The organism is Mycobacterium syngnathidarum, assembly GCF_001942625.1.
Taxonomy (GTDB): domain Bacteria; phylum Actinomycetota; class Actinomycetes; order Mycobacteriales; family Mycobacteriaceae; genus Mycobacterium; species Mycobacterium syngnathidarum.
Map to the genome: position 1 here is coordinate 113,603 of NZ_MLCL01000093.1, position 56,566 is coordinate 170,168.

General features: G+C 66.9%; 56 protein-coding genes and 1 pseudogene (2 of these 57 cut by a window edge). 25 read left to right on the forward strand and 32 right to left on the reverse strand.

Translation table 11 applies throughout. The features are described from left to right. The 3 genes in view from BKG60_RS30250 to BKG60_RS30260 are tightly spaced (at most 44 nt apart) and all read left to right on the forward strand, a layout consistent with a single transcriptional unit that may run on beyond the window. Positions 1-201, forward strand: partial view of an acyl-CoA dehydrogenase family protein gene (locus tag BKG60_RS30250; protein ID WP_239253153.1) — the final stretch only. 966 nt of this gene lie to the left of the window's left edge; 201 of the gene's 1,167 nt are visible here — the last part of the coding sequence; its start codon lies beyond the left edge, outside the window; its stop codon occupies positions 199-201. A gap of 44 nt (positions 202-245) precedes the next feature. Further along, positions 246-1,085 carry an alpha/beta fold hydrolase gene (locus BKG60_RS30255; RefSeq protein WP_075910500.1) on the forward strand — a complete coding sequence of 280 codons (840 nt, stop codon included), beginning with the start codon at positions 246-248 and terminating at the stop codon, positions 1,083-1,085. Continuing rightward, positions 1,082-1,987: a fumarylacetoacetate hydrolase family protein gene (locus BKG60_RS30260; protein WP_075910418.1), complete on the forward strand. Its 906-nt coding sequence runs from the start codon at positions 1,082-1,084 to the stop codon at positions 1,985-1,987. Before BKG60_RS30255 ends, BKG60_RS30260 begins: the two co-directional genes overlap by 4 nt. On the opposite strand, the gene hrpA is transcribed toward BKG60_RS30260, so the two are convergent. After that, a complete protein-coding gene (hrpA, locus tag BKG60_RS30265; protein ID WP_075910419.1) occupies positions 1,988-5,899 on the reverse strand; it encodes an ATP-dependent RNA helicase HrpA in 3,912 nt (1,303 codons plus the stop codon). A gap of 179 nt (positions 5,900-6,078) precedes the next feature. On the opposite strand from hrpA, the gene BKG60_RS30270 reads away from it, so the two are divergent. Further along, positions 6,079-6,789: a fumarylacetoacetate hydrolase family protein gene (locus BKG60_RS30270; RefSeq protein ID WP_120765090.1), complete on the forward strand. Its 711-nt coding sequence runs from the start codon at positions 6,079-6,081 to the stop codon at positions 6,787-6,789. On the opposite strand, the gene BKG60_RS30275 is transcribed toward BKG60_RS30270, so the two are convergent. Next, the gene (locus tag BKG60_RS30275; protein WP_083284472.1) at positions 6,755-7,585 is read right to left on the reverse strand and encodes an IclR family transcriptional regulator; all 831 of its coding nucleotides are present in this window, start codon (positions 7,583-7,585) and stop codon (positions 6,755-6,757) included. The two genes, BKG60_RS30270 and BKG60_RS30275, sit on opposite strands and share 35 nt — an antisense overlap. 223 nt (positions 7,586-7,808) lie before the next feature. Here BKG60_RS30275 and BKG60_RS30280 point away from each other — a divergent pair, with 223 nt between their 5' ends. Both BKG60_RS30280 and BKG60_RS30285 read left to right on the forward strand, forming a co-directional pair. Next, a complete protein-coding gene (locus BKG60_RS30280) occupies positions 7,809-8,213 on the forward strand; it encodes a nuclear transport factor 2 family protein (protein WP_075910421.1) in 405 nt (134 codons plus the stop codon). Beyond that, positions 8,206-9,021 carry an SDR family NAD(P)-dependent oxidoreductase gene (locus tag BKG60_RS30285; protein WP_075910422.1) on the forward strand — a complete coding sequence of 272 codons (816 nt, stop codon included), beginning with the start codon at positions 8,206-8,208 and terminating at the stop codon, positions 9,019-9,021. Before BKG60_RS30280 ends, BKG60_RS30285 begins: the two co-directional genes overlap by 8 nt. Here the strand turns inward: BKG60_RS30285 and BKG60_RS30290 are convergent. Genes BKG60_RS30290 through BKG60_RS30300 form a run of 3 tightly spaced genes read right to left on the reverse strand, consistent with a single transcriptional unit; the run spans position 8,999 to position 12,961 of the window. Continuing rightward, entirely contained in the window at positions 8,999-10,198 is a 1,200-nt protein-coding gene (locus BKG60_RS30290; RefSeq protein WP_070188470.1) for a cytochrome P450, read from the reverse strand. The genes BKG60_RS30285 and BKG60_RS30290 overlap by 23 nt on opposite strands. Next, positions 10,185-11,585 carry an ABC1 kinase family protein gene (locus tag BKG60_RS30295; RefSeq protein ID WP_200806171.1) on the reverse strand — a complete coding sequence of 467 codons (1,401 nt, stop codon included), beginning with the start codon at positions 11,583-11,585 and terminating at the stop codon, positions 10,185-10,187. Before BKG60_RS30295 ends, BKG60_RS30290 begins: the two co-directional genes overlap by 14 nt. Next, positions 11,582-12,961 carry an ABC1 kinase family protein gene (locus tag BKG60_RS30300; RefSeq protein WP_070188478.1) on the reverse strand — a complete coding sequence of 460 codons (1,380 nt, stop codon included), beginning with the start codon at positions 12,959-12,961 and terminating at the stop codon, positions 11,582-11,584. Before BKG60_RS30300 ends, BKG60_RS30295 begins: the two co-directional genes overlap by 4 nt. Before the next feature lie 127 nt (positions 12,962-13,088). On the opposite strand from BKG60_RS30300, the gene BKG60_RS30305 reads away from it, so the two are divergent. Together BKG60_RS30305 and BKG60_RS30310 are read left to right on the forward strand one after the other, a co-directional pair. After that, positions 13,089-13,685 carry a TetR/AcrR family transcriptional regulator gene (locus BKG60_RS30305; protein ID WP_070188469.1) on the forward strand — a complete coding sequence of 199 codons (597 nt, stop codon included), beginning with the start codon at positions 13,089-13,091 and terminating at the stop codon, positions 13,683-13,685. A gap of 77 nt (positions 13,686-13,762) precedes the next feature. After that, a complete protein-coding gene (locus tag BKG60_RS30310) occupies positions 13,763-14,194 on the forward strand; it encodes an SRPBCC family protein (RefSeq protein ID WP_075910423.1) in 432 nt (143 codons plus the stop codon). A 72-nt stretch (positions 14,195-14,266) separates the two neighbouring features. On the opposite strand, the gene BKG60_RS30315 is transcribed toward BKG60_RS30310, so the two are convergent. Together BKG60_RS30315 and BKG60_RS30320 are read right to left on the reverse strand one after the other, a co-directional pair. Beyond that, positions 14,267-16,063: an HNH endonuclease signature motif containing protein gene (locus BKG60_RS30315; RefSeq protein ID WP_083650382.1), complete on the reverse strand. Its 1,797-nt coding sequence runs from the start codon at positions 16,061-16,063 to the stop codon at positions 14,267-14,269. Positions 16,064-16,095: 32 nt separating this feature from the next. Then, complete coding sequence (locus BKG60_RS30320) at positions 16,096-16,992, reverse strand: mycobacterial-type methylenetetrahydrofolate reductase (protein WP_070186185.1); 897 nt, start codon at positions 16,990-16,992, stop codon at positions 16,096-16,098. A 184-nt stretch (positions 16,993-17,176) separates the two neighbouring features. Here BKG60_RS30320 and BKG60_RS30325 point away from each other — a divergent pair, with 184 nt between their 5' ends. Together BKG60_RS30325 and BKG60_RS30330 are read left to right on the forward strand one after the other, a co-directional pair. After that, positions 17,177-17,938, forward strand: coding sequence for an alpha/beta hydrolase family protein (locus BKG60_RS30325; RefSeq protein ID WP_070186135.1), 762 nt, complete (start codon positions 17,177-17,179; stop codon positions 17,936-17,938). Positions 17,939-17,947: 9 nt separating this feature from the next. Beyond that, the gene (locus BKG60_RS30330) at positions 17,948-18,400 is read left to right on the forward strand and encodes a 6,7-dimethyl-8-ribityllumazine synthase (RefSeq protein ID WP_070186136.1); all 453 of its coding nucleotides are present in this window, start codon (positions 17,948-17,950) and stop codon (positions 18,398-18,400) included. Here BKG60_RS30330 and BKG60_RS30335 read toward each other — a convergent pair. The 3 genes from BKG60_RS30335 to BKG60_RS30345 all read right to left on the reverse strand — a co-directional run bounded on the left by BKG60_RS30335 (position 18,397) and on the right by BKG60_RS30345 (position 20,807). Then, complete coding sequence (locus tag BKG60_RS30335) at positions 18,397-19,302, reverse strand: alpha/beta hydrolase (RefSeq protein WP_070186186.1); 906 nt, start codon at positions 19,300-19,302, stop codon at positions 18,397-18,399. The two genes, BKG60_RS30330 and BKG60_RS30335, sit on opposite strands and share 4 nt — an antisense overlap. A gap of 35 nt (positions 19,303-19,337) precedes the next feature. After that, the gene (locus tag BKG60_RS30340) at positions 19,338-20,294 is read right to left on the reverse strand and encodes a helix-turn-helix transcriptional regulator (RefSeq protein ID WP_070186187.1); all 957 of its coding nucleotides are present in this window, start codon (positions 20,292-20,294) and stop codon (positions 19,338-19,340) included. A gap of 111 nt (positions 20,295-20,405) precedes the next feature. Further along, entirely contained in the window at positions 20,406-20,807 is a 402-nt protein-coding gene (locus tag BKG60_RS30345) for an STAS domain-containing protein (RefSeq protein ID WP_165688733.1), read from the reverse strand. A gap of 370 nt (positions 20,808-21,177) precedes the next feature. Here BKG60_RS30345 and BKG60_RS30350 point away from each other — a divergent pair, with 370 nt between their 5' ends. Then, on the forward strand, positions 21,178-21,798 hold the full coding sequence (locus BKG60_RS30350) for a TetR/AcrR family transcriptional regulator (protein ID WP_070186189.1): 621 nt from the start codon (positions 21,178-21,180) through the stop codon (positions 21,796-21,798). On the opposite strand, the gene BKG60_RS30355 is transcribed toward BKG60_RS30350, so the two are convergent. From BKG60_RS30355 to BKG60_RS30400, 10 genes are all read right to left on the reverse strand, one after another. Then, entirely contained in the window at positions 21,777-22,169 is a 393-nt protein-coding gene (locus BKG60_RS30355; protein ID WP_075910424.1) for a hypothetical protein, read from the reverse strand. The two genes, BKG60_RS30350 and BKG60_RS30355, sit on opposite strands and share 22 nt — an antisense overlap. Positions 22,170-22,242: 73 nt before the next feature. Beyond that, positions 22,243-22,740 (reverse strand): hypothetical protein, encoded by a 498-nt coding sequence (locus BKG60_RS30360; protein WP_070186138.1) that lies wholly within the window; start codon positions 22,738-22,740, stop codon positions 22,243-22,245. A gap of 141 nt (positions 22,741-22,881) precedes the next feature. Continuing rightward, entirely contained in the window at positions 22,882-23,481 is a 600-nt protein-coding gene (locus tag BKG60_RS30365) for a TetR/AcrR family transcriptional regulator (protein ID WP_070186139.1), read from the reverse strand. A gap of 63 nt (positions 23,482-23,544) precedes the next feature. Then, the gene (locus BKG60_RS30370) at positions 23,545-24,231 is read right to left on the reverse strand and encodes a hypothetical protein (protein ID WP_075910425.1); all 687 of its coding nucleotides are present in this window, start codon (positions 24,229-24,231) and stop codon (positions 23,545-23,547) included. Further along, positions 24,228-25,154 (reverse strand): vWA domain-containing protein, encoded by a 927-nt coding sequence (locus tag BKG60_RS30375; RefSeq protein ID WP_075910502.1) that lies wholly within the window; start codon positions 25,152-25,154, stop codon positions 24,228-24,230. Before BKG60_RS30375 ends, BKG60_RS30370 begins: the two co-directional genes overlap by 4 nt. Beyond that, positions 25,151-26,110, reverse strand: a complete 960-nt coding sequence (locus tag BKG60_RS30380) for a hypothetical protein (RefSeq protein ID WP_075910426.1) — start codon at positions 26,108-26,110, stop codon at positions 25,151-25,153. The genes BKG60_RS30375 and BKG60_RS30380 overlap by 4 nt, the downstream gene beginning before the upstream one ends. Further along, the gene (locus tag BKG60_RS30385) at positions 26,101-26,574 is read right to left on the reverse strand and encodes a hypothetical protein (protein ID WP_075910427.1); all 474 of its coding nucleotides are present in this window, start codon (positions 26,572-26,574) and stop codon (positions 26,101-26,103) included. Before BKG60_RS30385 ends, BKG60_RS30380 begins: the two co-directional genes overlap by 10 nt. Further along, on the reverse strand, positions 26,564-27,430 hold the full coding sequence (locus BKG60_RS30390; RefSeq protein ID WP_075910428.1) for a DUF58 domain-containing protein: 867 nt from the start codon (positions 27,428-27,430) through the stop codon (positions 26,564-26,566). The genes BKG60_RS30385 and BKG60_RS30390 overlap by 11 nt, the downstream gene beginning before the upstream one ends. 7 nt (positions 27,431-27,437) lie before the next feature. Continuing rightward, positions 27,438-28,439 carry an AAA family ATPase gene (locus BKG60_RS30395; protein WP_075910429.1) on the reverse strand — a complete coding sequence of 334 codons (1,002 nt, stop codon included), beginning with the start codon at positions 28,437-28,439 and terminating at the stop codon, positions 27,438-27,440. Further along, positions 28,414-31,320, reverse strand: coding sequence for an MMPL/RND family transporter (locus BKG60_RS30400; RefSeq protein WP_075910430.1), 2,907 nt, complete (start codon positions 31,318-31,320; stop codon positions 28,414-28,416). The genes BKG60_RS30395 and BKG60_RS30400 overlap by 26 nt, the downstream gene beginning before the upstream one ends. A gap of 77 nt (positions 31,321-31,397) precedes the next feature. On the opposite strand from BKG60_RS30400, the gene BKG60_RS30405 reads away from it, so the two are divergent. After that, positions 31,398-32,111, forward strand: coding sequence for a TetR/AcrR family transcriptional regulator (locus BKG60_RS30405; RefSeq protein ID WP_165688734.1), 714 nt, complete (start codon positions 31,398-31,400; stop codon positions 32,109-32,111). Between the two features lie 3 nt (positions 32,112-32,114). On the opposite strand, the gene BKG60_RS30410 is transcribed toward BKG60_RS30405, so the two are convergent. Then, positions 32,115-33,296 (reverse strand): zinc-dependent alcohol dehydrogenase, encoded by a 1,182-nt coding sequence (locus tag BKG60_RS30410; protein WP_075910432.1) that lies wholly within the window; start codon positions 33,294-33,296, stop codon positions 32,115-32,117. Between the two features lie 144 nt (positions 33,297-33,440). On the opposite strand from BKG60_RS30410, the gene BKG60_RS30415 reads away from it, so the two are divergent. Further along, positions 33,441-33,881, forward strand: coding sequence for a flavin reductase family protein (locus BKG60_RS30415; protein ID WP_083650393.1), 441 nt, complete (start codon positions 33,441-33,443; stop codon positions 33,879-33,881). 3 nt (positions 33,882-33,884) lie between these two features. Here the strand turns inward: BKG60_RS30415 and BKG60_RS30420 are convergent, their stop codons facing one another. Next, the gene (locus BKG60_RS30420) at positions 33,885-34,604 is read right to left on the reverse strand and encodes an NUDIX hydrolase (protein WP_075910433.1); all 720 of its coding nucleotides are present in this window, start codon (positions 34,602-34,604) and stop codon (positions 33,885-33,887) included. Positions 34,605-34,628: 24 nt separating this feature from the next. Continuing rightward, positions 34,629-35,006, reverse strand: a complete 378-nt coding sequence (locus BKG60_RS30425; protein WP_070186148.1) for a nuclear transport factor 2 family protein — start codon at positions 35,004-35,006, stop codon at positions 34,629-34,631. Between the two features lie 72 nt (positions 35,007-35,078). Between BKG60_RS30425 and BKG60_RS30430 the strand changes: the two genes are divergently transcribed. Continuing rightward, complete coding sequence (locus tag BKG60_RS30430) at positions 35,079-35,771, forward strand: cutinase family protein (protein ID WP_075910434.1); 693 nt, start codon at positions 35,079-35,081, stop codon at positions 35,769-35,771. Here BKG60_RS30430 and BKG60_RS30435 read toward each other — a convergent pair. The 3 genes from BKG60_RS30435 to BKG60_RS30445 form a co-directional block, all read right to left on the reverse strand. After that, entirely contained in the window at positions 35,725-36,996 is a 1,272-nt protein-coding gene (locus BKG60_RS30435; RefSeq protein WP_075910435.1) for a fatty acid desaturase family protein, read from the reverse strand. The genes BKG60_RS30430 and BKG60_RS30435 overlap by 47 nt on opposite strands. 29 nt (positions 36,997-37,025) lie before the next feature. Beyond that, positions 37,026-38,159, reverse strand: coding sequence for a ferredoxin reductase (locus tag BKG60_RS30440; RefSeq protein WP_075910436.1), 1,134 nt, complete (start codon positions 38,157-38,159; stop codon positions 37,026-37,028). A gap of 75 nt (positions 38,160-38,234) precedes the next feature. Continuing rightward, positions 38,235-39,068 carry an adenylate/guanylate cyclase domain-containing protein gene (locus BKG60_RS30445; RefSeq protein WP_083650394.1) on the reverse strand — a complete coding sequence of 278 codons (834 nt, stop codon included), beginning with the start codon at positions 39,066-39,068 and terminating at the stop codon, positions 38,235-38,237. Positions 39,069-39,168: 100 nt separating this feature from the next. Here BKG60_RS30445 and BKG60_RS30450 point away from each other — a divergent pair, with 100 nt between their 5' ends. The 5 genes from BKG60_RS30450 (at position 39,169) to BKG60_RS30470 (ending at position 46,356) form a co-directional block, all read left to right on the forward strand. Next, complete coding sequence (locus tag BKG60_RS30450) at positions 39,169-39,642, forward strand: carboxymuconolactone decarboxylase family protein (protein WP_070186152.1); 474 nt, start codon at positions 39,169-39,171, stop codon at positions 39,640-39,642. 77 nt (positions 39,643-39,719) lie between these two features. Next, the gene (locus tag BKG60_RS30455) at positions 39,720-42,254 is read left to right on the forward strand and encodes a DEAD/DEAH box helicase (RefSeq protein WP_075910437.1); all 2,535 of its coding nucleotides are present in this window, start codon (positions 39,720-39,722) and stop codon (positions 42,252-42,254) included. A 106-nt stretch (positions 42,255-42,360) separates the two neighbouring features. Further along, positions 42,361-44,526 (forward strand): RNA polymerase recycling motor ATPase HelR, encoded by a 2,166-nt coding sequence (helR, locus tag BKG60_RS30460; RefSeq protein WP_120765092.1) that lies wholly within the window; start codon positions 42,361-42,363, stop codon positions 44,524-44,526. Continuing rightward, positions 44,519-45,724, forward strand: a complete 1,206-nt coding sequence (locus BKG60_RS30465; RefSeq protein WP_075910439.1) for an FAD-dependent oxidoreductase — start codon at positions 44,519-44,521, stop codon at positions 45,722-45,724. The genes helR and BKG60_RS30465 overlap by 8 nt, the downstream gene beginning before the upstream one ends. An 8-nt stretch (positions 45,725-45,732) precedes the next feature. After that, on the forward strand, positions 45,733-46,356 hold the full coding sequence (locus tag BKG60_RS30470; RefSeq protein WP_075910440.1) for a TetR/AcrR family transcriptional regulator: 624 nt from the start codon (positions 45,733-45,735) through the stop codon (positions 46,354-46,356). Here the strand turns inward: BKG60_RS30470 and BKG60_RS30475 are convergent. Continuing rightward, complete coding sequence (locus tag BKG60_RS30475) at positions 46,321-47,100, reverse strand: SDR family NAD(P)-dependent oxidoreductase (RefSeq protein ID WP_070945638.1); 780 nt, start codon at positions 47,098-47,100, stop codon at positions 46,321-46,323. The genes BKG60_RS30470 and BKG60_RS30475 overlap by 36 nt on opposite strands. 130 nt (positions 47,101-47,230) lie before the next feature. Between BKG60_RS30475 and BKG60_RS30480 the strand changes: the two genes are divergently transcribed. After that, positions 47,231-47,584: a VOC family protein gene (locus BKG60_RS30480; protein WP_070186157.1), complete on the forward strand. Its 354-nt coding sequence runs from the start codon at positions 47,231-47,233 to the stop codon at positions 47,582-47,584. Here BKG60_RS30480 and BKG60_RS30485 read toward each other — a convergent pair. Next, entirely contained in the window at positions 47,581-48,477 is an 897-nt protein-coding gene (locus BKG60_RS30485) for a LysR family transcriptional regulator (RefSeq protein ID WP_070186158.1), read from the reverse strand. The genes BKG60_RS30480 and BKG60_RS30485 overlap by 4 nt on opposite strands. A 94-nt stretch (positions 48,478-48,571) precedes the next feature. On the opposite strand from BKG60_RS30485, the pseudogene BKG60_RS30490 reads away from it, so the two are divergent. After that, positions 48,572-48,820 (forward strand): annotated as a pseudogene (locus BKG60_RS30490) (alpha/beta hydrolase); the annotation flags it as partial. Positions 48,821-48,824: 4 nt separating this feature from the next. On the opposite strand, the gene BKG60_RS30495 reads toward BKG60_RS30490, so the two are convergent. After that, on the reverse strand, positions 48,825-49,970 hold the full coding sequence (locus BKG60_RS30495) for a glycoside hydrolase 5 family protein (RefSeq protein ID WP_070186194.1): 1,146 nt from the start codon (positions 49,968-49,970) through the stop codon (positions 48,825-48,827). A 391-nt stretch (positions 49,971-50,361) separates the two neighbouring features. Here BKG60_RS30495 and BKG60_RS30500 point away from each other — a divergent pair, with 391 nt between their 5' ends. Beyond that, complete coding sequence (locus BKG60_RS30500; RefSeq protein ID WP_083650395.1) at positions 50,362-51,201, forward strand: class I SAM-dependent methyltransferase; 840 nt, start codon at positions 50,362-50,364, stop codon at positions 51,199-51,201. Here the strand turns inward: BKG60_RS30500 and BKG60_RS30505 are convergent, their stop codons facing one another. Then, entirely contained in the window at positions 51,202-52,041 is an 840-nt protein-coding gene (locus tag BKG60_RS30505) for an SDR family NAD(P)-dependent oxidoreductase (RefSeq protein WP_075910441.1), read from the reverse strand. It lies immediately after the preceding gene. A 119-nt stretch (positions 52,042-52,160) separates the two neighbouring features. Between BKG60_RS30505 and BKG60_RS30510 the strand changes: the two genes are divergently transcribed. Further along, complete coding sequence (locus tag BKG60_RS30510) at positions 52,161-53,027, forward strand: DUF732 domain-containing protein (protein ID WP_075910442.1); 867 nt, start codon at positions 52,161-52,163, stop codon at positions 53,025-53,027. 287 nt (positions 53,028-53,314) lie between these two features. After that, a complete protein-coding gene (locus BKG60_RS30515) occupies positions 53,315-53,749 on the forward strand; it encodes a hypothetical protein (RefSeq protein WP_239253122.1) in 435 nt (144 codons plus the stop codon). A 69-nt stretch (positions 53,750-53,818) separates the two neighbouring features. Here the strand turns inward: BKG60_RS30515 and BKG60_RS30520 are convergent, their stop codons facing one another. Both BKG60_RS30520 and BKG60_RS30525 read right to left on the reverse strand, forming a co-directional pair. Continuing rightward, entirely contained in the window at positions 53,819-54,583 is a 765-nt protein-coding gene (locus tag BKG60_RS30520; protein WP_075910506.1) for a L,D-transpeptidase, read from the reverse strand. Positions 54,584-54,735: 152 nt separating this feature from the next. After that, entirely contained in the window at positions 54,736-54,993 is a 258-nt protein-coding gene (locus tag BKG60_RS30525; RefSeq protein WP_131823119.1) for a hypothetical protein, read from the reverse strand. A gap of 503 nt (positions 54,994-55,496) precedes the next feature. On the opposite strand from BKG60_RS30525, the gene BKG60_RS30530 reads away from it, so the two are divergent. Further along, positions 55,497-56,566, forward strand: partial view of an ATP-binding protein gene (locus BKG60_RS30530; protein ID WP_242671661.1) — the start only. It continues 1,570 nt past the right edge of the window; the window shows 1,070 of its 2,640 coding nt (coding positions 1-1,070); its start codon is at positions 55,497-55,499; its stop codon lies beyond the right edge, outside the window.

Genomic DNA, 56,566 nt, shown 5'->3' on the forward strand with positions numbered 1-56,566 from the left:
AAGATCGCCGCCGACACCATCCAGGTGCACGGCGGTATCGGATTCACCTGGGAGCACCGGGCGCATCTGTACTTCAAGCGAGCCACCACCGATGCCGCCCTGCTGGGTAGCGCCGAAGCACACCGGTCCCGGGTCGCCGAATTGGTGCTCGACGACATTCCCGCCGACCGCGTGCCGTGGGTGGCCACCGGAGTCAACTAGTCGAAAACCCGCAGGAAGCGTTGCGCAACCGTAAAATCCCGCTGATGGACGGCCCCGTCGAACATCGCACGCTGGCTGTCGACGGGGTACGGTCGCCGGTGCTCGTCGCAGGCCCGGACGGCGTTGACCCCAGCGAGGCCGTGGTGTTCGTGCACGGCAACAACGCCGGGGCCAAATGGGACCGGCTGCTGTCGCCGGTGGCCGGTTTCACCCGGGTGATCGCCCCGGAGATGCCTGGTTTCGGTGCGGCCGACAAACCGACCCAGTGGCCGTACACCGTGCCCGCCTATGCGGCCCATCTGGGAGCGATCCTGGACCAACTCGGCGTCAGACGAGCACACCTGGTCGCCCACGATTTCGGCGGGCCCTGGGCCCTCGCGTGGGCTGCCGACCATCTCGAGTCGGTGGCCAGCATCACGCTGATCAACGCCCCGGTGGTGATCAACCACTTCGCCGCCAAGCTGTGGCGCACACCGATTCTGGCCGAGGCGCTTTCACGGATCGGCAATCCGGCCGTGCTGCGCCGCGTGCTCGCCATGCGCGATCCTGGTTTGCCGGCCGATGCGCTGGATTCGATCGCCGAGCACATGTTCGCCCGTGGCACCCCTGATGCGGTGCTGAAGCTGTACCGGTCGACCGGGCCGAATGCCCTTGCGCCGTATGCCGATCGGCTCGCCGGTTACGGCGGTGACGTCCTGGTGGTGTGGGGTACCGACGACCGGTACGTGCCGTTCGCACAGACCGAGGACTACCGCCAGATCTTCGGCAACTGCGAGATACAGCCGGTGCCGGGGACGGGTCACTGGCCCTGGCTGGAACAGCCCGACGCGGTGGCCGGGTACGTCACCGCTTTCCTGCACCGGCAACTCGGACGGAACGCATGAAGCTGCGTCGCATTCGCACCGCCACCGGGCTGGCCGTGCAAGCGCTGGATTCCGAGGGGCAATGGGTTGCACACCCCGACCTCACCCCGTTGGGCGGCCGGGTGTTCGACGGCGACTGGCTGGCGGCGGCGGCCGACCGCCAACTGCAGCACAGCGATTACCTGCTGCCCTTCCAACCGGTGTCGTTCCGCGACTTCATGCTCTACGAACAGCACAACATCGACGCTGCCCGCGGACTGGTCCGGCGCCTGCATCCCGGCCTGTACCGGGCGACGTCGTTGTACGAAAGCGTGACCGGGCGCCCCGTGCCGCAGTTCAAACCCAAGCCGCTGTTCTACCGGCAGCCGATCTACTACATGTCCAACGCCCAGAGTTTCGTGCCGAGCGGTACGCCGGTGCCCGTCCCGGACTACTCGCAGGCGCTGGATTTCGAGCTGGAGATCGGATTCGTCTTGGCCGCACCGCTGTTCAACGCCACGCCTGAGGAGGCGATAGCTGCCATCGGTGCGTTCGTGGTGCTCAACGACTTCAGCGCCCGGGACGTGCAGCGGCCGGAGATGCTCAGCGGCTTCGGGCCGCAGAAGTCCAAGCACTTCGCCAGTTCGATGTCGGATACCGCCGTGACCGCCGACGAGATCCTGCCCCGCATCGACGCCCTCACCGGTTCCGTTGCGCTCAACGGGTCGGTGGTCAGCACCGTCAGTAGCGCCGGGATGCAACACAGCCTGGGGCAGGTGCTGGCCCACGCGTCACGCAGCGAACCGCTCTGTCCCGGAGAGCTGTTCGGTACCGGGACGCTGCCCGGCGGCAGCGGCATGGAGACCGGGCACTGGCTGCGCCCCGGGGACGCCCTCACGCTCACGCTGGACGGTATCGGCCGCATCGAGCACGTCATCCTCTGACTACCTGGCGGCAGCGTCGATCGCCTTGTAGATGCGCTGCTCGCTGACCGGCCGCGGGGTGCCGAGCTGCTGGGCCCACAGGCTGACCCGCAGCTCCTCGATCTGCCACGCGATGTCGCGGATGTCAGCGGCAGCGGCCCGCCCCGGCGACAGCGCCCGGACCAGGTCGTCGTAGGCGTCCTCGACGGCATGCACACGTGACATCCGGTCCCGGTCGGCTACGAGCGCCTGGGGCAGCCGCTCGAGCCGGCGGAGGATCGCTGTCACATACCTGGCCAGATCGTTCAGCCGGGCAACCCCGGTGGTGGTGACAAAACCCTTGGGCAACAGGCGATCGAGTTGGGATCGGATATCGGCAATTGCATCGGCCTGGTTGGGTGACGGGTTCTCCGGCAGCGCGACCTGTACCTCGTGCGCGGCGGCCAGCACCTTCTCGACGCGGCTCACCGCCGCCTGGGTGGTGGGGCCGAGTTCCTTACCGGCCCGCGCGACAACTTCGGTGAAGGCCGTCTTGGTCCACACAGGCTTGGGGACCAGCACGTCGGCCGCCGCATCGGCGCAATCGTCGAGCAGGGCGGCCAGCGTCCCGTCTGGGTTGGCGTTGAGGGCCAGGCGGGTCCGCGTGCTCAACCCACGCTCGATCGCCTTGACCGGCGACGGCACGGCCTGGCGCAACAGCCGGCGCAGGCCTGGACGCATGGCCGCGGCCTGATCGGCCGGGTTGGCGAACACCTTGATGTCCACGGCTTTTCCGGTGTCCACGAAAGCCGGGTACCCGCGCACGGTGTGGCCCCCGGACACGTTCTCCACCGTGCGCGGCAACTCGTCGAGATCATCGGGCCAGGCTCGTAACCCGCGCCGTTCCAACTCACCGCCCAGCGCCTCGGCCACCGCTTGCGCGACGGGGACGGCCAACTGCTCGCGCAGAGCGTCGATGTCCTTGCCCCGGGCCACCTCTTTGCCGTCGGCCGATTCCACGGCGAAGGTCATCCGTAGGTGGTCGGGCACCTTGCTGAGATCGAACGCCTCGATCGGCACCAGAATGCCGCTGCGCCTGCGTAGTTCACGCTGCACCTCGTCCAGCAGTGACCCTGCGGATGCATCGATGTCACCGAGGATGGCCCGTGCGGTGTCCGGGGCGGGCACAAAATTGCGCCGCAGGTCCTTGGGCAGCGACTTGATCAGTGCGGTGACCAGTTCCTCCCGCAATGCCGGTACCTGCCAGGCGAACCCGTCGCCGCCGAGCCGGGCCAGCACACCGACCGGCACATGCACCGTGACGCCGTCATCGGCGGCGCCGGGCTCGAACCGGTAGGTCAGTGGTAGCTCGAGATCGCCGGCCTGCCAGGTGTCGGGATTATCCGCACCGTCCTCCGAGCGCAGCAGGTCATCCCGGGTGAATGTGAGCAGCTCAGGTGTCTTGTGCCGCTGCTTCTTCCACCAGGCGTCGAAATGGCGCGCCGATACGATGTCCGCCGGGACGCGGGCGTCATACAGGGCATAGATGTCGTCGTCACCGACCAGCAGGTCACGCCGACGCGCGCGTTCCTCGATCTCCTCGAGTTCGGCGCGCAGGCGGGCGTTGTCGCGGAAGAAGTGGTGCCGGGTCTGCCAGTCCCCTTCCACCAGTGCATGACGGATGAACAACTCACGGCTCAGCTCCGGCTCGATCTTGGCGTAGCCGACCTTACGTCGGGGAACCAGCGGCAACCCGTACAGCGTGACTCGCTCATAAGCGACCACCTCGCCGCGTCTGGCCTCCCAGTGCGGCTCACTGTAGTTGCGGTGCACCAGATGCCCGGCGACCCGCTCGATCGCCTCCGGCTCGACCCGCGCAGCGATGCGGCCGAACAGCCGACTGGTCTCGACCAGGTCGGCCACCACGATCCAGCGTGGCGGCTTCTTCGTCAGCACCGATCCGGGTGCCAGAACGAACTTGGAGTTGCGGGCACCTTGATAGTCGCGTCCCTCGCCCTCACGCAGCCCGACGTGGGACAGCAGGCCCGCGGTCAACGCGGCATGGATGCCGGCCGGCTCGGCGGCCTCGTCACTCTCTCGGATCCCGATGTCGCGGGCGATGCTGCGCAGCTGCCCGGTCAGGTCCTGCCACTCCCGGATCCTCAGGTAGTGCAAGAACTCCTCCCGGCACATCCGCCGGAAGGCGCTACCGGAGAGCTGGTTTCGCTGTTCGCGGAGGTAGTTCCAGAGGTTCAGGTACGAGATGAAGTCCGAGTGCTCGTCGGCGAAGCGGGCGTGCTTCTGCCGGGCCGCCTCTTCCTTGTCCGTCGGGCGTTCGCGCGGATCGGGAATCGACAGCGCGGCGGCGAGCACCAGCACCTCCCGCACGCAGCCCTCGGTATCGGCCTGCAGGATCATCCGCCCGACGCGCGGGTCGAGCGGCAGCCGGGCCAGGCGGCGTCCGACATCGGTCAAGACCCCCGCGCGGTCGAACGCGCCGAGCTCTTGCAGCAGTTGCACACCGTCACGAATGCTGCGGGCATCCGGTGGGTCCAAGAAGGGGAAATCCGCGATGTCACCGAGCTGCAGGGCAGCCATCTGCAGGATGACCGCGGCCAAGTTGGTCCGCAGGATCTCGGGATCGGTGTAGCGGGGCCGGGATTCGAAATCCTGCTCCGAATACAGCCGGATGCAGACTCCGGGTGCGGTGCGGCCGGAGCGTCCGGCGCGCTGGGCGGCCGAGGCCTGGGAGATGGGCTCGATCGGCAGCCGCTGAACCTTGGTTCGCCGGCTGTAGCGCGAGATCCTCGCGGTGCCCGGGTCGACGACGTAGCGAATGCCCGGGACGGTCAGTGAGGTCTCGGCCACGTTGGTGGCCAACACGATTCGTCGTCCACTGTGGCTGGGCCGGAACACCTTCTGCTGTTCGGCGGTGGGCAGCCGGGCATACAACGGCAGCACCTCGGTGTTCCGCAGATCCTTGAGGGCTTCTGCGGTGTCCCGGATCTCGCGTTCACCGGACAGGAACACCAGCACGTCGCCCGGCGGTTCGGACTCCAGCTCACGGACCGCGTCGACGATGGCCTCGGTCGGATCCCTGGGCTCGGTGCGCACGATCTCGTGGTCGGGATCGTCCGGGTCCTCGGAGTCGTCCGCACCGCCGACGGTGACTTCCAGTGGCCGGTACCGGATCTCGACCGGATACGTCCGCCCGGACACCTCCACGATCGGCGCGTTGTTGCTGAGCCCATTTCCGGCACCGCCGAAGTGCGCCGCGAACCGTTCCGGCTCGATGGTGGCCGATGTGACGATGACCTTGAGATCTGGGCGCCGCGGCAGCAACTCGCGCAGATAGCCCAGCAGGAAGTCGATGTTGAGGCTGCGTTCGTGTGCCTCGTCGAGAATCAACGTGTCATAGCGCAGCAGCCGGCGGTCCCTTTGAATCTCGGCGAGCAGAATGCCGTCAGTCATCAACTTGATCAGGGTGGAATCGCTGGCCTGGTCGGTGAAGCGAACTGTGTACCCGACGGCCTCGCCCAGCGGGGTGCCGAGCTCGTCGGCAATGCGCTGAGCGACCGTGCGCGCCGCCAGCCGACGGGGCTGGGTGTGGCCGATGGTTCCGCGGATGCCACGGCCCAACTCCAGGCAGATCTTGGGCAGCTGGGTGGTCTTGCCCGATCCCGTGGCGCCCGCGACCACCACGACCTGGTTCTCGCTGATCGCCTTGGCGAGTTCGTCGCGGTGGTCACTGACCGGCAGGTCCGGGTAAGTGATGGCCGGAACAGCGGCCTGGCGGGTGAGCACCAGGGCTTCGGCAGCTGCTATTTGTTCGGCGATCTTCGCCGGGTCGGCACCGCGCAGGTTCTTGAGCCGGCGGCCGAGCCTGGCCTCGTCGCGAATGGTCAGGCCGTCGAGACGCGCACGCAGCGCGGCCAGCTCCTGACGTTCAGACACTGCACTAACGATAGGCGACGGCGCGAGCCGGTTTTCGCCACCGATTGCTTTGCCGAGAGTCACGTTGCTTTGCCGAGAGTCACGTTGCTTTGCCGAGAGTCACACCAGAGTGGCCGTCGAAGCCGAGGGCCACACTGGCGTGACTCGCGCGCGGGGGTTCGCCAGGAATGATGGACCACATGGCCGACTTCGTGATCCCGCCCCCACCGCAGGCGTCGCTCCCGGTGAGCGCCGGGCCCGGCCGTTTCCCGGTGCGGCGGGTGTTCTGCGTCGGACGCAACTACGCGGCCCACGCACGGAAAATGGGCAAGGACCCCGACCGCGAACCGCCGTTCTTCTTCATGAAGCCGGCCGACGCGGTGATCGACGCCGACGGCACCGTTCCCTACCCGTCACTGACCTCGTCGTTTCACCATGAAGTCGAACTCGTGGTGGCGTTGGGTGCCGGCGGGCGCGACGTGGCACCGGCCGACGCGCTGAACCTGGTCTGGGGCTACGGCGTCGGGGTGGATCTGACCCGGCGCGATCTGCAGGACGAGGCCAAGAAGCTCAGCCGGCCATGGGACTGGGCCAAGGGGTTCGACGCCTCCGCCCCGTGCACGCCGATCCACCCGGTCTCAGAAGTCGGCCATCCGGAAAGCGGCGAGATCTGGCTGAGCGTCAACGGCGAACTCAAACAGCGCGGCGACCTCAAGGATCTGATCTGGTCGGTGCCGGAGGTCATCAGCGCGATCTCAGCTGCCGTCGGCCTGGCCCCCGGCGACCTGATCTACAGCGGAACCCCCGCCGGGGTCGGTCCGATGCAACCCGGTGACGTCGTCTCGGGTGGCGTCGCAGGCGTCGCGGAGTTCACCTTCACGGTCGGCTCAGCCGATCGGCCGCCCGCCTGACCCGCACGCCCGCGGTGTCCACCTGGCGGGTGGTCATGGGTCGCAGCGGGTGGACGCACAGGATCAGCGCGACGCGGCCATGAGGATCGAACACTGGGGCCGCGATCGTGGCCACGGGCTGTGGTTTGCCCGTCGTGCCACCAGCCGGCGTCAGGCCGATCGTGGTGAACTCGGCCCGCAATTGATCGGTGATGCCCCGAACGTGGTCGGGCAGACCGTCGCTCGGCAGTGAGCCGACCATCTGCGCTGCCCGGGTGAGATCCGGGGTCGTCCAGTCGACGTCGAACCCCCGGGTCCGCGTCTGTGCGAGCACCTCGGTGAGCCGGTCTGTGAGAGCCCCGGTCGCCGTGGGCGCGCGGTCGATCCAGGCGCGCTGCTCGGCCGGCGAGTCCCAGGCGGCGAAGGCGACGCCGAACGGCGGCGCGTACCGGATGCGGTCACCGGGTGCACCCGCCGGCCGCGGCCCGGCACCTTCGAATGCGGTGATCACCAGCTCGTCCGCCACCCGTTCGACGACGGACGCGGCATGACCGAGCTGATCTGAAAGCTCCTGTGCGGCAATGCGTGCCGCATGCGCCAGTGGTCGCGCCACCGCCGTCCGGGCCGCCACCACCGCCAGACCCGGCCCCAGCGCGAATGTCTTGTCGGCAGGGTCGCGGATCAGCCAGCCCCGGTCGCACAAGGTCTTGAGGATCGCGTGGGCGGTGGCCTGGGTCAGATCCAGGGCGCTCACTACATCGGAGAACCGCAGACGCTTCTCACCGGAACTCGCCAGCAACTCGATCACGTCCAGCACTCGGCCTGTCGGCGCCGAGCCCGCACCACGCACCCTTGACTCCCCTCGCAGCGCTTCCTACAGTCGTTTTGTCAATTCGAGAGGCTATCTCGATTATTCGAAAACTGGTAGGTGTGATGCACGCAGTCGTCTTGCGGGAAGGCGCACTCACCGTGCGCGAGATCCCCGATCCCGAACCGGCCGGGCCAGCACGAATCATTGTGCATCCGAGCGGAGATCACGCATGACCTATCACGAGGACCGCGCGGACATCGTCGATGTCCTGGTGCGCTACGCGACGGGAATCGACCGGCGGGACTGGCCACTGTTCCGCACCGTGTTCACCGATGACTGCGTGCTGGACTACGGCGAAATCGGCAAGTGGAACGGGGTGGACGCCGTCACCGAGTTCATGGATCAATCCCACGCGATGGCCGGGCACACCATGCACCGGCTGAGCAACCATGCCATCGCCGTCGATGGCGACACCGCGACGGCCCGCACCTACATCGACGGGTTGATCATGGCCCAAGACAACAACTCCGGCGTCAACGCCGTCGGCTTCTACGACGACGAACTCGTCCGCACCCCGGCCGGCTGGCGGATCGCGCGGCGACGCTTCACCTCGGTGCGGATCACCAATGTCTGAATTCGCAGCGAAGTACGGACCGTGGGCACTCGTCGCCGGTGCCTCCGACGGCGTGGGGGCGGCAATGGCCGGGGAGTTGGCCCGCCGTGGCCTCAACGTCGTGCTGCTGGCCCGGCGGCAGGAGGTTCTCGACGGCGTCGCGGCGGAGATTCGGGAGAACGCGGACGTGCAGACCCGCACGCTGGCCATCGATCTCGCCACTCCCGGAGCTGCCGGCGAGGTGATCGAAGCCACCGCCGATCTGGACATCGGCTTCCTGGTCTACTGCGCCGGGGCGGATCCGAAGTTCGCACCGTTCCTGTCCGGACCGCTGTCGGACGCCGAGTCACTGGTGCAGCGCAACTGCATGGTGCCGATGCAGTTGTGCCACCACTACGCACAGCCCATGGTGGACCGGGGACGAGGCGGCATCGTCATCTTCGGATCGGGGGCCGGATTTGCCGGCGGACCCAACATGGTGGCCTACGGCGCAAGCAAGGCGTTCGACATGGTGTTCGCCGAGGCGCTGTGGACCGAACTGCACGACAAGGGCGTCGACGTCCTCGGACTGATCCTCGGCAAGACCGACACCCCCGCACTGCGCAAGCTCGAGCACGAGCGCGGCCAGATCTCGTCGCCCGAGGAGACTCCGCCGGGCGCCGCGGCCGTCGACGACGTGGTGGCGGCCGCATTCGCCAACCTCACCGCGGGACCGACCTGCCTGGTGGGCCCGGAGATTCAAGCGGCCGCACAATTGATGGCATCAGTGAGCCGCAACGACGCGGTGCGGTTCATCGAGCAGGCAGTCACCGCGGCGATGGGCACGTGACGCTGAAGCGGAGAGGGACGGTCAACGGCCCCCGGATCGCGGGCGTGTCACGCCAGGTAGGGCTGCCCACAAGTGCGGGGCGGCGGCGCAAGATGTGGCCCAGGGCGGCGGTGGTTTCCAGCCGGGCCAGGGGCGCGCCCAGGCAGTAGTGGGCGCCGTGACCGAAGGTCAGTGGGGCCGGCCCGGGTCGGCCAGGCCGGAAGACGTCTGGATCGTCGTAGGCGGCTGGGTCACGGTTGGCTGCCGCCACGCAGGCCAGAATGGTTTCACCACAACGAATGTCGATGCCGGCGAGAGTCTGGTTGGCAGTGGCGGTGCGAGCGGTTGCCTGGACGGGGCCGTCGAGACGCAGCAGTTCGGTGACGACCGCAGGGGCGGCGGGGTCCAACCCGTCTGCGGGGCAGGTGCCGTCCGCATCGGGCGTGAGCAATCGGACGAGGGCTGAACCGAGCAGGTTTGCGGTGGTTTCATGCCCGGCAACCGCGATGAGGATCGCGGTGATCACCACCTCGTCGAGCGTGAGGGTTGGGTCGGCGGCGATGTAGCTGAGCAGGTCGTCTCGGGGATGGGTGCGGCGGTCAGCGGCCGCCGGCAGCATCTCGGTGAGTAGCACCGCGGCCGCCCCGATTCCCTGTTCGAGTTGGTCCCGATCGGCGAATCCACCGAGGATGCGGACGATGGTCGGCGAATGCTCACGCAGTGCCGTGCACTGGCCGGTGTCCAAGCCCAGCCACGCGCCGATGACCGCGATCGGCAGCCGGAGGGCAATCTGCGCCATCGCATCGAAGGTGTCGCCGGCAGGAATGGTGGAAATCGCGTCGTAGCAGATGGATTCGACACCGTCGGCGAGTCGGCTGATGAAGGCACGGCCGAATACGTCCCGCACTGCGCCACGCAACCGGACATGGGCCGGACCGTCGGTGAACAGCATGCTGGCTTCGACAAAGGTCGTGTTGAAGAATTCCGACGCACCGGCGGCGGCCATGCTCGCCCGGGGGTCACTGGTCCACTGCGTTCCGGTGAGTACCTCGCGGGCGGCGTGATAGCCGAGGACCAGCCAGGCCTGTGCGGTGTCATCCCAAACAACGTCACCGTCACGGCGCCGCGCCTCATAGAACGGATAGGGATCGGCAGCGTCCCAGGGAAGTCCGGCGAGGGCAACGTCAGGGATGGTCATGGTGATCCAATCCGCAGGGCAATCCGCGTTCGCGGACCCAGGCGTGGTGTAGCTTCCCGAGTTCGGTGGTGGGTTCGGCGATGCCGGACAGGTCTTCGAGGATGGACCGGACCGGAACGGTCGCACGTAGTCCAGTGGCGATGTGATCGAAGGCGATCTGTAGCCGCGGCAGGAACACGAATTCGCGGGTCACCGTCATGTGTGCGGAGTTCTGGTCGCCGAGGAACGCACGGAGACTTCGCGCCATCTGTTCCGGTGTATAGGTGACCGGTTGCGGTTGGGTGGTCGCGTGCGCCATGTCCGAGACGACGCGCCGCAGGTCGTCGTCACTGACCGGCGAATCAGCCGATATCAGCCCCATCTGGAGCATCAGGTGACGGCAATCGTCGTAGCGACCCTCCATCCCGGCATGCATCAAAGCGAGGAACAGCCAGCGTGGCCGTTCGGCGAAGATTTGGACACAGCCGAAGTCCAGGCAACCGACGGTGCCGTCCGGGTTGAACAGGAAGTTGCCGGGATGCGGGTCGACCTGGACGAGGTTGCCGTGACGGGACCCGCTGTTGATGAATCGAAAGACCGCTTCGGCCCACGTGTTCCGTAGGTCTTGGTCGGCGTGTTGAGCTGCAGCCCAATCTATTCCATCGAGGTAGGTCATCGTCAGCACGCGCTCGCCGGAAGCTTCAGCGATGACTTCAGGGACATGGATGAAGGGGTGGCCCCGCAGGAGGTCGGCGAACGCGGTGATCATCGCTGCCTCGTGCCGATAGTCGACCTCCTCACCGATCCGGGCGGTTATCTCGGCGGCCATGGCACGGATGTCGGTCGCCACACCCAAGGCAGCGGCTCCCAAACGCATGAACGTGAGCAACAGTTCGGTGTTGGCGAGGTCATCCCGGATCGCCTGGGCGACACCGGGATACTGGATCTTGACCGCTACCGCACGTCCGTCACGAAGCACGGCCCGATGCACCTGACCGACTGATGCCGCCGCGATCGGCTCATCGTCGAACTCTGCGAAACAGTCGATACCCGAACCGAGCTCGTCAGCGAGCACCGTCCGCACAAGGTCTGGGCACATCGGCGGCGCGTCGGCCCGCAACCGAGCCAACGCCCGTTGGTACGGCGCGAATCCAGTATTGCCGATCGCCTCGGCATCGACCATCGACAGAATCTGGCCGGCCTTCATCAAGGCGCCTTTGGAATGGCCCAGCAACTCGGTGTAGCGCTCGGCGGTGCGTTCGTGGAACCGCTCGACGGCATCTGGTGACCCGGTCTTCTCCCGCAGTCCGGCAACCAGCCGGCCGCCCGCGGCGCGCGCGGTGAACCCGGCCAGGGGCATCGTGCGGCGGAGCCGGCCGCGGGGCACCACGTTGCCCGATGGGGTCATCCGACTTCCCTCCTGAGCCCAGTGTGGTCATCGAACGCACCGGGCAGACCCCGTTCGCGCACCCAGGCGTGGTGTAGCTCGCCCAGTTCAGTCGTGGGCTCGGCGACTCCATCCATGTCATCGACGATGCTGCGTGCGGGCAGCGTGGCGTGCAGTTTGGCGCAGATACTCGTGAGCGCCTGATTCACCCGCGGGGCAAAGGCGTAGGCCTCGGGTACCAGCATGCGAGACAACGGATTGGCGGAGTCGGGGCTGAACATCCACCGTGTGGTTCGCGCGGCGCTCTTGGCGGTGTAGGTGACGGGCTGAGGAGCGGCGATGACGTCGTAGAACACGTGCGTCCAGAAGTCGCAGAGTTGTTCGCCGGTCAGCGGGAAGTCGTCGGTGATGAATCCCGCTTCGATCACGTCGGCCCGCAGCTCATCCACGCGCTTGTCGATCGTGTTGCGCACGATGGAAATCCACATTCTGCGCTTCCGTTCTGCCAGCATCTTGATGCAGCCGAAGTCGACGAACCCGACGCTGCCGTCATTTCCGAATCGGTAGTTGCCCGGGTGCGGGTCCGCATGGAGTAGGTTGCTGTGCCGTATGTTCGAATAGCTGAACCGCGTGATTACTTCAGCCCAGCGGTTCTTGAGGCCTTGTTCGGCTTGTTGCGCTGCAGCCCAACCGATTCCGTCCAGATACGTCATCGTGAGGACCCGGTCGGTACAGGCATGGCCGACCAGGTCGGGGACCCGGAAGAACGGGTGGTCGAAATACAGTCGGTGGAACGTGGCGATCATCTCCGCCTCGCGACGGTAGTCCACTTCCTCAGCAATACGAGCGGTGTACTCGCGGGCCAGCTCGCGTGGGTCGAATACGATCCCGGAGGCCGAGGTGGCGAATCGTAGGAACGTGGCGATGAGTTCCGTGTTCGCGAGATCCTCTCGGATCGCCTGCGCCACGCCCGGATACTGCACCTTGACCGCGACATCGCGGCCGTCGGGAAGGACCGCGTGGTGAACCTGGCCGATGGACGCCGACGCCATGGGCTCGTCACTGAACTCCGCGAAAGTCCTTACGCCATCCTTGAGTTCAAGGTCGAGGACGTCGCGGACCAGCTCCGGCGGCATAGGCGGAGCATCCGACTGAAGCTGGGCCAACGCCTGTTGGTACGGCTGGAATCCGCCGGTTCCCACGTCTGACGAATCGATCAGGGACATCAGTTGCCCGACCTTCATCAGGGCACCCTTGGAGTGGCCGAGCATCTCGACATAGCGGCCGGCGGTGCGCTCATGGAACCGCTGCACCGCGCCGTCATCACCGGCCCGCTGCTGCAATCCCGCGACGAGCCGCCCACCAGCGGCACGCGCCGTGAACCCGACCAGTGGCATGGTCCGCCGGAGGCGGCCTTGCGGCACACGGTCGTGATGTTCTGCCACCGAACCGCTCCCATCGGGTTGCCCTCGTAGTACAGTGCGTTCATACGCAGAGTAAGTGATCACTTGCAGGAGGTCAACGATGTCCGCCGGATCAACCCGGGAGCGGCTGGTCACCGAGGCGATGAAGCTGTTCAGCGACAAGGGCTTTGAAGCCACGAGCGTGTCCCAGATCGAAGCCGCGGCTGGCTTGTCTGCCGGATCCGGAGCGCTCTACCGCCACTTCAAATCCAAAGACGCTCTCCTGGCAGCCGGTATCGACCGTCAACTGGACCGCCGCTCGGCCATGCAAGACATCCGGGCCCTGTTCGCCGGACTCGGGGACCTGCACAGCGAACTGACCGTGCTCGGTCGCTACCTGCTCACGGTGATCGATCAGGAAAGCGAGCTACTCCAGGTCGCCGCCCGCACACCCGCAGGTTTGTCCGACCGGTTGGACACCGCGTACGCCGCGCTCGTCGATGGGTTGTGCGATGAACTGAACGGATGGATCAACGTGTGGGCGCCGACCAGATCATCTGAAGAGACGCGGGTTCTGGCCTCACTTGGAATCAACAGCCTGCTCGGAGAACGATTCGCCGCCAACTTGTTCCGCCGTTCAATCGCATCAGCATCCGACGACGAGTATCTGAGGGAATGGACGGCCACCCTCGCCGCACGCGTGCAGTCGCTCGGCTGATCGCAGCAGCCAGGTCTACGTCGCGCGTCACGGTGACGGACCTCGACCGGAGGCTTTCGCCGTGATTGCCTGGACGTATGGGACGGTCCTACTGCTATACCGATGTCCGTCGGGTCGCCGCGGATCCAGCCGTTGTTTGGGAGATTGTCTCCAACCATGAGCGCATGTCCGAATGGACACCGTCTCGCAGGGTGGTTCTGGAGAACCCCGGCAGCCCGGATCGAAATGGCGTGGGAGCCATCCGCGCGCTCCACATGTTCGGACCGGTTATTCGGGAACAAATTACGGGGTTCGAACCGCCGACGACACTGCGGTACAGCCTGGTGTCTGGTCTACCGTTCCGCGAGTACACAGGTCAGATCACCGTCGAGCCCGCGGCGACCGGCAGCCTGATGTCGACGGTTATCAGCTTCCGCACGATCATCCCGGGCACACAGATTCTTGTGGCCATCGCGATGCGAGTTGCCAGTGCGGGGGCTGCCCGCGCGGCGCGCCGATACTCCCGATGAGATCATCCGCCACGGCTTTTCACCGCTCCCGAGGGGCCGGCGCAGTCGATGGCCCCCGAACCTTTTGCCCAATTAGGGTCCGCGGACTGTCTTCCCACTGAGGGTGTCGCGCTCGATGAGGTTCGGTGGGGCGGGGTTGAGCAGTATCCAGCCGGGCGGGAGTTGTGGGTCGTTCTGCTCTGTAGCGGGAGCGGGTGGGTCGAACACGGTTGTGCCCCAGAGGTGTTCGATGTGGGGTGGGGGCGGCGAGGGTTTGGTCAAGTCGTCCCAGCCCAGGTCCCACTCGGGCAGCCACTGCGGGTCGGGTGCCAGGTGCCAATCGGGTTCGGGGTCTGGCTCGAACTCCCGCGCGGGTTTGGGGTCGTGCCACAGGTCGTGTTCCGACTCCGGATTCCGTTCGGGGTCTGGCTCGGGCTCGGGCTCGGGCTCGGGCTCGGGCTCCTGGGCCCGTACGGGCTCGGGGTCCTGCTGGGGGTCCGGTTCCGGTTGTGGTTCGTCGTCCTCGTCGTATGGGGTGAGTAGTAGTTCGGGGCGGTGGTGGTAGTTGATGCGGTGTTGGCCGTGGTCCAGTTCGGGTGGGGGCTGCCATTCCACCTCGCCACGCTCGTTGATGGTGGTGGTGTAGCCACCGTCGTCGACCTGGCGGTTGTCGGGGCCGCACGCCAAGCTCATGGTGTCGACGTTGGTGTCGCCGCCGGCAGCCCAGTCGTCGGTGGCGTGGTGGGCTTGGCAGCCGTAGGCACCCACGGTGCAACCCGGTTTGGTGCAGCCCCCGTCGCGGGCGATGAGCATGATGCGCTGGGCCGGGCTGGCGACCCGGCGGGCCCGAAAATAGTTCAGCGCCGCCCCGGTGGCCTGATCGAAGATCGCCAGGTAGTGACTGGCGTGGGCACCCATCCGGATGACGTCTTTGATCGGGATTTTGGTGCCGCCACCGGTGACACCGATGCCGGCGCGCGATTCGAGATCTCGCAGGGTGGTGCGCACGATGATCGAGACCGGTAGCCCGTTGAGTTGACCGAGATCGGTCATCAACGCGATGCGTCCGACCACGAGCAGGGCGTCGTGTTGGCGTTGAGCCAGGCTGCGGTGATCGTTGTCGATCTGGGCTTGGGTCGGGGTGCCGCTGGTGCAGGGCTGCTCGTCGTCGGGGTTGCACATGCCCGGGGCGGCGAATTTGGCGAACAGCACCTCCCACACCGCAGCCGCTTCCGGACTCAGGTTCGCCGTCCACGGTGTCATGGCGTCTCGACCCTGCTTGCCCACCGACAGCCCGCGTTTGCGGGCACGTTCGGTGTCGTCGGGCTCGGGGCCGTCCTGATCGAGCAGAAACAGCCGCAAGTCGGCGGTGTCTTTGAGTTCTTTGGGGCCCACCCCGACCGCGACGCGCACCAGGTCGGCCTCGAACTGTTCGCGGGTGCTCGCATCGACGAAGCCGGGCAGGTGATCGACCGCGTCGCGCAGCACCTTGACGTGATCAGGATTGATGAGCCCGGCAGCTTGGGCGGCGGCGACCACCGGCAACACTGGCGCAAGGGGTTCACCGGTGAGGGTGCGGCGCGGCCCCAGCGCGGCCGTCTCGCCCAACCGGCGAGAGGCCTCAGCGGTCGATAACCGCCACCGCACCCGCAGCACCTCGTTCCACGATTTGGCGCCCATCTCCCGGGGTGTGGTGTCGGCCTGCAACTGGGCCAGCAGCCGATGCAGCGGGGAAGGTAGTTGGCAGGTCAGGGTCTCGTACTCGTCGAGCACCGCCAACACCTCAGCCCCCGACAACGCCGCGGTATCGCAGGCCGCGAAGGCGTCGAACGCGGCCCGCAACCCGGCCACCGCCTGAACCGCACCCGCCTGCATAATTCGAACATACATTCGACCACCGACAAGTGCGGCCGTGCGAAGTGCTAGCCGATTCGGTCGGGCGCCCAGTAGGCAAGCATCTCGGCGAACGTCTCGAAGGCCGGCTTCGACACCCCGTAGGCCGCCTCGAAGTGGATGCTCAGCGGGAAGCCGAGCTCGGCCACCCCGTCGATCACCCGCTTGTACAGGTCCAGCATCAGCTTGCGCTTCTCATCCGGGTCACGTTCGGCGAGCTGGCTGACGAACTCCTGCTCGGCAGCGACGGCCGAGTTGCCCGGATCCTGGATCAGCCAGTTGATCAGGCCGACCCTGGACTCCATCTTCGGCACGAAGCCGAACGACAGCAGGATCTCGGGCCGGTGCTCGGTGGTCTCGGCGAATTCTTTGAGGTACCCGACGATGGCATCCGAGTACAGCAGCTGGGTCATGCCGTACGTCGCGCCCTGCTCGCATTTGAAGTTGAACCGGCCCTGCTCACCGTCGCGGGTCGGGATCAGGATGGCTCCACGGTTGGGCACCAGCTGCTCATAGATCGAGAGGGCGTCCGTGGGTGCGACACCCTCGCCCTCGCCGTCCTTCATGGTCCGCGGCACACCGACAAAGGCGATGCCGTCGAAACCGGCGCCGCTGAGATCGGTCAGGCGCTTGCCCAGCGCCTCCTGGCTCAGGAACGACGTGACCTGCGTGCACAGACCACGCATACCGGCCAGCTCGGGCCGGAGGATGTTCCAGTAATCCAGGACATCCATCCGCGGCTTCATCTCGATCGGACGGTCATCGTCCTCGTCGATCATCCCGGGGATCATGACGTGCCCGATGCGGCCTTCGATCCCGGTCTCGGCGGCCAAAGCCAGCACTTTCCGCGCCTCGTCCACGGGATATTGCACGCCACGTTCCAGGTTCGGCGGGACGAGCTCCAGCGCGATTGTGTTCAGGGGCACGGACTTGCTCCACATCTCATTACGTTCAGTCGCAGCATGCCGGGCGGCACTGACCAGCAGCAGACGATGCTGTCCAGACTACGTATCGCGGCCTCGGAGGTGGCGGGCTGGTTACCCATACGGCGTCAGGAAGTGTCGTGGCGCACATTCCGCTGCGGCTGCTGCTTCGTGGTAGACCACCTGCATGGCTGAGCGCGTCACATTCCCCAGTTCGACCGGGCCTGCGCTGGCGGGCGTGATCGATCGGCCGGACGGGCCGGTGCGGGGCTGGGGCGTGTTCGCACACGGCTTCACCCTCGGCAAGGATTCGCCCGCCGCCTCCCGTATCTGCAAGCAGCTGGCCGCCGACGGTATCGGGATGTTGCGCTTCGACGCATTGGGCCTGGGTGATTCCGCGGGGGACTGGGGCGATGGCTCCTTCACTGTCAAGACCAACGACGTCATTGCGGCCTGTTCGTTCATGGCCGACCGCGGCACGCCTGCCGACCTCTTGATCGGACACTCGTGGGGCGGTGCGGCAGTGATCGCAGCGGCCCGGCGATCCCCCGGCGTGCGGGCCGTGGTGACCGTCGGTGCGCCGTTCGACCCCACACACGTCGAACGCCAATACGACGCCGTGATCGATCAGGTCTGCGCCGAAGGCAGCGGCGAGTGGATGGTGGGCGGGAGGACGCTGACCCTCAAGAGGGCATTCGTCGAGGACGTCCGGGCCGCCGAACTACTGGACAAGATCGAAGGCCTCAAGTTGCCGTTGCTCATCCTGCATTCTCCGACCGACAACACCGTGGGCATCAAGAACGCGAGCGACATCTTCTGGGCCGCCCGCCATCCACGCAGCTTCGTCTCGCTGGAAGGCTCCGAGCACCTGCTCACCAGGCCCGGGCAGGCCCAACGCGCCGGCAGGATCATCGGCGCATGGGCCGACGCCTACCTCGACGTGCGATAGCGTCACCACATGTCTGACTCAGCCACTCAGATCGCGTTCGTGCAGGCCACCTGGCATCGCAACATCGTCGACAAGGCGCGCGAGGGGTTCACCGAGCAGATCGGCAGCCACGGATTCGCCGATGCGGCCCTGGAGTTCTTCGAAGTACCCGGCGCCTTTGAAATCCCGCTCACCGCAAAGCGTCTGGCGCTCACCGGGCGCTACCGGGCGATCGTCGCGGCCGGGCTCGTCGTCGACGGCGGCATCTACCGCCACGACTTCGTGGCCACCGCGGTGATCGACGGGCTGATGCGCGTGCAACTCGACACCGACGTTCCGGTGTTCTCCGTCGTGCTCACTCCGCACCATTTCCACGAGCACGACGAGCATGTCGACTACTTCACGAAGCATTTCGTGAAGAAGGGCGCCGAGGCGGCCAACGCCGTCGCCGCGACGCTCGCCGTGCACGGTTCGTTGGGCTAAGAAGCCGTCGCGCAGCGGACGTGCCCGGAGATGTGTTCGTAGACCTTGCGGGTGACGTCGACGTTGTCACTCATGATGTTGTATCCGTGGTCGACGTCGGGTACTTCGTGATACTCGGCCAGTGAGCCGACCGCGTCGAGCTTCTGGGCGTACCGCCAGGCCTCGTCGCGCAGCCGGTCGTACTCGGCGGTGACGATCAGCGCCGGGGCGATGCCTTCGATTCCGTCGGCGTTGGTACCCCAGGCCGGTGAGGCCAGGCGGTCGCTGCGCCGAGCCCGCTCGGGAATGTAGGCGGTGTCGAACACCTCACCCATCCAGGGCTTCATCACCGCCTTGGCACCCAATGGAGAGTGCTTGTCCTTCGTCGCGGTGACCAGATCCAGTGGCGGGTAGTGCAGAACCTGCAGTGCGATCGGGGGCCCGCCATTCTCGAGCGCCAGCCGGGAAGCCGCCGCACAGAGGCTGCCGCCCGCGCTCTGGCCGCCGAGGCACAACCGGCTGCCGTCCCAATCCCGCTCGGGCGCCGAGACCCAGCTCAACACGTCATAGATCTGCTCAACGGGGGTGGGAAACCTGTGTCGCGGCGCCAACAGGTAATCGACATTGACCACAACGACATTCGCGTTGGCGGCGAGATAACGGCACCACGGGTCGTCCTGCGCACGGTGTCCGACGACGAAGCCGCCGCCGTGCACGTTCACGTACACCGCGGGTTTCGCCGCACCTGACGGCGGGTGGTACACCGTGGCGGCGACGTCACCGTGCCGGGTCGGGATGTCGGTCAGCGTTGTGCGGCCCGGGATTTCGGGGAATCGCACGCCCGGTTTGGGCGCCGGGTTGACGGCCGCCGAGAAAAACCGTGCCAGGGCGTCGGCCAGTATCGGTGTGGACAGTATGGACACGGTTTCCTTCGGATGCGCGGTCGGGGACTGCAAGGTCAATTGAGGGTGTCTGAAGGATTCTCACCGAACATGTGGCGGTAGGCAGCGGCGAAACGCCCGGTATGGGCGAATCCCCAGCGAGCGGCGACGGCCTGCACGGTCGTCGTGGCCGGATCGGCGTTGAGCAGCTCTTGACGGGCGTGGTCGAGGCGAACGCGGCGCAGGTAGCCCATCGGCGAGTCCCCGAGGTGGCGGCGGAACATGTATTGCAGCGCTCGTGGCGTGACATAGACGGCTTCTGCGATGTCGGCGAGGGCGATATCGGCGTCGGCGTTGGCTTCGATGTAGGCGATGGCTCGGCGCAACAGCACCGGTTTGGCATCGCGCCGATCGGTCGGGCCGGGTTCCAGCCCGGCGTTGGTCGGCATGGTGGCCAGCACGGCCGCCGCCAGCATCGAGGCGGTGGTCGAGGCGACGAGCGGCGGAACCGGTCCGACCCTGCCCTGCACCACGGTGCGCACGTACTCGATCGCCACGGCGAGTTGGGTCCCGGCTTGCGGTGATATCGGACGATGCCCTGTCAGTCGGACGAATCCGCCGGTGTCGCCGGCATCGGTGGTCGCTACGCGTCCCAGCAGTTTGACGTCGAACATGGTCAGGTCATAGCGGGCCCGGCACACCCGGCCCGAGTAGGGAAGCTCGGGCGGAGAGACCAGCGTGACGTCACCTGGACCGAAAACATCCTGCGGTTCGCCGATGAAATTCGCCTCGATCCGGCCCGAATGCATGCGGCACAGGCAGATCCGGTTCAGCGGATCGGCGTCGTACGACAGGTGATAGTCGAGATTGACTTCATCGAAACTGACCGGCCCCAACCACTTTCGGACGATGCGTGTAGCCGGGAGCTCATCACGCGCCCGGCCGATGGACATCTTCGTGTAGGCGCGCGCCAGGAAGTCCTCGGTTGCGCCGAGGTCCGCGCTCGTGAAATCCAGGTCTTCGTACGCCGTCATCACGCTTTGCTCGCAGTGGCTGGACGGGGCGCGACTGCAACCCCGCAGAAACCAGCCTACCTGCGCCGCTTACGTTGTATACCGGCGTCGGCTCAGCCCGGCGCCGGCAGGTCAGCCAGAGCTGGCCGTCGGCCCCGCCTCGCCGACGACCGGCAGTTGATGATCCGCGAAGACCCGCAGGAGCGGGCGCAACGCATGTCCGGCCACCACGTGCCAACCCACCCGTGCTTGATGGCATTCGTCGGCGAATGCCATCAGGTCGCGGAATCCGCTGACCGCCATGAAGTCGACCGCGCGCAGGTCCAGGACGAAGGGGGTTCCGGTGTGGACGAGACGGCGGATCGCCGCTACCAGCCGGCCCGAGTTGCAGATGTCGATTTCGCCTTCGACCACCAGCACCGTGGCCGGGCCCCGGACATGCGCCGACACCCGCGCTCCGGCGCAGTCGATGACGGCGGTATCGGTCGACCGAACCGGTCGCAGCCAGTCGGGGTAATAGTGAGTAGCAGTCATGATGGCACTCCATCGCCTTGCAACGGGAAGGGCGAGGTGAACCTCGACCATGCGACCGGCTGTGTGCTCAACCGAGTCGAGGTTATCGCGATCATCACCGGTAGGGACCGGTACAAATTACGAGGCAATAGCCGGGTGGTGTGGGAATTGTGCTGGGCGCCAACAGTTCTCACCAAATGCGGGACTCTCCACGGCGTATCAGGATTTCGTTGCCTGGATAACGGCGAGGCCCGGCGACTTCGTTTATCGGCCCGATGATGTGAATCCGGCCACTTCGACCGCGAATCGGCGTCGGATAACCCCTGGAAATGGCGCCGGCGAGGGCGAAACATGAACATGGCTCACGTCAGCGGTGTGCGACGATTCAGAGGTGGTCTCCCACAAGCCACTGCGGCGCCGACAGCCCGTCCAGGAACGCAGCCGACGCCGCGTCGAACGCATCCGGGCCGCAGCGCTCGAGCTCCTCGAGACCCAGGGCGTAGACGCCGTCACCACCCGGGCCATCGCACATCGAGCCGAAGTGCCTGTCGCGACGGTCTATCAGTTCTTCCCCAACCGCGACGCGATCCTGCAGGAGATCGTCACCGACCACCTCGACCGGCGTGACGCAGATGGGGCGGCGTTTCTGGCCACGCTGACACCGACCAGCCTGGCCGAGGTCACCCACGGCATCTTCGAATTCCACTACGAGCATCTGCGCAACCATCCGCACCTGGTGAACCTGCACTACACCAGCCTGGCCAGCGGCCTGATCGCCGACCCGAGGGCGCGCCGAGCCGAGTTCGCCAACGCCATGCACGCCAGACTGCTGAACTGGGGTCTGCTACCTGAGGGCACCGACCCCTTGGTGACGATGGTTGCGGTCGAGATGGGCGATCGCCTGCTGGAGATGGCATTCCACGCCGGGCGGGAGCGAGACCGGGCGATCCTCACCGAGGGCGAGCGGGCGCTGACGCAGTATCTGCAGGCTTACGCCGCACCCACGTCCTGATCGACGGCGCGTCGCTGCTTTGCCAGGGCGAAGCGGGTGAGCGTGCCGACAAACCGCTCGAGGGCGGCGCCCCGGCCGCGCGCGACGGAGCGCGGGACCCAGGATCCGCCGCGACGCTCGAGCATCAGCTCTTCGACCGGCTCGTGGAACACCGGGGTTGCCACGCCGGGATCGGTCGCGTCCTGCCAGTTCTCGACGATGTGGACCTGTAGGCGCCTGCCGTCGAGCCTGCGCACCCGCACCGACGACGCCGACACCGCGACGGCGAGGGTGGTGGTCGGGAAGTCACCACCGATGCCCACCTGGATGACGCCGTCGACGAGCGGAACCGTGAGGAAAGTCGTGCCCCGGCGCAATCGGTCGAGATCCATACCGTTAATGATTATCATTTTCAACTCACCCGCTCAACTGCGCGCGCGAGTGCCCTGCTCAGGGGGCAGCGGGTCAGCGGCGGACGCCGCTACCGCCGACCTCGGCGGCAAGCGGCGGCGGCAACGGCGTGGTGGGTGTGGGCGTCGCCGCGGGGGCGGACGCTCCCGGGCGGTGGAAGTCGACCATCGCCTCCTCGCGGATCACTTTCTCCCCCGCGCTCAGTACCAGCGACTTCGAGGTCACCAGGTATTCGATGCCGGCGTTCTCGACGCGAAACGCGCCGTCGTCGTTGCGGGTCGCGGGCACGATCAGCTTGGCGCCGTCGCGCAGCCGCACCCCTCGGTACTCGTACTTGCCGCCCGACACCGAACAGATCGCCACTCGTGACGCGTCGGTGCTGCCGAACAGTACGGTCGCGTCCGCACTGGCACACCGGGCTGTGGAGTCGACATACCCCCGGGCATCGCTGGACGGCGCAGCCGAGGCCGACGGGGCGCCCACCGCGAGCAACGTGACACCCGCCGTCACCGCAGCGGTGAGACAGCGACGCAGGGACCAGGCATCAGTCATCGGTTACCACTGAACCACGGGTTTGCTGCTCACCGCAGCGGCAACCCCGGGACACCACCGAATCGTTAGATCCCCGCAACACAACCGCATCCGCCGGTGAGCCCGTCGGCGCCGCCGACGGACTGCGGTCGAAGCGTCGGTCTACGGTGCCAGGCTGCGCATGGTCCTGACGACGTAGTCGTCGAGCAGGGCGTCGCGGGTGGGCCAATCGTTGGTCGTGATCAACAGCGCGTAGAAGCCGAGCAGAAAGAACACCGCGCTGTTCCACGGGTTCACGTCGGCGGCGACCTCACCCTGCTGCTGTGCCGCTTCGATCTCGCGGGCCACCCCAGAGATCACCGGATGTTCCTGACTGTCCGGGACAGGGGGCCGGGTCTGTGAGAAGTGCAGGGCCAGAAAGTCTTTGAACAGCATGCCGCCGAGCCTTCGCTCCAGCCCGACCACCAGCCGCATGGCTTCGCGCAAACCTTCCTCCAAGCTGTGCGGCTTCTTGAGAAACTGGCCGTACTGCTTGGCGATCCGTACCTCTTCACGCTGCTCCAGTTCCAGCAGCACATGCTCCTTGGTGGGGAAATGAAAGAAGAACGTGCCGTGCGCGACGCCCGCCGCGGTGACGATCGTGCCCACATCCGCGTCGGCCATGCCGGCGCGCTTGAACTCGGCGATCGCCGCACCCATCAACCGCTCACGCGTCTGTAGGCGCTTCGCCTCCCGCGCAGACAGCCCGTCCGCCACCGCCATCCCACTTCCTCCGCTTGAATCTCGAGACAAACGAACCGACTCAACGTCTTGCCTGACTCGAATCTATCCCCTGGCCGCATCACGCAAGATCTGTTGCAGCCGGTCCAGCGGATCCCCGGATGCGGGGTCGAGCCGGTCGGGCGATCGCGTGGGTGCCGTGCCTGCCGACCCCGGCGGCGGCGCCTGCGCGGCCGGTGGCGGCGGCGGTGCGTTGGGCGCCACGGTGGCCCCGGCCGATGAGATCTTGCGGTCCAGCCGCGCCTGCGCGTGGTTGCGGATGTCGCGCCGATCCGGATCGGCGTCGGCGTTGCCGGCAAAGCAACCGTCGGGGGCGCGCTGCACCACATCTCGTGCCGCCAGGTAGTGGCCCAGAGCGCCACGGCTGTCGGACGCCGCGTTCGCGCGGTCGCCGAGTGTCTCGCGGACCAGCTCCAGATTGACCATCGCCGAGCATGATTCAGCCGCACCCAGGCGGGCCGCCGCGTCAGCGAAGTTCCGCTCGGCGTCGGCCGGCCGGTCCTCCAGAACGGCGAGGGTGCCCTCGGCAAAGGTTGCCTTGCCCGGGTCGACGACGTTGAACAGCTCGAGCCGCCCGACCTCGCCCGCCAAAGCCTCGGTGTCACGGTCGGCGAAGCTGGCGGCTGCCGAGTTGCCGATCACCACGACCGAGAACAGCTTGACGATCGCGATGACGAGCACCAGCGCCACCGGGGCCGAGTACACCAGTAACCGGCGACGCAGCGTGCTCATGATCGCGGTCCCAGGTCGAGCGGTTGGGTGCGACGGAACTCACGCAGCACAAGATAGAGCTCCACCACGATGAGCAATGCGGCCACCGCAGCGAACAACCAGTACAGCTCGACGGTGCCGGCCACCGCAACGGCCGTGGGTTCCTGGGCCTGGCTTTGACCACCGGGAAGGGCCTCGGCCAGCGGCTTCGCAGCGGTGCGCGGCACGAACGGCACCCCGATCTGGTCGGCCACCCCGCGAAGCGCCTTCTCCCCGGCGTCGTCGTACCCGAGTACCGCGCCGCCGTCCACAGAATTCTCGGGCAGCAGGAATTCACGTTGCGGCGCTTGCGATCCCGGAGCCCCCGCGCCGAGATAGAACACCAGGTTCTGGGCACGCGGAAACTGCTGCATCGCGCTGATCAGCTGATAGCGCAGAACGCTGGCGGCCGCGCCGACGTTGGCATCCGGGGCATCCCCCACCGCCGCGTGCGCGGTCATGGAGGCCATTACCGGTCGCAGGCTCCAGGTATCGGCCGACAGCGGCCAGTCCACGGACGGTCGGTCGGTGAAGCCGATCAGGGCGACGCGGGCCTGCGGATACCGTTCCATCAGGGCCGCGATGTCGTCGCGGGCGGTGCCGATCCGAGACCGGCCGTCGGTGCCGGGCCCCGACATGTCCGGCGAACGATCAAGGATCACAAAGACGTTGGGGTCACGATCGCCGGCCGGCCGGGGCACGCTGTCACGGGTGCTCCCGGCGATCGGGCCGAGCGCGGCAACGAGCAGCAACAACCCTGCCGTGGTCAGGGCCGACCAGCGCCACACCGCCGGCCAGCCGCCGCCTTGTGCCCGGACCCGGCCGAAGGTGATCGTGCGTGCCACGAGCAGCACCACCGCAAGCGCCGCGACGAGCAGAGGCGGCAGGACCGGTTCGAGCCTCATGACCGCACCACCACCGGCCACCACCACAGCACCCCGATGGCCAGCAGCGCGAGCAACACCGGAATCCCTGGGGTTTCGGCAGATCGGACTTCAGTGGACTCGCCGGTGGAGCCGGCTCGCGGCGGGTGTTCCCGGATCTCGGTCAGATGTGCAGCCACGTCGGCCGATCCGAACCATCGCCCGCCGGTGCTGCGGGTGAGCCCGTCCGCGGGCCCGCCGCCGGAACCGGGGGTGATCGCGTTGACCTGGACCCCTGCGGTCACTGCGAGTTCCCGGAGCCGATCCGTACTGAACAGCGGGGTCACGTCACCGGGACGCGGCAGGAATTCGGGGCCGACGTAGATCATCGACCGCCGCTGCGCCGACGGTTCCGAAAAGGACGGGAAGCCGGTCAAACACATGGCCAGCACGTCCTCGACGTTGGCGGCGTAGTCGACGTAGGAGACGGGGGCGACGAACGGACGAGAACCCTCCTGCCGCCCGAAGGCGGCGAATTGTGCTGCGGCGTATTGGTAGTCACGGGTGAGTGGGACGACCCGGCGGTTCGCCGAGGAGAGCCCGATCCGTTCCGTGCCGAAGGAGCCGGCGCGCTCGGCGAAGTACCGCAGCGTAGTGCTGACGGCAGGATCGGTGAGCGGGCCGCCGACGCACACCATGATGTCCTCGGGGGTCGCGACCTCGGCGGCGCGACCCCACGCGGGCAGGCCGGTGGGGCGCGCCGCGACCAGTGCCGACGCCCCGAAAGCGACCGTCAGCATCGCCATGGCGACGACGGCCGACACCGTTCGCCAGCGCGCGGTCCGCACGTATGCGGGCAACCGGGTCAGCCGCGCGGTGTTGGCCAGGGGTAGGAATTCGTCTTTGTCGACCGACTGCTTGGGCAGCAGGGCCAGACCCACACACCCGGCAAGTGCGAGGCAACCGGCCATCGCCACCGCCCACCAGATCAGGTCCATTCGCGGATCAACTCCTCGGCCGTGGCACTGGCCACACCGGCATCGAGCGTCGAACGGTGGTTGAACTGAATGTCGGTGATGTCGGCCAGGATCGGCACGGCCGGTGCGGCGGCACTGTCTGCGATCGCGTCGACCTGCATGTACCGCGCCGGCACCCCCGTCGCGGCTTGCAGGAATCCCCGTAGCTCGACGCTCAGCGCGGCACCGGCGTCCGCCGCAGTGAGATCGCCGGCCCGGTAGCGGTTTCCGATGGTGCGGACCGCGCGGGCTGACCGGCGCCGCAGCAACTCGGCCCGCGCAGCGCCGAGGACGGGTAGCTCACGTACCGGACGTCGCGGTGAGGTCAGCACGAAGACGCCCGCGTACCAGGCACCCAACAGCAGGGTCAGGCCGATCGCCGTCCACAGCCACACCGACGAATAGGGCGTGGGGCCGATCACGTGCCGCAACAGGTCATCCGGCACGGGCGTACACCCCGGTCATCGCGGTCAAGGCGGCCCTGATCCGCACGCTGCCGGTGACCCGGGCATGCGGCACTCGCTGCAGGGTCAGAAACTCGGAAAGCTGCTCGCGCCGTTGCGCTTCGGCGCGTCGGTAGTCCTCGATCACACGGTGGTCCAGTCCGGACAGGATGGGCCGTCCGTCGGCCACCTCATAGCTGCGCCCGGTGTCCCGGTGTGCGCTGACCGCAGGCATGTCACTGACCATGGCCCACAACACATCGTGGCGGGCGGTCAGGGATCCCAGCACCTCGGCCAGCCGGTCACTGACCTCCGGCTCGTCGGAAACCACGAAGATCAGCAGCCGGTGCCGGTAGTGGCGGGCCACCCACTCGAGCTGGACCAGAATGTCGCTCGGGCCGGGATCATCGGTGGCGTGGTGGTGGAACCGGTGCAGCAGGCTCTCGATGTGGGTCTCGCCGCGGCGCAGCCGGATGTCGACATTGCCGCGGTGGTCACCGAGCACCATGGCGATCTCGTCGGATCGAGGTAGCGTCATCAGCCCGATCGCGCCGATGAGGTGCAGGGCCACCGTCCTTTTCAGCTCGCCCGACGGCGCCACTGCGCAGCTGTTGCGTCCGGCGTCGGCGACCACCAGAACCTTGTGATGTTTTTCGGAGACGAACCGTTTGATCAGGGTGTGTCCGGATCGTGCGGTGGCCTTCCAGTCGATGTCGCGGACGTCATCGCCGGGGACATAGGGGCGCAGCTCGTCGAATTCCAGGCTGCGGGTGTGTATCAGGGCGTAACGGCCGCCTTCGAGTAACCCCCCGATGTCGCGGCCGGCGTACGCCTTGGCGGAGTCCAGGTACCTGCCCATCGCGGCCTCACGGGACCTGCACCGCGCGCAGCACCGCGTCGACGACCACGTCGGGGGTGATTCGCGCGGTGGCAGCCTCGAAGCCGAGGATCAGCCGGTGCCTCAGCACTCGGTGGGCCAGCCGGGCGATGTCGTCGGGCACCACGTGGTCGCGGCCCCGCAGTACGGCCAGGGCGCGCGCCGTGCGGCAGAACGCCAGGGTGGCGCGGGGGCTGGCCCCGTACTCGATCACCCGCGCCAGGTTGGCCGGCAGGTGATGCCCGGGCTCGCGGGTGACTGCCACCAGCCGGCCGGCGTACTCGACGAGGGTGCGGTCCAGGTACACGGTGCGCACGATGTCCTGCACGCGACGCACGTCGTCGATGGTGACCACGGGCGCCGCGCGATGACCGCGGTCGTAGAGGCCGGCGTCCATCCGGGCGGCGATCTCGACCTCGTCGTCGATCGACGGGTAGCCCACGATCTCCTTGAGCATGAAGCGGTCGGTCTGCGCCTCCGACAGCGGATAGGTGCCTTCCTGATCGACCGGGTTCTGGGTGGCGATGACGAGAAACGGTTCGGGGATGGGGTATTCGACGCCCGCGATCGTGGTCTGGCGTTCCTCCATCGCCTCCAGCATCGCGCTCTGAGTCTTGGCGCTGGATCGGTTGATCTCGTCGAGCAGCACGATGTTGGCGTGCACCGGGCCCAGCTGGGTGCTGAACGAGTTGCTTGCCGCTTCGTAGATCTGGGTGCCGATGATGTCGCTGGGCAACAGGTCAGGTGTGCACTGGATACGGCGGAAGCTGCCGTCGATGGACTCGGCCACCACGCGGGCCGCGGTGGTCTTGGCCAGGCCGGGCACGCTCTCCAGCAGCAGGTGCCCGCCGGCGAGCAACGCCAACAGCATCGATTCGCGCAGGTGTTCCTGCCCTACCACCCGGGTGCTGAATGCCGAGGTCACCGCCCCGACAATGCGCTGCGCCTCGGCGGCATCGCGTTGGTCAGCGTGCAATCGCGGTGCGGTCATGAATCCTCTCCGGTCGGCCGTCCCCCTTCCCAGACCCAGTCGATGTACCCAGACTTTGCTCATCCCATGCCCTGCTGCCCGGGCCCGCTGTCGCCGGTACCCGCCGCGGCCACCAGAACCACCGGCCCAGCAGCACGGCGATCGGCGGAACCACGAAGGTCCGCACCACCAAGGTGTCGAGGAGGAGCCCGATACCGATCGTGGAGCCCACCTGGGCGATCGTCACGACGCTGGCGCCCAGCATGGCGAACATGGTCAGCCCGAACACGATGCCTGCCACGGTGACGACGCTGCCGGTGCCGGCGAAGGCCCGGATGGTCGCGGTCCGAATCCCGGCCCGGGCCTCGTCACGCAGGCGCATGGCCAGCAGCAGGTTGTAGTCGGCGCCCACGGCGACCAGAGCGATGAACGCCAGTGCCGGTACCGCCCAGTGCAGGGGCTGACCGAATCCGAACTGCCAGATGGCCACGCTGGCGCCCAATGCCGATGCGTAGGAGATCGTCACGGTGGTCAGCACCACGATCCCGGCGACGGGGCTGCGCAGCATGCCGGCCACGATCACGAAGATGAGCACCAGGGTGGCGATGACCAGCAGGGTGAAATCGTGCTGCACGTAGGAAATGAGTTCCGCGGTGGCCGTTCCCACACCGGTGAGGTCGACGGTGCCGCCGGCAGCCAGCGGGGTGTCTTTGAGCGCCTCGGCAGCGGCGATGCGAATCTCGTCGGAACGGTCCGCACCATCGCGCCCCCAGGACTCACCGTCGCCGTAGACGAGCATCCGGGTGGCGTGGCCGTCCGGGGAGAACATCATGGTCATCACCCGCCGGTATTCGGGATCCTCGAAAGTCCTTGGCGGCAGATAGAACCCGCCCTCGGAACTGCCGTCGAAGTCACTGCTGAGCTGGGAAAGGTACCCCGTCATCTGCTCCATCTGCGGCCCAACACTGCCCAGGCTGGCGCGCAACGTGGAAGTGAGACCACGCAGCTGGGACAACGCGGCGCGCATCGTCGCCACGCCCCTGGTCGCACCGTCGAGTGAGTTGGTGGCACTGCTGGCGCCCTCTTCGAGCGCCCCGGCCCCGCCGGCCAGGGTGCCTGTCGCACTGACCGCATCGTCGAGGGGCTTGACGATTTTCTGCACCGCGGCGCAGATCGGATTGGCCGCACAGTCGGGGTTGCCGTTGACGAACTGGCGCAGCGGATCGGCGTATCCGGAGACCTGCTGCAGGTTTCCCTGCAATCCGGACATACCCGCACCGATGTCCTGCGACCCGGCCCCGACCCGGTTCAGGCCGTCGACGGCGCCCGACAGCCCGCGTTGCATGCCGTTGAGCGCAGTGTCGAGTTGTCCGATGGTGGCCATCACGGTGTCCATCGAGTCCATCCCGTCGAGCGCGGATTGTGCTGTGCCGTCCAGCTGTTCGCCGATCTGGCCGGCCTGATAGGTCAGCGTGCCCTGACGCACCGGGGTGCCGGCGGGCCTGCTGGCCGACTGCACGGTGCGTACCCCGCGCACCTCCAGGATCCTTTTGGTGACCCGCTCGATGGTGATCAGTCCGGCTGGGGTCCGCAGATCGCGGTCGGCTTGGATCGACACGATCTCGGGCAGCAACCGGTTGTCCGGAAACCGGCCGTGCACCGCTTGGTAGCCCCGACTGGATTCGGTGCCGGAGGGTTGTGCGGACAACTCCGCGAAGCTGACGTTGGCACCGAGCAGCGGGACCGTGCAGACGATCAACGCGGTCACGGCGGTGACCAGAACCGGCCCCGGCCACCGCGCGACGGCGGTGCCGATCCGGCGCCACCGGCGGTTGATCCGCGTGGCCCGCGGCTCGACCAGTCTGCGCCGGCTGAACCAGCCGATCATCGCGGGGGTCAATGTCAGCGCACCCATCATTGCTGCGAGAACACCTATGCCACTGGGTATCCCGGCGCTGCGCAGAAAGCTCACCTTGGCGAAGGTCAGGCAGAACAACGCCGTGGCGATGGTGGCGGACGACCCGGCGATCACCGGCGCCACCCGGCGGTAGGCGTCGGCCAGCGCATCCGGTGGTGGCAGGCCGGCACGCCGGTTTTCGTGGTAGCGACCCAGCAGGAAGATGCCGTAGTCGGTCCCGGCACCGAGCACCATCGCCGACATCAATGCCACCGAGAACACCGAGACCTCGACCAACCCGTGCTCGCCGAGCAGGGCAACCACCGGGCGCGCGACCGCCAGCGCCAGCCCCACCGATGCCAGCGGTACGGCCGCGGTGATCGGCGACCGGTACACGACCAGCAGCAAGGCGGCGATCATGCCGACGGTCAGCACCGTGATCCGCGCCAATTGCGCATCCAGAGCCTCGAATTCGTCGACCAGGCTGGGACCTGGACCGGTGACGTGGGTACGGAGCCCCTCGGGCGGGCCGGCGGCGTCGACCGCCGCGCGGAGGGCGGCCACAGCGTCGGTTGCGGTGCTGCTGCCCAGTTGGCCGGACAACCTGGCCATCAGGTAGGCCGCCTGGTGATCTTGGCTTTCGAAGACGGCGGCGGCAGCAGGGTCGTCCCACAGGTCCATCACCGACTCGACACCGGGAGTTTCGGTACGCAGCGCCTCGGCCAAGGCGCGGTAATAGCGGCGATCGGGCTCCCCCAGCGTCCGGTCGGCCTCGAGGACGACGTAGGCGATGTTGTTGCTGTCGGAATCCCCGAAAAGCGTCCCCATCCGTTGGGCTGCCCGGGTGGCGCCGGAATCGCTGGGGAAGAACGCCCGGGACTGTTCCTTGACGACGTGTTCGAGCTGGGGCACAGCGATATTGCCGACGCCGGCCAGCATGACCCAGATCCCCGCGACCAGCAGGGCGCATCTGCTCGCCGTTCGCGCAATCTTCTCCAGAAACATCGGTCCCCACCCATCCATAACAATGTTATTGGCAGGTATAACATTGTTATGGCAGCATGTCCAGGACGATGTCCACCATGGGAGTTCGCGAAAGCCTGATCGAAGAGAGCCTGCAGGTCCTGGAGGAAAGCGGACCGGAGGCGCTCAACGCACGCATGCTGGCCAAGCGGATCGGCGCCTCCACGATGGCGGTCTACACCCACTTCGACGGCATGCCCGGCCTCTACGAGGCCCTGGTGCGTGAGTCCTACATCCGCTTCGGCGAACACCTGCGCCGGCGTCCCGACAGCGACGATCCGGTGGCCGACCTGCTCGCCTCCGGACTCGCTTACCGCGAGTACGCCCTGACCTACCCGCAGCGGTACCGGCTGATGTTCGGAATCACCTCTCCGACCATCACACTGCCGATCGGCCGTGACGTCACGGTCGACGGGACCCCGGCGGCCCTGTCCGAGATCAATTCCGTGTACGCCCAGATCCCCGCCTTCGTACGGCGCTGCATGGATGTCGGCGCCATCGACAACGGTGACCCGATCGCGGTTGCCGCCCAGATCTGGACCATGATGCACGGTTATGTACTCGCCGAGATCATCGGCGTTTTCGGCACCGAGGGGGCAGGCGTCGCCACGGTGCTGGCACCGCACATCACGAATCTGCTGGTCGGACTGGGCGGCGACCGAGCACGCATCCTCGCGTCTTTTCAGAGCCTGGACCCACCCGTGACACCACCGCGCCCGAGCGCTCCCACCACCACCGCCGTCCGCCGCGGGCGCCGCACCCGGGGCGGCTAGCGCCTACGGCCTGAGGATGATCTTGACGGCGCCGTCCTTCTTCTTCTGGAAGATGTCGTAGCCGTGCGGGGCCTCGTCGAGCGGCAGAACGTGCGTGGCGAAGCCGTCCACTCCCAAGGGATCGTCGTCGCCCAGCAGCGGCAGGATGTCGCCCACCCACTTCTTGACATTCGCTTGGCCCATCCGCAATTGGACCTGCTTGTCGAACAAGGTCAGCATCGGCAGCGGATCCGCCATGCCACCGTAGACCCCGATGAGGGAGATGGTTCCGCCGCGGCGCACGATGTCGATCGCCGAGTAGAAGGCGTCGAGCCGGTCCAGCCCGGCGTTTTGCATCAACGGCTTGGCGATCGCGTCGGGCATCAGCGCGGTCATCTTCTGCACCGTCGAAGCCACCGGCGAACCGTGCGCCTCCATGCCCACAGCGTCGATCACCGAGTCCGTGCCACGGCCGTCGGTCATGGACCGCACCGCGTCGCCCACCGACTCGTCGAGGGCATTGAGATCGATCGTGGTGATGCCACGCTCCTCGGCGCGGGCCAGCCGCTCCCGGATCCGATCCACCGCGATCACGCGATAGCCGAGATGCTGAGCGATACGCGCCGCCATGTCACCGATCGGGCCGAGGCCCAGCACCGTGACCGAGCCACCGTCGGGAACACCGGCATAGGCCACGGCCTGCCACGCCGTGGGCAGGACATCCGAGAGATAGACGAACCGCGAATCCGGCGGCCCCTCAGGCACTTTGATGTGCGTGAACTGCGCCTGCGGCACCCGCAGATACTGGGCTTGGCCACCGGGTACCTGACCGTACAGCTCCGAGTAGCCGAACAGTGCCGCACCCATCCCCTGATCGCGCACCTGGGTGGTCTCGCATTGGGTGTAGAGCTGCTGATCGCACATGAAGCAGTGACCACAGGAGATCTGGAAGGGGATGACAACCCGCTCACCCACCGACAGGCTCTCGACAGCGGAACCCACCTCCCGCACGATGCCCATCGGCTCGTGGCCCAGGATGTCACCCGGGTTCATGAAGGCACCGAGCACCTCGTAAAGGTGTAGGTCGGAGCCGCAGATGTTCGTCGAGGTGACCTCGATGATCGCGTCGGTGGGTTCTTGGATCTCAGGGTCGGGCACGGTGTCGACGTGCACGTCTCGCCGACCGTGCCAGGTAACGGCTTTCACAAGTGCACTCCCATCGTTCGCGGTCTCGCAGGAGGGGCTACCCCGACAGGGCTGCGCCCAACCGGCGCCGCGGTGGCCGACAATGGTCGGGTGGCGCACAGCTGGGAAAGTTTCGACGCATTCGTCGGCCTGATCGACTATCCGATGTTCATCGTGACCGCGCGGGCCGAGAGCGGCCCGGCGGGCTGCCTGGTCGGCTTCACCACGCAGGCCAGCATCGACCCACCCCGCTTCCTCGTCGGTATCTCCAAGAAGAACCACACCTTCACCACCGCGGAAGCCGCCACGCATCTGGCGGTACACCTGCTGGCGCGCGGCGACCTGGCGCTGGCCCGCTGGTTCGGCGGGCAGACCGGTGACGAGGTCGACAAGTTCGCCGAGTGCGAGTGGCATGCCGGTCCCGCGCAGACACCGATCCTCGATGCGGCCCCGGCCTGGTTCGTGGGCGCCATCGTCGACCGGTTCGATCTCGGCGACCACGTCGGCTACCTGTTGAATCCGGTCGACGGCCACGCCCCCGACGAACCGCGGCCGTGGGTCAGCCTCACCGACGTGGCCGATCTGCCACCCGGCCACGACGCCTGAGCGCTACTTCCAGGCGAAGACCGGCTGTTCGAGCTCGTCGACCGGATCGGTGCGGCCTTCCAGGGCCAGCCAGCGCAACTGCAGCAGCACCGCGCCCGTCGGCGCATGGATCAGATCGTTGCCCAGCGGGATCTGCACGACGGGGCGCGGGCTCTCCGGAATCGTGATGAACCGCGGCGAATCCTCGCGCTGCAATTGATGCAGGCCCACTCGGTAGGCCGCCACCACCTCGTCGGGGGACGGCCGCAGCTCGAGCCGGCCACCGCCCCAGATCACCACCGGGGTGATCACATAACCGGAGCGGGTCGGATAGTCGTCGAGCAGTCCCAGCACCGCCGAGTCGGGCAGGCTGACCCCGACCTCTTCATCCAGTTCCCGCAGCGCGGCGTCGACGGCATTTTCCCCCGGATCCAGCCGGCCACCGGGCAGTGCCCATTGCGCGGCGTGCGAAGACAATCGAGAAGCCCTGCGGCACAACAGGAAAGCAGCACCGCCGGACACGTCGACCATACGACCGTCAAGGCCGGGTTCCGGCATCGGCCGGCCGTCGATCCACTCATCGACCGGAGCCGGGTCCACGCGGTCTTCACCGAGCTCGGAATCGACGAGGACCACCGCGACGGCCGCGTGCCGCTTCGTCGGGTCGGTCACGGCACGGCGCTGATACCCCGCCAGATGCGTGCCGATGCGGGCGCGCAGGACTTCGTCATAAGCGATCGTCACCGCTCGACCATATGCGCACGTCGCTCACTGGTCCGGCTTGCGGGTCTGCTGGTACAGCGCGAGCTTCCAGACACCCTGGACCCGGTGGTACACGCTGGCCATGGCACCGACGAACGCGGGCTCCTCGTCGTCGCGGTAGGCCGTACCCGTGTAGACCAGGGCCGCGTTGTCCTCGTCGAGCGAGATCAGCCGAACCCCGCTGATCTCATAGGCCCGCCAAGGCGGCGATTGCGCCAGTGCGCTGACAACGGTGTTGCGGTCCATCACCATGCCGTTGGCGAGCACCATGACCGCGTCGGGCAGCATCAGGTCGCCGTAGAAATCCGCGCCGGTCGACTCACACAACGAATCCCACCCGGCACGCTCGATGTGCAGGAGTTCGTCGAGAACTGGGCTGGTCACCGCTTGGTGATACCCATTACCCGAACCTGGTATGCCTGGGCATCGCTGTTAAAACAGTGGTAAAAGTGATTCGTGGGTGTCCGTAAGGTCTCGGCCCTCGCGGGCGTCGCAGCGGTGACTGCGTCCGCCGCCGTGGCCACGATCGTGACGGCCGTCGACGCCCCCTCGGCCTGGGCCGCCCCGGATTGTCCCGACATCGAGGTCGTCTTCGCCCGAGGTACCGACGAACCCGCAGGCATCGGCAATGTCGGCAAGGCCTTCGTCGACACGCTGCGCCCGATGGTCAAAGGCGCGTCGGTGGGCACCTACGCGGTGCAGTACCCCGCGTCATGGGATTTCTGGAAAGCCGCGGCCGGAGCCACCGACATGAGCAAGCGCGTCCAGGCCACCGCGGCCCGCTGCCCCAAGACCAAGATCGTGATGGGCGGCTATTCGCAGGGGGCGGCCGTCGTCGACGTCGTCGCCACCTCCCCCGTCGGCGGGCTCGGCTACAACGCACCGCTCCCGGCCGCCGTCGTCCCACGTGTCGCCTCGGTCGTGGTGTTCGGGAATCCCTCGGCGCGCCTCGGTCAGCCGCTCACCCGGATGAGCCCGGCCTTCGGCGCCAGGACCGCCGACCTGTGCAACACCAATGACCCGATCTGTTCGCTCGGCCGAGACTGGAATGCGCACATCAGCTATCCGAGATCAGGCCTGATCAAGCTTGCCGCGCAATGGGTCACACGTCACGTCCAGCCGCCCGCGGCGCCCGCTGCTCGACGGTGATCGAGCCGGTCTCCAGCTCACGCAACGCCGTTCGCAGACCTCGGCGCCTACCGGTGCGAGGATCCACCCCGAAGCTCTCGCGCATCCCCTCCCGCACCCGGAACCTGAGCTCCGAATGGGTTTCCGGCGCGTCGTCGGAAGTGGCCTTCAGCAGCTTGTCGGGCAGTGCCAACTTCAGGATGGTCCAGAACGACTGGAAGTATTGGCGGGGAAGCGATCCTGTCGTATATGGCAGGTCGTACTTGTCGCACAGCGCCCGCACCTTCTGACTGATCTCGGCGTACCGGTTGCTGGGCAGATCCGGAAACAGATGATGCTCGATCTGGTAGCACAGATTGCCGCTCATGAACGCCATCAGCGGCCCGGCGTGAAAGTTGGCCGACGCGAGCATCTGGCGCAGGTACCACTCACCCGGCGTCTCTCGTTCGAACTCCTCTCGGGTGAATTTCTCCGCACCGTCGGGGAAATGCCCACAGAAGATGACGACGTAGGCCCAGTAATTCCGGATCAGGTTCGCGATGAAATTGGCCTTCAGGGTGTGCTTCCAGTTCGGTCCCGACAGGGCCGGGTAGACCAGGTAGTCCTTGCCCGCCTGCTTGCCGACCTTCTTGCCGATCACCCGTAGGTCCTTACGCACCTCGGCCATCGACTTCTCACCCTTACGGAATCTGGTGGTCTCCAGACCGTGGGCGGCCACTCCCCATTCGAACAGTGTGCCGAGTAGCAGGTTGTAGATCGGGTTGCCGATCATCCACCGCTCCCACCGCTGGTCGCGCGTCAATCGCATGATGCCGTACCCGATGTCGTCGTCGAGCCCGACGACGTTCGTGTACTTGTGGTGGATGAAATTGTGGGACTTCTTCCAGTGCACGCTGGGCGCGGTGGTGTCCCATTCCCATTCCGTGGAGTGAATCTCGGGGTCGTTCATCCAGTCCCACTGGCCGTGGATGATGTTGTGGCCGAGCTCCATGTTCTCGATGATCTTGGCGGTGGCCAGCATCCCGATGCCGGCGTAGCGGGCGATCCGGTTTCCACTGGCAAACAAGGCGATTCGACCGCCTGCGGCGAGGGCGCGCTGCAGCTGGATGGCCCGTCTGATGTAGCGCGCGTCGCGTTGCCCACGGGATTCCTCCACGTCGGCGCGGATCGTGTCGAGTTCAGCGGCAAGTGCCTCGACATCTTCCTCGGTCAGGTGCGCGTACCGCTTGATGTCGGCGATGGCCATGTTCCTCCTTGCGGTTGTCGAAGACGTCCTCAAACGTTGAGCGTGCAGTCCCCCGAAGCGGTGGAGATGCAGGTGTTGATCCGGTCGCCCGCCCCGTGCTCGGCACCGGATCGGAAATCCCGGACGTGCCCGGATTCCAGTGGCAGGACGCAGGTCTGACAGATGCCCATCCGGCAACCGAAGGGCATCTGGATTCCCACCCGCTCACCTGCTTCCAGAAGTGATGTGGCGCCGTCGATCTCGATGCTCTTGTCGGAGAAGGCGAACGTCACGGTCCCGCCCTCTCCGCCGCGGTCGGTCCTGGCGATGACGAACCGCTCGGTGTGCAGGTTTTCGGTCTGTCCCGCATCCGCCCAGATGGCCTCGATGGTGTCGAGCATCTCCGGCGGGCCACAGGCCCAGGCCGGGCGCTGCGCCCAGTCCGGGGCGATCTCGGCCAGCGCAGCACCGAAGTCGAGGTGTCCCCGATCCTCGGTCAGGTGCAGATGCAGTCGGTAGCCCGACAGCGTCTGGTCGAGGTTTCGCAGCTCGTCGTAGAAGATCACGCTGTCGGTATCCGGCGCGGAGTGAATGTGCACGATGTCGGGGTTGTGCCCGCGGTGTTTCAACGACCTGAGCATCGCCATGATCGGCGTGATGCCACTGCCGGCCGACACCAACAACACCTTGGCCGGCGGCGGGTCGGGTAGCGCGAAGTCGCCGCGTGGCGAGACCAGCCGCACGATGGTGCCCGGTTTCACCCCGTTGACCAGGTGCGTGGACAGAAACCCCTCGGGGGTGGCTTTGACCGTGATCGAGATCAACTCCGCGTTGCGGCGCGGCACCGACGTCAGCGAGTACGACCGCCAATGCCAGCGCCCGTCGATGTGCAGCCCGATGCCCACGTACTGGCCCGGTTTGTAGTCACCGGAGAATCCCCAACCCGGCTTGATCGTCACGGTGGCCGAGTCCGATGTCTCCTTGCGGACATCGACGACCTCGCCACGTAGTTCCCGTGCCGACCACAGCGGGTTCAAGAGCTTGAGATAGTCGTCGGGCAACAGCGGTGTGGTGGCCCGTGCCAGCAAGCCGCGAACCACGTTGACATTGCGGGGCGAAGCGGTCTCGACGCCTCGCGCCGGCTTCTCGGTCCAGCGCGTCAACCGCCGCAACGTCCGGGTCATCGGCACTCACCGTGCCGCTGCGCGAAGGCCAGGTTTGGTGAACACATGTGTGCCGAGTACCCACACGGGCTCAGCTCACACGCCGGCCTCACGTTCGGCCAGCACCGGGTAGAGCACGTGGCTTCCCGGAAGTCCTTTGAGCTCGACTTCCCTCGGCGCGCCCAGCACGACGTCGCCGAACGGCCTGACCGCCTCGCCCACCGGTTCGCTGACCAGGACCTCGCCGCCGTCGGCCTGACCCGCGACCCGGGCTGCCATCGCGACGTCGAGCCCGAACAGGTCGTCGCCGCGGCGCACCGAGGTGCCCATGTGCACGCCCATGCGCACCCGGATCGCCTGCCAGCGCTGCGGATTCTCGGCCAGCGCCCGCTGCACATCCGTGGCGAACCGCACTGCGTTCTTCGGATCGGCGAACGCGATCATGAAACCGTCGCCCTGGGTTTTGACGACGTGACCGCCATGTTTGTCGACACAGGACTGAACAAGTTTGTTGTGCTTCTCCAGCAGCTTCACCCATGCCCGATCGCCCATCGAGGCGTTGTACTCGGTCGAGCCCTCGATGTCGGAAAACACGATCACGACGCGCCCGTCAGCGGTCAGCCGGGCCAGATCCGGCCGTTCCACCTGCGCCCACCCGGCCAGATCCTCGATCGAGTTGCGAACCGTCGCACCCAGCCCTTTGTTGATCAGCATGTCCGCGGTCTGAAACACGGTCTTGATCGCCAACGGCGCGACGCCGCGCCGGCGCTTGCGGCGGCGATCCTCGTCGTCGAGTTTCATGCGTTCGATCTCACGGCGGGCCCTCGTCAGCTGGCGCCTGCTCACGATGAACAGCACCAGAAAAGTGACGAACGCCGCGAACAGCACGACGACAACCACCAACAGGACGGTTTCAAGCGTGGACGGCATCGGCACCCGCTGATTATCGCCGCATGTCACATTTCGGCGAGCCGCGGTGTCTCGAGGATGCAAGTCACCGTCACCGTCAACTTTCGACTGGGAGTACACCATGGACGCTCGTTTGAACCTGTTCGAGAACCGGACCGCCACCAAGATGCTCAAATACATCACCTCGGCGGGCAAGGTGATCACGGACTCGGCCCTACCGAGTGCCACGCAACAGTTGGTTGCCTTGCGCGCCAGCCAGATCAACGGCTGCGCCTTCTGCACCGACATGCACACCAAGGACGCCGCGGTCGCCGGGGAGAGCCAGCAGCGCCTCCACCTGGTCGCGGCGTGGCGCGAGGCGACGGTGTTCACCGAGGCCGAACGAGCGGCCCTGGAACTCACCGAGCAGGGCACCCGGATCGCCGACGCGCAGGGCGGGGTCAGCGACGAGGTGTGGGCGAACGCGGTCAAGCATTACGACGAGGATCAGCTGGCCGCACTGGTCTGCCTGATCGCCTTCATGAACACCGTCAACCGCCTGAACGTGATCGTCGAGATGCCCGCCGGGGACTACCAGCCGGGACAGTTCGGATAGCGGCTCACGCAACAGAGCAGGGGGGTGGCCGACCGGGCGATCGGCGGTGCGGGCCAACTGGCACGCTGGTTACCAACATGACCACTCCCCTGCTCGACGACCCGAACGACCTGTCGGCGCTGCGCGCCAAGGGCGACGACGCCGACACCCTGTTCACCGACTTCGCCGCCTGGGCCGAGGCCAACGGCACCACGCTGTACCCGGCACAGGAGGAGGCCCTGATCGAGCTGGTCAGCGGGGCGAACGTGATCCTCGCGACGCCGACCGGATCGGGTAAATCGCTGGTGGCCACCGGGGCCATCTTTGCCGCGCTGGCCACCGATCGGTGCAGCTTCTACACCGCGCCGATCAAGGCGCTGGTGAGCGAGAAATTCTTCGCGCTGTGCGACGTCTTCGGCGCAGCCAATGTCGGCATGCTCACCGGGGATGCCTCGGTGAATGCCGACGCGCCGATCATCGCCTGCACGGCCGAGATCCTGGCCAACCTGGCGCTGAGGGAAGGGGCCGACGCCGATATCGGTCTGGTGGTGATGGACGAGTTCCACTTCTACGGCGACCCGGATCGCGGCTGGGCGTGGCAGGTTCCGCTGCTCGAACTCCCCAAGGCCCAGTTCCTGCTGATGTCGGCGACGCTGGGCGACGTGACGTTCCTGCGCAAGGATCTGACCCGGCGCACGGGGCGGGAGACGGCGCTGGTGGCCGGCGCGCAGCGACCGGTGCCGTTGTTCTACTCGTATGCCACCACGCCGATGCACGAGACGATCGCCGACCTGCTCGAGACCAAGCAGGCGCCGATCTACGTCGTGCACTTCACCCAGGCCTCGGCGCTGGAGCGGGCGCAGGCGCTGATGAGCGTCAACGTCTGCACCAAGCAGGAGAAGGCCGCGATCGCCGAGATGATCGGCGGGTTTCGTTTCTCGACGACGTTCGGGACCACGCTGTCCCGGTTGGTCCGGCACGGCATCGGCGTCCACCATGCCGGCATGCTGCCCAAGTACCGACGGCTGGTGGAACAGCTGGCCCAGGCCGGGCTGCTCAAGGTGATCTGCGGCACCGACACGCTCGGCGTCGGCATCAACGTCCCGATCCGCACCGTCGTGTTCTCCGCCCTGTCCAAGTACGACGGCACCCGGATGCGCCTGCTCAATGCCCGCGAGTTCCACCAGATCGCCGGACGGGCCGGACGGGCGGGCTACGACACCGTCGGCACGGTCGTAGTGCAGGCACCCGACCACGAGGTGGAGAACATCAAGCAGTTCGCCAAAGTGGCCGACGATCCGAAGAAGCGCCGAAAACTGGTGCGGCGCAAGGCCCCCGAGGGCATGGTGCCGTGGGGTGAGAACACCATGACCCGGCTGATCGACGCCGCCCCCGAAGCACTGACCAGCAACATGCGGGTGTCGACGGCCATGATCCTCGATGTGGTGGACCGGCCAGGCGATCCCTTCGCGGCGATGCGCCGCCTGCTGACCGACAACCACGAGCCGCGCAAACGCCAGCTCAAGCACATCCGCGAGGCCGTCGGCATCGCTCGCTCCCTGCTACAGGCCGGCGTGGTGGAACGTCTCGACCAACCCGAGGCCGATGGTCGCCGCTACCGGCTGACCGTCGACCTGCCGCCCGATTTCGCCCTCAACCAACCCCTGTCCACCTTCGCGCTGGCCGCCGTCGACGTACTGGATACCGAATCGGAAACCTTTGCCTTAGACGTGGTTTCGGTGATCGAGGCCACTCTGGAAGATCCCCGCCAGATCCTGGCCGCCCAGCTGAACAAGGCGAGGGGCGAGGCGGTGGCCCAGATGAAGGCCGACGGGATCGAGTACGACGAGCGCATCGAACTGCTCGACGAGGTCAGCTATCCCAAACCGTTGCAAGAACTGCTCGAGCACACCTACGAGGTGTACCGGCAGACCAACCCGTGGGCCGCCGACGGACACCTGTCCCCCAAGTCCGTGGTACGCGAGATGTGGGAGCGCGCGCTCACCTTCCGCGAGTACATCAGCCTCTACGGGCTGACGCGCTCCGAAGGAGCCGTACTGCGGTACCTGTCGGACGCGTTCAAGGCGTTGCGCTCGGGCGTACCGGCGGCAGCCCGAACCGAACAACTGGCCGACATCGTGGAGTGGTTGGGTGAACTCGTCCGCCAGGTCGATTCCAGCCTGCTCGACGAGTGGGAGCAGCTCACCAGCCCGGACCAACCTCACGATGTTCCGGTGGCGGTACCGGCCCGGCCGCGCCCGCTGACCGGCAACGAACGGGCGTTCACCGCCATGGTGCGCAACGCGCTGTTCCGCCGGGTGGAGCTGTTCGCCCGGGCCCGCTGGGACGAGCTGGGGGCACTCGATGCCACGTGCGGCTGGACGGCCGAGCGCTGGGCCGAGGCCGGCGAGGCGTACTTCGAGGAGCACACCGAGGTGGGTACCGGGGCCGACGCGCGCGGCCCGGCGTTGCTGATCTTCGACCGGCAACCGCAGGTGTGGCGTGTTCGACAGATCCTCGAAGATCCTGCCGGGGATCACGATTGGGGCTTCGACGTGGAAGTCGACCTGGCCGCCAGCGACGAAGAAGGCGCCGCGATGCTGCGTATCGTGGATGTCGGCCGCATGGGATGAGCAGTTGCTGACCCTGATTTTATCGCGACCCGGGGGCCTTGCGGCAAGGCCCGGGTGATGGCGCACAATCGCTGGCCGAAGTAAGCCACGGATGAACAGGGAGCACGTGCCAGCTGACGATCACGACGTCGAAGTGCAGTCCGAACAGAGCTATGTCGACGGGCTCTACACCCGCCTGGACGCCGAGCGCATCCGGGTGCGTGAGCGGTACCGCACGGCGCTGCGCGAGCACGGCGGCTCCGCGGTGGAACGCGACGCCGAGGTGCGTGCATTGGCCAAAGAGGGCAACCGGCTCGATGTAGCCGACAACGGTCTGTGTTTCGGACGGCTGGAAACCGTTGCCGGAGAGCACCTCTACGTCGGCCGCCTGGGCATCTTCGACCGCGAGAACGACTTCGAGCCGTTGCTGCTCGACTGGCGGGCACCATTGGCGCGACCGTTCTACACCGCGACCGGGGCCAACCCGGAGAACATGCGCCGGCGCCGCCAGTTCCGCACCCTCGGCCGCCGCATACTCGATTTCACCGACGAGGTGCTCGGCCGGCCCACCGAGGGCGACGAAGGCGATGCCGCACTGCTGGCAGCGGTGAGCGCCCCGCGCGGGGAAGGGATGCGCGACATCGTCGCGACGATCCAGGCCGAGCAGGACGAGGTGATCCGCAACGAGCACACCGGGGTGCTCGTGGTCGAGGGCGGCCCCGGCACCGGCAAGACCGTGGTGGCGCTGCACCGGGTGGCCTATCTGCTCTACACCCACCGCGAGCGGATCGAACGGCATGGCGTTCTGGTGGTCGGCCCCAACGAGGCGTTCCTGAACCACATCGGCCGGGTGCTGCCCTCGCTGGGTGAATCCGATGCGGTGTTCATGACGCCCGGGGACTTGGTTCCGGGCCTGCACGTCACCGCCGAGGACGCACCAGAGGTGGCCGCGCTCAAGGGCTCGTTGAAGATCCTCGACGTGTTGGCCGCCGCGGTGGCCGACCGCCAGGAAGTCCCGGACGAGCCGATCTACATCGACCTGCCCGATGTCACCGTCCGCATCGACGCCGAAACCGCGCAGTGGGCCATCGAGGAGGCGCGCGAGACCGGGCTCCCGCACAACGAGGCCCGTGCGACCTTCCGCGACATCGTCACCTACGTCCTCACCGAACGGGCCGTGGCGCGTATCGGCAAGGGCTGGCTGAGCCGTCAGGACAAGGCCGCGTGGGAAGAACTGCGGGCCAGCGTGGTCAGCGAACTCGACGACAACGCCGCGTTCGCCGAAGCGCTCGATACGCTCTGGCCGATCCTCACCCCCGAAACCCTGCTGGCCACGCTCTATTCGTCGCCCGATCGGCTGCAGGCAGCCGGCGCCGACCCCGGCTTCTTCCGTACCGAAGGCAGTGCCTGGACCATCTCGGACGTGCCGTTGCTCGACGAGTTGGTCGACCTGCTGGGCCGGGACAAAGCCGCCGACGAAGCCGCCGAACGCGAACGACGCGAGGAAGCCGCATACGCCGCGGGGGTTCTCGACCTGATGGTTGCCCGCGAGGATCTGATGGACGACGAGGATCATCTGCTGGCCAGCGACCTGATCGACGCCGAGGACCTGGCCGACCGGTTCCTCGAACGCGACACCCGCGAACTCGCCGAACGTGCTGCGGCCGACCGAGACTGGACCTACGGTCATGTTGTGGTGGACGAGGCCCAGGAACTGTCCGAAATGGACTGGCGGGTGCTGATGCGTCGTTGCCCACGCAGATCCTTCACGGTGGTCGGCGATCTGGCCCAGCGCCGGTCGGCGGCCGGGGCACGGTCCTGGGGCACGGTGCTGGAGCCGTACGTGCCGGGCCGGTGGATCTACCGAACACTGTCGGTGAACTACCGCACCCCGGCCGAGATCATGGCGGTGGCCGGTGCGCTGCTGGCCGAGTTCGCCCCGGGGGTACAGCCGCCCGAGTCGGTGCGGTCTTGCGGTGTAGCGCCCTGGTCGCGGCGGTTGACTGCCGACGAAATCCCTTCTGCTGTTGAAGAATTCGTGCGCGAAGAGGCCAACCGTGAGGGCACATGTGTGGTGATCGGACCACCCGAGGTGCCCGGGGCGGTGGCCCCGTCGGAAACCAAGGGCCTGGAGTTCGACGCCGTGCTCGTCGTTGAGCCCGCGCACATCCTGGCCGATGGTGACCGCGGTGCCGCCGAGTTGTACGTGGCCCTCACCCGCGCGACCCAGCGCCTCGGCGTGCTACACACCGAACCCTTGCCCGACGCACTGGGCGGACTTGCCCGTGTCTGACACCACGTGTGCGATCGTGGGCGGCGGCCCCGCCGGGATGATGCTCGGGCTGCTCCTGGCCCGGTGCGGAGTATCGGTCACCGTCATGGAGAAGCACGCCGACTTCCTGCGCGATTTCCGTGGTGACACAGTGCATCCGAGCACCATGGGCATGCTCGATGAGCTGGGCCTGTTCGCCGAGTTCAACAAGATCGGCCACAGCCTGGTGGAAAAGGCCGAGTTTCCGGTCGACGGCAGGCCCGTGACCTTCGTGGACTTCCGACGGCTGCGGCAGCGCCACCGGTACGTGGCGATGGTGCCGCAGTGGGACTTCCTCGATCTGTTGGCCGACGCGGGCCGCGACGAACCCAATTTCACCTTGCTGATGCAGACCGAGGTGACCGGGCTGCTGCGTGAGGGCGACCGCATCGCCGGGGTGCGCTACACCGGCCCCGACGGCGACGGTGAGCTGCGCGCCGAACTCACCGTGGCCTGCGACGGACGCGCCTCGCTGGTCCGGCGGGAGGCGGGCTTCACCCCGCGGGAATACCCGGTGCCCTTCGACGTGTGGTGGTTTCGGCTGCCGCGCACCGAGGATGGCCAGTACTCGCTGATCCCGCGGACCGCACCCGGCCGGGCGCTGATCATGATTCCCCGCACCGGCTACTTCCAGGTGGCCTACCTGATCCCGAAAGGCAGCGATGCCGAGTTGCGGGCGCGCGGCCTGGATGCGTTCCATGCCGAGCTGGGCGGGCTGATCCCCGAGGCCGACGTGGACACGCTCACCTCCTTGGACGACGTCAAACACCTCGATGTGCAGCTCAACCGGCTGCCTCGGTGGCATCGCGACGGCCTGCTGTGCATAGGCGATGCCGCCCATGCCATGTCACCGGTGGGCGGGGTGGGAATCAACGTCGCGATCCAGGACGCGGCCGCGGCGGCACGACTGCTGTACCAGCCGCTGCGCGAGCACCGGGTCACCGAGTCCGACCTGGCCGCGGTGCAGCGCCAGCGCGCCCTGCCGACCACCATTACCCAAGGCCTGCAACGCATCCTGCATCGCCAGGTGATGGCGCCGGTGATGGCCGGTGCCGACATCAACCCACCTGGGGCTCTGGTGAGCCTTGTGCGCCGGCTGCCCCAGCTCACCGCGATCCCGGCCTACCTGGTGGGCACCGGGGTGCGTCCGGAGCACGTCCCCGTGCCGGCCCGCCGTTAGGTGCTCACGTGGCCGGCAAACAGAACCCCGAACAACGTCGACGCGAATTGTGCGATGCGGCAATAGCTCTGCTGGCCCGCGAGGGCGTCAAAGGCGTCACTCACCTGAAGGTGGACCGCAAGGCCGGTGTTCCCGACGGCACCACGTCGTTCTACTTCCGCACCAGCTCGGCCTTGATGCGGGCCGCAGCCAACCGCATCGCCGATCTCGACCTGGCCGACCTGACCGCGGCCACCGGCTCGGGAACCCGCGGTGATGTGGGCGGCCTGGCCCGGCTGGTGATCCGATCCGGATCCGGGGCCCGCCTGGTGCGCAGCAAGGCCCGCTTCGAGCTCGCCATGCCATCCGGCCGCGACCCCGGGCTGGCCGAGGCGTTCAGCCACAATCGGCAGCGGCTCTTCGAACTGCACCGCAACGTCGTGGTCGCCCTCTGTCCGGCCGACACCGACCCTGGCTTGATCGACGAAAAAGCCTATGTACTGCTGACTTTCATCAGTGGTCTGATGCTGGCGCTGGCCCGCGGCGACCGCACGATCAATTCCTGTGAACAGCTCCGCGACATCATCACCGCGATCGTCGCGGCGGCTCCGGCCACCTCACATCGCGAAGGAGTAGCCGCCGTTGACCGGTAGCGTCTGACCGGTGATCCAGGAGCCGTGGTCACTGGCCAGCAGCACCGCCAGGTAGGCGAGATCCTCGGGGAGGCCGGGCCTGCGGATCGGGTACCGCGACAGGATGGCTTTGGCCTGCGGCGAATCCGCCATCTCAGCCCACAGCGGTTCGGTGAGCGGTGTGCGCATGGTGCCCAGCGCGATGTTGTTCGCGGTGATTCCGTACCGGCCGTTCTCCAGCGCGATCGACCGGGTCAGGCCGGCGGCACCGGCCTTGGCCGCCGCGTACACGGCTCCGCTGGCGTCGCCCGTCCGGCCGGCGTCCGAGACGATCGTCACGACCCTGCCCCATTGCCGTTCCACCATCGCCGGCAGTGCCGCCCGGGTGCAGTGCAGTACGCCATACAGATTCACCTGCAGGAAGGGATCCCAATCCGCGGGGGTGCTTTCGGCGAACGGCATCCGGGCGGCGAAGCCCTCGGCCCCGGCGTTGCCCGCATTGTTGACCAGGATGTCGACGGGCCCGGCCTGTGTGATCGCCTCGGTGACGGCCGGGTAGTCCGTGACATCGAACGGCACGGCCATCGCGTCACCGCCGGCATCCCTCAGTTCTGCGGCCACCGCCTCGGCTCGCTCCCGTCGAAGGTCGTTGACCAGCACGGTGGCATCGGCCGCGGCGAAGGCATCGGCAAGACCGCGGCCCACCCCTTGTCCGGCGCCGGTGATCAACACCCGGCGGTGCGACAGGTCGAATTGCAGCGTCATCGTCGGTGTCTCCTGGGATTCGGGGGTCCGGACAAGGTTTCCAAGTCTCTATACCAGTAGAGATTCAGACTCTGTTCGGGCGGGGCGGGTCTGTCCTAGTCTGAACGTGCGCGCACCTAGGAGGAATTCGATGCCCGACCACGATGTCCGGATGATCATCCTGTCCACCGACGACCTGGATGAGTCGATCCGCTTCTACACCGAGACGCTGGGAATGCCGCTGAAGTTCCGCGACGGCGCGCACTTCGCCGCCCTCGACGGTGGATCCCTCACGCTGGCCCTCGCCACCTCGGTTGACCACCCGATTCCCGGCCAGGTCGTGGTCGGCATCAAAACCGACGACGTGGACGGGGCGGCCAAGGCCATCGAGGAGAGCGGCGGCGGGATCATCAAACAGCCTTACGACGACGCTCACGAGCGCCGCGCCGTGGTCTACGACAACAAGGGCAACGGCCTGGTGTTCTACAAACCGCTGGCGCGCTAGCCGGAGGCCGAAGCCGCTGCGGCGAGCAAGGTTTCGGCCAGACGCGCTGCAGCCGGGGTCATCCGCTCCATCGGTGGTGCGGCGAGGTAGACCTGCCACACCGCCGGTTCGCGCAACGGAACGGTCCGCAGCTCGCTGAAGCGGCGCGCCTCCGACGCCGGCATGAAGGCGGTGCCCAGACCGTTGCCGACCAGTTCGGCGATCGCGGCGAACCCGGCCGGAACTTCGTACTGCGTGTGCGCCTCCACCCCGGCAAGATGGAACGCCTCGTCCATCAGGCGGCGCAGACCGAATTCCGGCGGGAAGCCGACCAGATCCTCGTCGGCCAGGTCCGCCAGGTCGAGGCGGCGGCGCCGAGCAAAGGCATGGTCCGCACGGCAGACGAACAACATCGGCTCCTCGAAGAGCAGCTTCATCTCGAGCTGCGGCGGGAATCGATTGGGCAGCGACACCAGGGCCAGATCCAGCGAGCCCTCCAGCAGTGCGGCCAGATAGGCCGATGCGCCGGACTGGCTGAGCCTCAACCGCAACCGGACATGCGGGTGGGCCCGGTGAAAGTCACCGAGGGCACCGCCGACGTCGACCGGGCCGTAGGAGATCAGGGACCCGAATTCGACAGTGCCCATGAGAGATCCACGGAACTGCCCCGCTGACTCGGCTGCCGCGCGAGCCGCGTGCAGCACGTCGTGGGCGCGAACCTGGAAGGCCTCGCCCGCGGCGGTCAAGCTGATCCGCTGCCGCGACCGGTCGAACAGTTCCACCCCGAGCTCACGTTCCAGCTTCGCGATCGAGGTCGACAACGCCGATTGCACGACATGCGCCCGCTCAGCGGCCCGGGTGAAACTCATCTCGCCTGCCACGGCGATGAAGTGTTCGATCTGCCGTAACTCCACGGAGCCACCTTATCTATCTGATGGATGATGTCCATCAGATCCAATCGTTGGACTTGATGGCCCGGTGCGGGTGGGATGGAGACCACCAGCCCGAGCAGAAGGAACTTCGGCTTCCTCAGCCGACGAGGCACGGCTGGCCGACAGACCGCCCGTCACGGTCGCGACCATCACGATCGGATCCGACTTCGACGGTGCGGCCAAAGACGGTGCGGGCTATCGCGCGCTCTACACCGGACCCTACGAGTACCGCGTGCTGGACGGCATCGGACACAACGTGCCACAGGAGGCACCCGAACGGTTCGCTGCCGCGATCGCCGACGTCAGCCGCATGGGCAGGCGATGACGTCTCAGGGATACGGCCGTCCGGTCAGCTTCCGGATCGTGCGGATCTCGCCGTCTCGGTACGGACGCCCGTCCTCGTGGAACAAGTCGTGGAACCACTCCCGCGGGGGCGCCTTGTAGGGGTGGTCCCAGGAATCCCAGGGCAGATAAGTCTGCGTCTTGCCTGCCACCAAGCCCCAGGTGTAGGCCCCGACATTGTGCCGTTTCGCGATCGGCAAGACACCCTCGACCGTGCTGCCCTCACCTCGTGCCAGGTATTCGGTGCACATGATCGGGCGTCCCATGGGTGCCAGTTCGCCGATCCTGGCCTCGAACCCGGCCGGGTGGTCGTAGCTGTGGAAGGTCAGCACATCCGAGTGGTCGAGCTGAATGGTCGCCATCGCGCTCCGCAGCTTCGGGTCAGCCCAGGCCCCGTCCCATACCCCGCTGGTCAACGGCTGCACGGGGTCGGCCGAGCGGGCCCAGGCGAAAACCTGCGGCAACAGTTCTTCGATCAAGCTGATCTTGTCCTGCCGTTCCACCTCACGGTAGGTGGCTGCGGGATTGTCCGGTTCGTTCCACAGATCCCACCCCAGAACCCGGTCATCGTGACGGAACTGGCTGATCACGCCGACGACATACTCACGCAACGTTCGCCGGTACCGGTGATCGTCGAGTCTCTGCGCGCCCGGGCTCTGCACCCACACCGAATTGTGTATCCCGGGCCGCGGCCGTCGCTGACGCCCCAACCGAGGAAACGGGTCCCAGCAAGAGTCGAACAACACGAACAACGGTTTGATGCCGTGGCTGGATGCCAGGGCAACGAATTGAGCCAGCCGATTCTGAAAACCCACGTGGCCCTGAGCCCACAGCTGGTCGTGCAGGAAAACCCGCACCGTGTTGAATCCGGCCAGCCGAGCAAGGCGCAACTCGGTGTCGATCCGCTGCGGATCGTAGGTTTCGGGCTGGAACATCTCGAGCTGGTTGCCCGCGTTGGACGGGATGAAGTTGGCACCGACCAGCCAACCCTGGGCTGCGTACCAGCGGTGCGCCCGCTCGGGTGACCATCGGGCCCCGTGGCCATCGATTTTCGCGTGCGCCGACGGCACCCTGCCCAAGGCCGCGGCGGCCGTCATGACCAGCGGGACCTTGAACGCCGCCCGACGGGCCAACCGACCATGCGCGGCCTGCCTGATGTGCTGCACCGAACTACCAAACAACCTGGCTTCCTTAAGATTTCGTATCCAACATCGGCACTGACGGATGCTGCGAGTGGTCAACGTGCCCACCACTCGAGGTGTACCCGACGCGGACACCGACTGCACGGCACGGCGCTGTGGTTTGAGCTCCCCGGCGACGGGTACCTGTTCACGGTGACTGACCGCATCGCCGATCCATGGGGCCCCCGGACACCCTACGGGTGCGGGCAGGTGTGGCCGGATCGTGGCGCACGCCAAAAGCCTGCTGGAGGCCCATGACCCCAGCTCGATCGGCACCAACCACGTGGACCACTGCGACGCCATCCGCAGACCATGGCCGGATGACGGCGGGTAGGTTGCGGTGGTGGAACTCCCAGAAGGTGGCAGGGTCGACGCCGGCAGCTTGACCGGGGTTTCGGAAACCGCACTGCTGACGCTCAACGGCCGGGCCCATCAAGCGCGGCATCCCCACGCCATCATCGACGATCCCATGGCCGTCGAGCTCGCGGATTCGATCGCCTTCGACTTCGACAAATTCGGTCGGCGCAAGGGCCAGGAGATGGCCTTGCGCTCACTGGCCTTCGACGAGGCCGCCCGGCGTTACCTCGACGAGCACCCGTCGGCAACGGTGGTCGCACTGGCCGAAGGCCTGCAGACCAGTTTCTGGCGACTCAATGCGGCACTGCCCGGCGCGCGGTTCCGTTGGCTCACCGTCGATTTCGCGCCGATCATCGAGCTGCGCGAACGTCTCCTGCCCGCAACCGATCGCATCGCCGCCCGGGCACAATCGGCATTGGACTACAGCTGGATGGACGAGGTGGCCCCCGCCGGCGGAGTCTTCATCACTGCCGAGGGGTTGCTGATGTACCTGCAACCCGAAGAAGCCCTGGATCTGATTGCCGAGTGCGCCAAACGCTTTCCCGGTGGCCAGATGGTCTTCGACCTGCCGCCGGTGCTGGTGAAGAAGTTCGCGCCGAAAGGCATGCGGTCTTCGCGGCACTACCGCGTGCCACCGATGCCGTTCAGCCTCTCCCCCGCGCAATTGGCAACTCTGGCCGATACCGTGCCCGGTATCACGGCCGTACACGACCTGCCGATGCCCAACGGCCGCGGATGGTTTTTCGGCACCGTGTTCCCGGCGTTCTGGCAGTTCAAGCCCACCAAGCAGTTTCGCGGCGCCTACACGCTGCTCGAGTTCGGCTGATTAGCTGCTGCCGGCGGCCACCCGGGCGCGTTCACGCATCGAGGCGACGACACCGCCGTCGTTGAGGATGTCGGTACCGGTGAGATAACCGGCCCGCTCGCTGGCGCAGTAGGCCAGCAGATCCGCCATCTCCTCCGGCTTGCCCCACCGCGGGATCGCGGCATCGGCCACCATCGCCCCGGCTCCGGCCTGCTCTTCGAGCCGGCCCATCTCCGTGTCGACGGAGCCCGGTGACACCGACAGGATCCGGATACCCCGGGTGTTGAACCGCTCGGCCTGCGCAGAGCTGTACCACTTCACGAATGCCTTGCTGATGGCATAGGAGATGCCTGACCTCATGTCTTCCGGGGCAATGTCGCACGCCGCCAGCATCTCGGCCAGAAAACGGTCCTGGTCCTGCATAGCCAGCGGGAAGTGCTGCGCGGGAACGACTTCCTCGGGGAGCAGGTGTGCCGCCATCGACGCGACGTTGACGATTGCCGTGCCCTGTGCTCCCGAGGCAAAAAAGGACTCGTTGACATGCAGCGTGCCCAGCGCATTCGTTCTCATGACGTATTCGGCGTCACCCATGCTGGGGCTGACCCCGGCCGCGTGTATGACCGCGGCGACGTCACCCAGTCCGGTCGCGGTTGCCATCAGCCGATCGACGGCTTCCCGATCGGTGACATCGGCATTGACGGTCGTGGCCGCGATACCCAGATCACTCAGGGTGCTCGCAGCGGAGTCGAGCCGATCCTGTCGCACGTCGCACAGCACCACCGCCTGGTCGCGGCCGACCACCTTGGCCGTCGCCAGTCCCATGCCCCCTGCGCCGCCTGTGATCACCGTCACCCGTGTCATGGCCAGCAGGGTATACGTCGGATCCGTGGCGGCGCATCGGCGGGGTTGGTGCAACTGCTCAGCGGGCAATCTGCACGGGTTGCTGTGCAGACGGCCTGACCGGCATATAACGGGTAGTGATGGCCTGTCCGTACTGCGGATCCCCGCTCGACGAAACCGACACCTGCAGCCGCTGCGGGCAGATCCACTCGTCCACACCGACCGGATGGCGGCCGGACCCCACCGCACGCCATGAAGGCCGCTACTTCGTCACCGGTCGTCCGACAAACCGGGTACGTGACGGCAGGAAGGTTTCGGCCGATCCCGCCGGGGGACGGCTGCTGCCCGATTACCTCGAGTTGAAGACCTCGGGCGTCCGGTCCACCTGGCTGGGGACCACCGCGGCGGCCGCCATCATCGTGCTGACCGCCGCGGTGGTGTGGGTCCTGTTGGTGGCGGGCCGTAGGACACCGCCCCCACCGGAACCCGGATACCTTGCCGCTCTGAGGGACGCCGGACTCAGCGATCAGTTCAATTCCGAGGCCAACGCCGTCGCCCACGCCCACCGCGTGTGTCGTCAGCTGGAAGACGGCGGGGCGCAGCAGGGGCTGCCGGCCGACAAGATTGCCGTCGACACGTTCTGCCCGAATTTCTCGAAGGGCTTCCGTGTACTGGAGAAGACCACGGTGACAGGTACTTTCGCGCTTTCAGACAACGCCGGACTGGAGGGGATAATGTCCGACGGAACGACATGCCAAGGCGCAAACGGATACTCCGACGTCAACCCCGGCACCATCGTCATCGTCAAGAACGGCAGGGGCGACGTGCTGGCCACCACCACACTCGGGACCGGTAAGGGCAGCGCAGCCAGCTGCGTCTTCACGTTCAGCGTGCCGTTGACCGAAGGCGAGGATCGCTACGTGTTGTCCGTCGGGCGTCGCGGCGAGTTCAGTTACAGCTTCGAACAGCTTGTGGCCAAGGGGATTCGGATGCAGCTCGGCCAGTGATGTTTGCGAGAATCACAGTTTGCCGCTCAACGGTGCGGTGCTGCCGCGCATCGATATCACGGCGCCCGCCCCCGGTTGGAAACGATGCGGTCACGACTCCGAATCGCTCCCATGACAACCCCGCATCCATCTGAATACCTGTATGGACACCGATTCCCGACGGTTCTACGGTTGCGCTCGGCACAATTTTCATCGATGTAATTTTCCACACGAATCAAGGGAGCTGATCGGGGATGGCCACCTTTGCTCACTTTACGGTCAAAACGGTTGTCAGCACTGGATTGTGCATGACCGCAGCGGTGGCTGCGCTGGCGCTGAGCCCGCACGCCGCGGCAGCGCTGCAACTCAAGACAGGCGGGTACAAGTGCGTCGATGCGGCCGCCGGTGCGGCGCCCGGCGTTCCGTGTGCGGCTCCCGCCGTCGAAGCCGCAGGGGTGGTTCCCGCTGCGGCGCCCGCAGCCGTGCCGCCGGTGCCACTTGCGCCTCCTCCGGTGGCTGCCCCTCCGGTACCCCTGGCGCCGCCGCCGGTACCCCTGGCGCCCCCTGTGCCGGTCGTGCCGGCGGCCGCGCCCATCGTTCCCGCGGCGGCGCCCGCCCCCGCGGCCGCTCCGGTGGCGACCGCGGCAGGGACGGGAAAGGGTGTGCCGACCGTTTCACCCGGAGGCGGCCCGGTGGCCGGGACGCCCACACTGCCCGGTCCCGCAGATGCGGCGAGCAACTGACCCGAATCCCACCACTTGACGCCACAAAGGCGCCCGGCTCACGAGCCGGGCGCCTTTTCGTTCCCTCGACTATTCCTGCACGATGACCGGATCGCCGATGTTGACCGTGTTGAAGTACCACTCGGCGGCAGCCGGGACAAGGCTGACGCAACCGTGGCTGGTGTTGTCCAGCCCCATCGACGGGACCGCCCACGGCGCCGAGTGCACGAACAGGCCACGGTAGGTGAAGCGCACCGCGTAGTCCACATCGAGCAGATAACCGTCAGGGGCGTCGACAGGAATGCCGACACTGCTCGAATCCATCCGTACCGTGCGGTCTTTCCCGAGAACCGTGTACGTGCCGACCGGGGTCGGGTATTCGGGACGCCCCAGGGAGGCCAGCAGTACGCCCGGTTCGCCGGCATGCGGCAGGTGGTGAGGCGCCGGCAGCGCGATCGGTGGGTCTTCACCGAGTCCGTCGATGGTCACGGTGAAGGTGTGATCGGAGATGTCGGCAACGCCGATAATAGCTGGGCCGGTTTGGAATTCCGTGCGCAGCCCGCCGACCGACAGCATCACCGTGCTGTGCGCCGGCCAGAACTGTGCCGGGGTCCACGACACGACCTTGGTGTCGAGCCACTCATAGGTTCCCGTGCGCGCGGGCGTCGACTTCAGCCCGAGGGCGCGTTCGACAGAGGGCCGGTTGGTGATCGGCTTCTTGAACGTCACCACCACGGGATGGCCCACACCGACCACGGCGCCTTGGGCCGGCGCGACCGATTCGATGGTCGACGTCAACGGCAAGCTCACCGCCGCCGTGTCGACGCTATCGGCACCGCCGGAGAAGTAGGTCATGACAATCACGACCAGTACGAGAACACCCTGAAAAACCGCGCGCTTCAATTGGATCCCTCTGCGATGCCCCCATGATCTTGAACATAATCATGGTATGGGCCCGCAGCTGTCCGAATGTGTAGTCACACGTAGACAATTCGGTCAAGCGTTCATCACGGTTCAGCCACGGCGTCGAGCAACTTGAGGACCCGCGCGCAGGACAGCGGAGTCGCCAGAGCGTTGGTGCGCGGACCTGACTGCAGCGGGCGCTGAGATTCCGCATCGCGCGCGTCGTCGTCAGACTCGGCCCGGTAGGACGAGGGATGCCTGCGCTTGGCCGCGGCCAGCTCGCGCGAATAGCGCTGCGACGAACACCAGAGCGGATGCGTCGCCAGCTCGATGACCGTCGAACCGGCAGCTTTTGTCGCCATTTTCACTGACCTCCGGTGGAGCTTCACGGCACTTCTGTTCAGTGCCAAGCGTGCTCGGCCAAGCTGAGGTAATGCATCGAGTTGGCCGTGGACACATTAAGGATCCCTCTTAATGACCTTTTACACACCGAAAGAACCGCGACAGAGACGCATTTCACACTCACGGATTTGACATTTTTCGCGGCGATGTTTGCTGTTTGGGCGAACCTGCCGAACTGATCGAATGATCAAGATCATCGCCGCTTTCGCTGCCAGCTACCGAAGTTCGGCCCCCGCGCCGGGGCCAAGCGGAGAACCCGCCTGATGGCGCGGCCAGAATCGCAGCATCTTCTTACATTCGCAAGAAACCCGCACGTGGGAAGCACGCATAAAGTAAGAGCGCACGCCAGCGAACGCGCCGCCGTTAGCCCCGTCGATGCGGAATCGTTACCTATCATTTAGCCTGTCCCGTGGCCGAGCCCCCTGCTGGAACGTCAATTAGCTCGGTGAAGGGTGGTACGGCTGTGGATGCACATGATCCGAGCGTCGGAGAACATGCGCGTCCGACCATGACTCCGGCGTCCCGCGCATCGATCGAGAGCTGGCCGCTGCGGTGGAAAGTCGCGGCGACCTTGGTGCTGCCGATCCTGCTGGCGGCCACCTTCGGCGCTGTCCGCATCTACAGCGAGTTGTCGGCCGCCTCGCGCTTGAACCTCGCCTCCGACAACGCGGTGATCGTGGTGCCCGCTGTGGAGCTGGTCGACCGGCTCGACGGGTTGGCCTACGCCGCCGCGACCGGCGCACCGCTCGCGGAACCACTCGCACAGTTCGACGAGGCCTCGAAGACCCTCGACAACCTGATCACATCCGCCGAGTTCGACGCGACCGCCGCTGCACGGCTCACCACGGCATCCTCGACGGCCAAGACGATGCGCGACGACCTCCAAGCAGGACCTCTGCCGCAGCGGGTGATCGCCGATCGAGCGTCCGACGTGGCGTCCGGAGTAATCTCCGCGATCGCGACGACCACGGCAACGGTCGATGACCGCGTCGTACGACCAATTGCCGACCAGCTCGTGGACACCCTCGAGGCACAACGCGCGCTGACGACACAGCGGGTGTCGATCGCCGCCCCCGATTTCGCCGATTCCGACGAGCTGCGTACCGAGGTGGCCGACGCGGCAGGCGCAGAGGCGGCGGCCATCGACCGCCTCGCCAGACTGACCGGCACGGACGAGGCCGCGGCGTTGTCCAAGGATTCCGACATCCGTCGCGACACCTACACGCAACCGTCCAGCGACAGCGTGCACGCGCCCGCGTTCACCGAGGCCATGCGAGCCAGCGTGGACCAATACCGCGCAATGACACAGCGCCTGTCCGCCGACCTCGACGGCACGCTGCACCACCGAGCCAATGTGTTGCGGTCGGACGCCCTGCGTGACACCGCGATCATCCTCGGTGCGGTTCTGGCCGCCCTCGTCTTCGCCCTCGCGGTCGGCCGCTCACTGATCCGGTCCATCGGCCGGCTCCGCCAGGGAGCCCTGCAGGTCGCGCAGGTAGAGCTGCCCGAGGAGATCGAACGCCTGAGCAAGGG

Coding starts and splice junctions, on each gene's coding strand:
- BKG60_RS30255 (WP_075910500.1), top strand. CDS start 246: ATGGACGGCCCCGTCGAACATCGCACGCTGGCTGTCGACGGGGTACGG.
- BKG60_RS30260 (WP_075910418.1), top strand. CDS start 1,082: ATGAAGCTGCGTCGCATTCGCACCGCCACCGGGCTGGCCGTGCAAGCG.
- BKG60_RS30270 (WP_120765090.1), top strand. CDS start 6,079: ATGGCCGACTTCGTGATCCCGCCCCCACCGCAGGCGTCGCTCCCGGTG.
- BKG60_RS30280 (WP_075910421.1), top strand. CDS start 7,809: ATGACCTATCACGAGGACCGCGCGGACATCGTCGATGTCCTGGTGCGC.
- BKG60_RS30285 (WP_075910422.1), top strand. CDS start 8,206: ATGTCTGAATTCGCAGCGAAGTACGGACCGTGGGCACTCGTCGCCGGT.
- BKG60_RS30290 (WP_070188470.1), bottom strand. CDS start 10,198: ATGACCATCCCTGACGTTGCCCTCGCCGGACTTCCCTGGGACGCTGCC.
- BKG60_RS30295 (WP_200806171.1), bottom strand. CDS start 11,585: ATGACCCCATCGGGCAACGTGGTGCCCCGCGGCCGGCTCCGCCGCACG.
- BKG60_RS30300 (WP_070188478.1), bottom strand. CDS start 12,961: ATGCCACTGGTCGGGTTCACGGCGCGTGCCGCTGGTGGGCGGCTCGTC.
- BKG60_RS30305 (WP_070188469.1), top strand. CDS start 13,089: ATGTCCGCCGGATCAACCCGGGAGCGGCTGGTCACCGAGGCGATGAAG.
- BKG60_RS30310 (WP_075910423.1), top strand. CDS start 13,763: ATGGGACGGTCCTACTGCTATACCGATGTCCGTCGGGTCGCCGCGGAT.
- BKG60_RS30315 (WP_083650382.1), bottom strand. CDS start 16,063: ATGTATGTTCGAATTATGCAGGCGGGTGCGGTTCAGGCGGTGGCCGGG.
- BKG60_RS30325 (WP_070186135.1), top strand. CDS start 17,177: ATGGCTGAGCGCGTCACATTCCCCAGTTCGACCGGGCCTGCGCTGGCG.
- BKG60_RS30330 (WP_070186136.1), top strand. CDS start 17,948: ATGTCTGACTCAGCCACTCAGATCGCGTTCGTGCAGGCCACCTGGCAT.
- BKG60_RS30340 (WP_070186187.1), bottom strand. CDS start 20,294: ATGACGGCGTACGAAGACCTGGATTTCACGAGCGCGGACCTCGGCGCA.
- BKG60_RS30345 (WP_165688733.1), bottom strand. CDS start 20,807: ATGACTGCTACTCACTATTACCCCGACTGGCTGCGACCGGTTCGGTCG.
- BKG60_RS30355 (WP_075910424.1), bottom strand. CDS start 22,169: ATGGATCTCGACCGATTGCGCCGGGGCACGACTTTCCTCACGGTTCCG.
- BKG60_RS30360 (WP_070186138.1), bottom strand. CDS start 22,740: ATGACTGATGCCTGGTCCCTGCGTCGCTGTCTCACCGCTGCGGTGACG.
- BKG60_RS30365 (WP_070186139.1), bottom strand. CDS start 23,481: ATGGCGGTGGCGGACGGGCTGTCTGCGCGGGAGGCGAAGCGCCTACAG.
- BKG60_RS30370 (WP_075910425.1), bottom strand. CDS start 24,231: ATGAGCACGCTGCGTCGCCGGTTACTGGTGTACTCGGCCCCGGTGGCG.
- BKG60_RS30375 (WP_075910502.1), bottom strand. CDS start 25,154: ATGAGGCTCGAACCGGTCCTGCCGCCTCTGCTCGTCGCGGCGCTTGCG.
- BKG60_RS30380 (WP_075910426.1), bottom strand. CDS start 26,110: ATGGACCTGATCTGGTGGGCGGTGGCGATGGCCGGTTGCCTCGCACTT.
- BKG60_RS30390 (WP_075910428.1), bottom strand. CDS start 27,430: ATGGGCAGGTACCTGGACTCCGCCAAGGCGTACGCCGGCCGCGACATC.
- BKG60_RS30395 (WP_075910429.1), bottom strand. CDS start 28,439: ATGACCGCACCGCGATTGCACGCTGACCAACGCGATGCCGCCGAGGCG.
- BKG60_RS30400 (WP_075910430.1), bottom strand. CDS start 31,320: ATGTTTCTGGAGAAGATTGCGCGAACGGCGAGCAGATGCGCCCTGCTG.
- BKG60_RS30405 (WP_165688734.1), top strand. CDS start 31,398: ATGGGAGTTCGCGAAAGCCTGATCGAAGAGAGCCTGCAGGTCCTGGAG.
- BKG60_RS30415 (WP_083650393.1), top strand. CDS start 33,441: ATGTTCATCGTGACCGCGCGGGCCGAGAGCGGCCCGGCGGGCTGCCTG.
- BKG60_RS30435 (WP_075910435.1), bottom strand. CDS start 36,996: ATGGCCATCGCCGACATCAAGCGGTACGCGCACCTGACCGAGGAAGAT.
- BKG60_RS30440 (WP_075910436.1), bottom strand. CDS start 38,159: ATGACCCGGACGTTGCGGCGGTTGACGCGCTGGACCGAGAAGCCGGCG.
- BKG60_RS30445 (WP_083650394.1), bottom strand. CDS start 39,068: ATGCCGTCCACGCTTGAAACCGTCCTGTTGGTGGTTGTCGTCGTGCTG.
- BKG60_RS30450 (WP_070186152.1), top strand. CDS start 39,169: ATGGACGCTCGTTTGAACCTGTTCGAGAACCGGACCGCCACCAAGATG.
- BKG60_RS30455 (WP_075910437.1), top strand. CDS start 39,720: ATGACCACTCCCCTGCTCGACGACCCGAACGACCTGTCGGCGCTGCGC.
- BKG60_RS30475 (WP_070945638.1), bottom strand. CDS start 47,100: ATGACGCTGCAATTCGACCTGTCGCACCGCCGGGTGTTGATCACCGGC.
- BKG60_RS30480 (WP_070186157.1), top strand. CDS start 47,231: ATGCCCGACCACGATGTCCGGATGATCATCCTGTCCACCGACGACCTG.
- BKG60_RS30505 (WP_075910441.1), bottom strand. CDS start 52,041: ATGACACGGGTGACGGTGATCACAGGCGGCGCAGGGGGCATGGGACTG.
- BKG60_RS30510 (WP_075910442.1), top strand. CDS start 52,161: ATGGCCTGTCCGTACTGCGGATCCCCGCTCGACGAAACCGACACCTGC.
- BKG60_RS30515 (WP_239253122.1), top strand. CDS start 53,315: ATGACCGCAGCGGTGGCTGCGCTGGCGCTGAGCCCGCACGCCGCGGCA.
- BKG60_RS30520 (WP_075910506.1), bottom strand. CDS start 54,583: ATGACCTACTTCTCCGGCGGTGCCGATAGCGTCGACACGGCGGCGGTG.
- BKG60_RS30525 (WP_131823119.1), bottom strand. CDS start 54,993: ATGGCGACAAAAGCTGCCGGTTCGACGGTCATCGAGCTGGCGACGCAT.